The organism is Halobacillus seohaensis, from assembly GCF_042663045.1.
GTDB classification, from domain to species: domain Bacteria; phylum Bacillota; class Bacilli; order Bacillales; family Halobacillaceae; genus Halobacillus_A; species Halobacillus_A seohaensis.
Genome location: NZ_JBHSZV010000004.1, coordinates 57,672 through 115,342 on the forward strand (window position 1 = coordinate 57,672; position 57,671 = coordinate 115,342).

60 protein-coding genes, 1 other RNA gene and 1 pseudogene (1 of these 62 only partly in view) are annotated in these 57,671 nt (G+C 36.3%); 11 read left to right on the top strand and 51 right to left on the bottom strand.

The window, feature by feature from the left end:
- Positions 1-2 precede the first annotated feature (2 nt).
- Positions 3-1,526: an acyl-CoA carboxylase subunit beta gene (locus ACFQIC_RS00535; RefSeq protein ID WP_204706228.1), complete on the top strand. Its 1,524-nt coding sequence runs from the start codon at positions 3-5 to the stop codon at positions 1,524-1,526.
- A gap of 50 nt (positions 1,527-1,576) precedes the next feature.
- Here the strand turns inward: ACFQIC_RS00535 and ACFQIC_RS00540 are convergent, their stop codons facing one another.
- A complete protein-coding gene (locus ACFQIC_RS00540) occupies positions 1,577-3,532 on the bottom strand; it encodes an AMP-binding protein (protein ID WP_204706231.1) in 1,956 nt (651 codons plus the stop codon).
- Between the two features lie 336 nt (positions 3,533-3,868).
- Between ACFQIC_RS00540 and ACFQIC_RS00545 the strand changes: the two genes are divergently transcribed.
- The 4 genes from ACFQIC_RS00545 to ACFQIC_RS00560 all read left to right on the top strand — a co-directional run bounded on the left by ACFQIC_RS00545 (position 3,869) and on the right by ACFQIC_RS00560 (position 8,035).
- Positions 3,869-5,017 (top strand): NAD-dependent epimerase/dehydratase family protein, encoded by a 1,149-nt coding sequence (locus ACFQIC_RS00545; RefSeq protein ID WP_204706234.1) that lies wholly within the window; start codon positions 3,869-3,871, stop codon positions 5,015-5,017.
- A gap of 13 nt (positions 5,018-5,030) precedes the next feature.
- On the top strand, positions 5,031-6,194 hold the full coding sequence (locus tag ACFQIC_RS00550) for a glycosyltransferase family 4 protein (protein WP_204706235.1): 1,164 nt from the start codon (positions 5,031-5,033) through the stop codon (positions 6,192-6,194).
- A gap of 894 nt (positions 6,195-7,088) precedes the next feature.
- Positions 7,089-7,646 carry a hypothetical protein gene (locus ACFQIC_RS00555; RefSeq protein ID WP_204706237.1) on the top strand — a complete coding sequence of 186 codons (558 nt, stop codon included), beginning with the start codon at positions 7,089-7,091 and terminating at the stop codon, positions 7,644-7,646.
- 206 nt (positions 7,647-7,852) lie between these two features.
- Positions 7,853-8,035, top strand: a complete 183-nt coding sequence (locus ACFQIC_RS00560) for a Spo0E family sporulation regulatory protein-aspartic acid phosphatase (protein WP_204706239.1) — start codon at positions 7,853-7,855, stop codon at positions 8,033-8,035.
- Positions 8,036-8,321: 286 nt separating this feature from the next.
- On the opposite strand, the gene ACFQIC_RS00565 is transcribed toward ACFQIC_RS00560, so the two are convergent.
- The 14 genes from ACFQIC_RS00565 to ACFQIC_RS00630 all read right to left on the bottom strand — a co-directional run bounded on the left by ACFQIC_RS00565 (position 8,322) and on the right by ACFQIC_RS00630 (position 24,122).
- Positions 8,322-8,528 carry a DUF1657 domain-containing protein gene (locus ACFQIC_RS00565; protein ID WP_204706241.1) on the bottom strand — a complete coding sequence of 69 codons (207 nt, stop codon included), beginning with the start codon at positions 8,526-8,528 and terminating at the stop codon, positions 8,322-8,324.
- A gap of 37 nt (positions 8,529-8,565) precedes the next feature.
- A complete protein-coding gene (locus ACFQIC_RS00570; protein WP_390216927.1) occupies positions 8,566-9,243 on the bottom strand; it encodes a DUF421 domain-containing protein in 678 nt (225 codons plus the stop codon).
- Positions 9,244-9,397: 154 nt separating this feature from the next.
- The gene (locus ACFQIC_RS00575) at positions 9,398-10,264 is read right to left on the bottom strand and encodes a CvfB family protein (protein ID WP_204706245.1); all 867 of its coding nucleotides are present in this window, start codon (positions 10,262-10,264) and stop codon (positions 9,398-9,400) included.
- A 30-nt stretch (positions 10,265-10,294) separates the two neighbouring features.
- On the bottom strand, positions 10,295-11,299 hold the full coding sequence (locus tag ACFQIC_RS00580) for an LLM class flavin-dependent oxidoreductase (RefSeq protein ID WP_204706247.1): 1,005 nt from the start codon (positions 11,297-11,299) through the stop codon (positions 10,295-10,297).
- 31 nt (positions 11,300-11,330) lie between these two features.
- Positions 11,331-11,711 (bottom strand): helix-turn-helix transcriptional regulator, encoded by a 381-nt coding sequence (locus ACFQIC_RS00585; RefSeq protein WP_204706249.1) that lies wholly within the window; start codon positions 11,709-11,711, stop codon positions 11,331-11,333.
- Between the two features lie 116 nt (positions 11,712-11,827).
- Entirely contained in the window at positions 11,828-12,349 is a 522-nt protein-coding gene (locus ACFQIC_RS00590; RefSeq protein WP_204706251.1) for a P-loop NTPase family protein, read from the bottom strand.
- 320 nt (positions 12,350-12,669) lie between these two features.
- A complete protein-coding gene (locus tag ACFQIC_RS00595) occupies positions 12,670-13,485 on the bottom strand; it encodes a LysM peptidoglycan-binding domain-containing protein (RefSeq protein ID WP_204706253.1) in 816 nt (271 codons plus the stop codon).
- A 914-nt stretch (positions 13,486-14,399) separates the two neighbouring features.
- Positions 14,400-15,335 (bottom strand): diguanylate cyclase domain-containing protein, encoded by a 936-nt coding sequence (locus ACFQIC_RS00600; RefSeq protein ID WP_204706255.1) that lies wholly within the window; start codon positions 15,333-15,335, stop codon positions 14,400-14,402.
- 597 nt (positions 15,336-15,932) lie between these two features.
- On the bottom strand, positions 15,933-17,549 hold the full coding sequence (locus ACFQIC_RS00605) for an ABC-F family ATP-binding cassette domain-containing protein (protein WP_204706257.1): 1,617 nt from the start codon (positions 17,547-17,549) through the stop codon (positions 15,933-15,935).
- Positions 17,550-17,772: 223 nt separating this feature from the next.
- The gene (locus ACFQIC_RS00610) at positions 17,773-17,982 is read right to left on the bottom strand and encodes a cold-shock protein (RefSeq protein WP_204706259.1); all 210 of its coding nucleotides are present in this window, start codon (positions 17,980-17,982) and stop codon (positions 17,773-17,775) included.
- Between the two features lie 75 nt (positions 17,983-18,057).
- Positions 18,058-18,258, bottom strand: a complete 201-nt coding sequence (locus ACFQIC_RS00615) for a cold-shock protein (RefSeq protein ID WP_204706261.1) — start codon at positions 18,256-18,258, stop codon at positions 18,058-18,060.
- A 249-nt stretch (positions 18,259-18,507) separates the two neighbouring features.
- Positions 18,508-18,999, bottom strand: a complete 492-nt coding sequence (locus tag ACFQIC_RS00620; RefSeq protein WP_204706263.1) for a superoxide dismutase family protein — start codon at positions 18,997-18,999, stop codon at positions 18,508-18,510.
- A gap of 393 nt (positions 19,000-19,392) precedes the next feature.
- Positions 19,393-23,007, bottom strand: coding sequence for a dynamin family protein (locus ACFQIC_RS00625; protein ID WP_204706265.1), 3,615 nt, complete (start codon positions 23,005-23,007; stop codon positions 19,393-19,395).
- A 113-nt stretch (positions 23,008-23,120) separates the two neighbouring features.
- Positions 23,121-24,122 (bottom strand): P1 family peptidase, encoded by a 1,002-nt coding sequence (locus ACFQIC_RS00630; protein WP_204706267.1) that lies wholly within the window; start codon positions 24,120-24,122, stop codon positions 23,121-23,123.
- 62 nt (positions 24,123-24,184) lie between these two features.
- Between ACFQIC_RS00630 and ACFQIC_RS00635 the strand changes: the two genes are divergently transcribed.
- Positions 24,185-24,460, top strand: a complete 276-nt coding sequence (locus tag ACFQIC_RS00635) for an acylphosphatase (RefSeq protein ID WP_204706268.1) — start codon at positions 24,185-24,187, stop codon at positions 24,458-24,460.
- 44 nt (positions 24,461-24,504) lie between these two features.
- On the opposite strand, the gene ACFQIC_RS00640 is transcribed toward ACFQIC_RS00635, so the two are convergent.
- From ACFQIC_RS00640 to ACFQIC_RS00745, 22 genes are all read right to left on the bottom strand, one after another.
- On the bottom strand, positions 24,505-25,242 hold the full coding sequence (locus ACFQIC_RS00640) for an SDR family oxidoreductase (protein ID WP_204706270.1): 738 nt from the start codon (positions 25,240-25,242) through the stop codon (positions 24,505-24,507).
- 112 nt (positions 25,243-25,354) lie between these two features.
- Entirely contained in the window at positions 25,355-25,591 is a 237-nt protein-coding gene (locus tag ACFQIC_RS00645) for an indolepyruvate ferredoxin oxidoreductase subunit alpha (protein ID WP_204706272.1), read from the bottom strand.
- A 136-nt stretch (positions 25,592-25,727) separates the two neighbouring features.
- Positions 25,728-26,273 carry a histidine phosphatase family protein gene (locus ACFQIC_RS00650; protein ID WP_204706274.1) on the bottom strand — a complete coding sequence of 182 codons (546 nt, stop codon included), beginning with the start codon at positions 26,271-26,273 and terminating at the stop codon, positions 25,728-25,730.
- 185 nt (positions 26,274-26,458) lie between these two features.
- On the bottom strand, positions 26,459-26,662 hold the full coding sequence (locus ACFQIC_RS00655) for a DUF6501 family protein (RefSeq protein WP_204706276.1): 204 nt from the start codon (positions 26,660-26,662) through the stop codon (positions 26,459-26,461).
- A 50-nt stretch (positions 26,663-26,712) separates the two neighbouring features.
- Positions 26,713-27,324 (bottom strand): alpha/beta hydrolase, encoded by a 612-nt coding sequence (locus ACFQIC_RS00660; protein WP_204707540.1) that lies wholly within the window; start codon positions 27,322-27,324, stop codon positions 26,713-26,715.
- Positions 27,325-27,454: 130 nt separating this feature from the next.
- Positions 27,455-28,033 (bottom strand): TetR/AcrR family transcriptional regulator, encoded by a 579-nt coding sequence (locus ACFQIC_RS00665; RefSeq protein WP_204706278.1) that lies wholly within the window; start codon positions 28,031-28,033, stop codon positions 27,455-27,457.
- 79 nt (positions 28,034-28,112) lie between these two features.
- On the bottom strand, positions 28,113-29,072 hold the full coding sequence (gene msrB / locus ACFQIC_RS00670) for a peptide-methionine (R)-S-oxide reductase MsrB (protein ID WP_204706280.1): 960 nt from the start codon (positions 29,070-29,072) through the stop codon (positions 28,113-28,115).
- Positions 29,073-29,156: 84 nt separating this feature from the next.
- A complete protein-coding gene (vrrA, locus tag ACFQIC_RS00675; RefSeq protein ID WP_390216893.1) occupies positions 29,157-29,792 on the bottom strand; it encodes a VrrA/YqfQ family protein in 636 nt (211 codons plus the stop codon).
- A gap of 72 nt (positions 29,793-29,864) precedes the next feature.
- A complete protein-coding gene (locus tag ACFQIC_RS00680) occupies positions 29,865-30,536 on the bottom strand; it encodes a uracil-DNA glycosylase (RefSeq protein WP_204706284.1) in 672 nt (223 codons plus the stop codon).
- 106 nt (positions 30,537-30,642) lie between these two features.
- Positions 30,643-30,891 (bottom strand): DUF2584 family protein, encoded by a 249-nt coding sequence (locus ACFQIC_RS00685; protein WP_204706286.1) that lies wholly within the window; start codon positions 30,889-30,891, stop codon positions 30,643-30,645.
- Positions 30,892-30,908: 17 nt separating this feature from the next.
- On the bottom strand, positions 30,909-34,025 hold the full coding sequence (locus ACFQIC_RS00690) for an AAA family ATPase (protein ID WP_204706288.1): 3,117 nt from the start codon (positions 34,023-34,025) through the stop codon (positions 30,909-30,911).
- 1 nt (position 34,026) lies between these two features.
- Positions 34,027-35,181: an exonuclease SbcCD subunit D gene (locus ACFQIC_RS00695; RefSeq protein ID WP_204706290.1), complete on the bottom strand. Its 1,155-nt coding sequence runs from the start codon at positions 35,179-35,181 to the stop codon at positions 34,027-34,029.
- 99 nt (positions 35,182-35,280) lie between these two features.
- A complete protein-coding gene (locus tag ACFQIC_RS00700) occupies positions 35,281-35,499 on the bottom strand; it encodes a YozE family protein (protein ID WP_204706292.1) in 219 nt (72 codons plus the stop codon).
- A gap of 85 nt (positions 35,500-35,584) precedes the next feature.
- Positions 35,585-36,337 carry a twin-arginine translocase subunit TatC gene (gene tatC / locus ACFQIC_RS00705; protein ID WP_204706294.1) on the bottom strand — a complete coding sequence of 251 codons (753 nt, stop codon included), beginning with the start codon at positions 36,335-36,337 and terminating at the stop codon, positions 35,585-35,587.
- A 75-nt stretch (positions 36,338-36,412) separates the two neighbouring features.
- Complete coding sequence (gene tatA, locus ACFQIC_RS00710) at positions 36,413-36,601, bottom strand: twin-arginine translocase TatA/TatE family subunit (RefSeq protein ID WP_204706296.1); 189 nt, start codon at positions 36,599-36,601, stop codon at positions 36,413-36,415.
- Between the two features lie 14 nt (positions 36,602-36,615).
- Positions 36,616-36,831, bottom strand: coding sequence for a twin-arginine translocase TatA/TatE family subunit (locus tag ACFQIC_RS00715; RefSeq protein WP_204706298.1), 216 nt, complete (start codon positions 36,829-36,831; stop codon positions 36,616-36,618).
- 155 nt (positions 36,832-36,986) lie between these two features.
- Positions 36,987-37,577 (bottom strand): molybdenum cofactor guanylyltransferase, encoded by a 591-nt coding sequence (mobA, locus tag ACFQIC_RS00720; RefSeq protein WP_204706300.1) that lies wholly within the window; start codon positions 37,575-37,577, stop codon positions 36,987-36,989.
- Positions 37,574-38,068 (bottom strand): dihydrofolate reductase, encoded by a 495-nt coding sequence (locus ACFQIC_RS00725; protein WP_204706302.1) that lies wholly within the window; start codon positions 38,066-38,068, stop codon positions 37,574-37,576. The genes mobA and ACFQIC_RS00725 overlap by 4 nt, the downstream gene beginning before the upstream one ends.
- Positions 38,069-38,087: 19 nt before the next feature.
- Positions 38,088-39,044 (bottom strand): thymidylate synthase, encoded by a 957-nt coding sequence (locus ACFQIC_RS00730; protein WP_204706304.1) that lies wholly within the window; start codon positions 39,042-39,044, stop codon positions 38,088-38,090.
- The gene (locus ACFQIC_RS00735; protein ID WP_204706306.1) at positions 39,037-39,669 is read right to left on the bottom strand and encodes an HD domain-containing protein; all 633 of its coding nucleotides are present in this window, start codon (positions 39,667-39,669) and stop codon (positions 39,037-39,039) included. Before ACFQIC_RS00735 ends, ACFQIC_RS00730 begins: the two co-directional genes overlap by 8 nt.
- Positions 39,670-39,678: 9 nt before the next feature.
- On the bottom strand, positions 39,679-40,533 hold the full coding sequence (locus ACFQIC_RS00740) for a DUF72 domain-containing protein (RefSeq protein ID WP_204706308.1): 855 nt from the start codon (positions 40,531-40,533) through the stop codon (positions 39,679-39,681).
- A gap of 59 nt (positions 40,534-40,592) precedes the next feature.
- Positions 40,593-42,263 carry a formate--tetrahydrofolate ligase gene (locus ACFQIC_RS00745; RefSeq protein WP_204706311.1) on the bottom strand — a complete coding sequence of 557 codons (1,671 nt, stop codon included), beginning with the start codon at positions 42,261-42,263 and terminating at the stop codon, positions 40,593-40,595.
- 270 nt (positions 42,264-42,533) lie between these two features.
- On the opposite strand from ACFQIC_RS00745, the gene ACFQIC_RS00750 reads away from it, so the two are divergent.
- Positions 42,534-42,926 (top strand): ribonuclease HI family protein, encoded by a 393-nt coding sequence (locus ACFQIC_RS00750; protein WP_204706313.1) that lies wholly within the window; start codon positions 42,534-42,536, stop codon positions 42,924-42,926.
- A 12-nt stretch (positions 42,927-42,938) separates the two neighbouring features.
- Here the strand turns inward: ACFQIC_RS00750 and ACFQIC_RS00755 are convergent, their stop codons facing one another.
- The 5 genes from ACFQIC_RS00755 to ACFQIC_RS00775 form a co-directional block, all read right to left on the bottom strand.
- A complete protein-coding gene (locus ACFQIC_RS00755; RefSeq protein ID WP_204706315.1) occupies positions 42,939-43,244 on the bottom strand; it encodes a DUF6123 family protein in 306 nt (101 codons plus the stop codon).
- A gap of 88 nt (positions 43,245-43,332) precedes the next feature.
- On the bottom strand, positions 43,333-43,509 hold the full coding sequence (locus ACFQIC_RS00760; protein ID WP_204706317.1) for a hypothetical protein: 177 nt from the start codon (positions 43,507-43,509) through the stop codon (positions 43,333-43,335).
- Between the two features lie 89 nt (positions 43,510-43,598).
- Positions 43,599-44,093, bottom strand: a complete 495-nt coding sequence (locus ACFQIC_RS00765; protein ID WP_204706319.1) for an isoprenylcysteine carboxyl methyltransferase family protein — start codon at positions 44,091-44,093, stop codon at positions 43,599-43,601.
- Position 44,094: 1 nt separating this feature from the next.
- Positions 44,095-45,180, bottom strand: coding sequence for a type III polyketide synthase (locus ACFQIC_RS00770; RefSeq protein ID WP_204706321.1), 1,086 nt, complete (start codon positions 45,178-45,180; stop codon positions 44,095-44,097).
- A gap of 66 nt (positions 45,181-45,246) precedes the next feature.
- Positions 45,247-46,014 carry an SDR family NAD(P)-dependent oxidoreductase gene (locus tag ACFQIC_RS00775; RefSeq protein ID WP_204706323.1) on the bottom strand — a complete coding sequence of 256 codons (768 nt, stop codon included), beginning with the start codon at positions 46,012-46,014 and terminating at the stop codon, positions 45,247-45,249.
- Between the two features lie 115 nt (positions 46,015-46,129).
- Here ACFQIC_RS00775 and ACFQIC_RS00780 point away from each other — a divergent pair, with 115 nt between their 5' ends.
- Positions 46,130-46,678 carry a hypothetical protein gene (locus tag ACFQIC_RS00780; protein WP_204706326.1) on the top strand — a complete coding sequence of 183 codons (549 nt, stop codon included), beginning with the start codon at positions 46,130-46,132 and terminating at the stop codon, positions 46,676-46,678.
- 51 nt (positions 46,679-46,729) lie between these two features.
- Here the strand turns inward: ACFQIC_RS00780 and ACFQIC_RS00785 are convergent, their stop codons facing one another.
- The 3 genes from ACFQIC_RS00785 to ACFQIC_RS00795 all read right to left on the bottom strand — a co-directional run bounded on the left by ACFQIC_RS00785 (position 46,730) and on the right by ACFQIC_RS00795 (position 50,140).
- Positions 46,730-48,223, bottom strand: coding sequence for a carboxypeptidase M32 (locus ACFQIC_RS00785; protein ID WP_204706328.1), 1,494 nt, complete (start codon positions 48,221-48,223; stop codon positions 46,730-46,732).
- Between the two features lie 152 nt (positions 48,224-48,375).
- Positions 48,376-49,053, bottom strand: coding sequence for a DUF421 domain-containing protein (locus ACFQIC_RS00790; protein WP_204706330.1), 678 nt, complete (start codon positions 49,051-49,053; stop codon positions 48,376-48,378).
- A 529-nt stretch (positions 49,054-49,582) separates the two neighbouring features.
- A complete protein-coding gene (locus ACFQIC_RS00795) occupies positions 49,583-50,140 on the bottom strand; it encodes a CBO0543 family protein (protein ID WP_204706332.1) in 558 nt (185 codons plus the stop codon).
- Positions 50,141-50,733: 593 nt separating this feature from the next.
- Here ACFQIC_RS00795 and ACFQIC_RS00800 point away from each other — a divergent pair.
- Complete coding sequence (locus ACFQIC_RS00800; RefSeq protein WP_204706334.1) at positions 50,734-51,192, top strand: CBO0543 family protein; 459 nt, start codon at positions 50,734-50,736, stop codon at positions 51,190-51,192.
- Between the two features lie 655 nt (positions 51,193-51,847).
- Positions 51,848-52,000 (top strand): annotated as a pseudogene (locus ACFQIC_RS00805) (ATP-binding cassette domain-containing protein); the annotation flags it as partial.
- 138 nt (positions 52,001-52,138) lie between these two features.
- Here ACFQIC_RS00805 and ACFQIC_RS00810 read toward each other — a convergent pair.
- The 6 genes from ACFQIC_RS00810 to ACFQIC_RS00835 form a co-directional block, all read right to left on the bottom strand.
- Positions 52,139-52,285: a helix-turn-helix domain-containing protein gene (locus tag ACFQIC_RS00810; protein WP_390216928.1), complete on the bottom strand. Its 147-nt coding sequence runs from the start codon at positions 52,283-52,285 to the stop codon at positions 52,139-52,141.
- Between the two features lie 316 nt (positions 52,286-52,601).
- Entirely contained in the window at positions 52,602-53,738 is a 1,137-nt protein-coding gene (locus tag ACFQIC_RS00815) for a THUMP domain-containing class I SAM-dependent RNA methyltransferase (RefSeq protein WP_204706338.1), read from the bottom strand.
- A gap of 154 nt (positions 53,739-53,892) precedes the next feature.
- Positions 53,893-54,272: RNase P RNA component class B (rnpB, locus tag ACFQIC_RS00820), an RNA gene on the bottom strand.
- Positions 54,273-54,361: 89 nt separating this feature from the next.
- On the bottom strand, positions 54,362-54,682 hold the full coding sequence (gpsB, locus tag ACFQIC_RS00825; RefSeq protein ID WP_204706340.1) for a cell division regulator GpsB: 321 nt from the start codon (positions 54,680-54,682) through the stop codon (positions 54,362-54,364).
- Between the two features lie 79 nt (positions 54,683-54,761).
- Complete coding sequence (locus ACFQIC_RS00830) at positions 54,762-55,325, bottom strand: SLOG family protein (RefSeq protein ID WP_204706342.1); 564 nt, start codon at positions 55,323-55,325, stop codon at positions 54,762-54,764.
- Positions 55,326-55,436: 111 nt separating this feature from the next.
- On the bottom strand, positions 55,437-55,844 hold the full coding sequence (locus ACFQIC_RS00835; RefSeq protein ID WP_204706345.1) for a cytidine deaminase: 408 nt from the start codon (positions 55,842-55,844) through the stop codon (positions 55,437-55,439).
- Between the two features lie 177 nt (positions 55,845-56,021).
- On the opposite strand from ACFQIC_RS00835, the gene ACFQIC_RS00840 reads away from it, so the two are divergent.
- A protein-coding gene (locus ACFQIC_RS00840; RefSeq protein WP_204706347.1) for an efflux RND transporter permease subunit crosses the window boundary here: on the top strand, positions 56,022-57,671 show its 5' portion. 1,419 nt of this gene lie beyond the right edge of the window; 1,650 of the gene's 3,069 nt are visible here — the first part of the coding sequence; it begins with the start codon at positions 56,022-56,024; its stop codon lies off the right edge, out of view.

Sequence of the window (57,671 nt, forward strand, 5' to 3'; positions counted from 1 at the left end):
CGATGAACGAAACGTTACAAACTAAACAAGATAAGATATCCTCTGGAGGAATAGAGAAATACCATGAAAGCAATCAAAGTAAAGGAAAAATGTTTGTGCGTGAAAGGCTGCAGCTTTTATTTGATGATGACTTAAATATAGAAGATTCATTTTTCGCCAATTGTATGGACGGCTCTTTACCGGCGGATGGAGTGGTCACGGGAATCGGGAAAATCAAAGGGCAACAAGTGTGCGTGATGGCTAACGACTCCACTGTTAAAGCAGGATCGTGGGGTGCACGTACAGTTGAAAAAATTATTAGAATCCAGGAAACCGCCATGAAACTGGAAGTGCCAATGCTTTACTTAGTAGACTCTGCTGGTGCCAGAATTACGGATCAAGTAGATATGTTTCCGAATCGCAGAGGTGCCGGTCGAATTTTTCATAATCAAATCAAGTTATCAGGTCGTGTGCCACAAGTATGTTTATTATTCGGACCATCAGCTGCAGGTGGAGCTTATATTCCGGCATTTTGTGATATTGTCGTCATGGTAGACGGGAATGCATCGATGTATTTAGGATCCCCTCGTATGGCAGAAAAAGTGATTGGTGAAAAGGTAAGTTTAGAGGAAATGGGCGGTGCCAATATGCATTGTTCAGTATCGGGATGTGGAGACGTCTTAGTAAAGGATGAACACGAAGCTATTGAATATGCTCGTTGCTACTTAGGTTATTTCCCGGCAAACTATCGAAACTTACCCAAACAAACGCAAGCATTGGAACCGAAAGAGTTTGATAAAAACATCTCGGAACTTATCCCAGAAAATCAAAATGCACCATTTGATATGTATCAATTCATTGATCGAATCATTGATCAAGGTTCATTTTGTGAAATTAAGAAAAAATTCGCTCCAGAATTAATTACAGGTTTAGCTAGGATGGATGGACGTACGATTGGAATTATAGCGAACCAGCCTAAGGCTAAAGGTGGCGTGCTTTTCCCTGACTCAGCAGATAAAGCGGCTAAGTTTATGCAGTTATGTGACGCTTTTAATATTCCACTTCTATTCTTAGTCGATATTCCTGGCTTTATGATTGGAACAAAAGTTGAACGCGCAGGAATTATTCGCCACGGTGCTAAGATGCTGTCAGCAATGAGTGAAGCTACCGTTCCTAAAATTTCAGTTATCGTAAGGAAGGCTTATGGAGCTGGGTTATACGCAATGGCGGGGCCAGCTTTTGAACCTGACGCCTGTATTGCCTTACCGACCGCCCAAATAGCTGTAATGGGACCGGAAGCGGCTGTTAATGCGGTGTATGCAAATAAAATTGCTTCTCTTGATGAAGCAGAACGTCCAGCCTTTATTAAAGAGAAGCAGGACGAATATAAAGAAAACATTGATCTATATCGTTTAGCTTCAGAGATGGTTATTGATGATATTGTACAACCTGAGCGTTTAAGATCCGAGTTAGTTCATCGATTTGCAGCTTACCAAAGCAAATCAGTCAGCTTTACAGAGAGAAAGCACGGGGTTTATCCCGTTTAACAAAAAGCCACTTCTTATATAAGAAGTGGCTTTTCTAGGTTTTCATTCGATTATGATGTGCTTTGTTGAGCTACTTTACGAATTTCCACTATTGTCTCAGGATTTTCCAATGCACTTAAATCACCAGAATCCTTAGCTAAATAAGCAGATTTAATCGCTCTTCTCATCACTTTAGCATTTCGTGTTTTAGGGAGGTCTGAAACAGCAAAAACTTTCTTTGGTGCCAACGCTTTACCTAGTTTATAAACTAAATACTCTTTTATTTCTTCCATTAATTGATCGGTTTGCTCAATATTTGAATGTAAAACGATAAAGGCTACAGCTTCCTCACCTTTTAGCTCATGAGGCACCCCAACAACACCAGCTTCAATAATGGCATCATGGCTAGCAAGTACGGATTCAACTTCAGCTGGACCTAAGCGTTTTCCTGCTACATTTAAAACATCATCTGATCGACCAGTGATGGTAAAAAAACCATCGTTATCTACAGTGACCCAGTCTCCGTGAACCCATGTATCCTGAAATTTACTCCAATATGTTTTTTCGTATCTTTCATCATCTTCAAAAAAACTGTTTGTCATGCCAACCCAAGGCTGTTTCAAAACAAGTTCACCTACTTCATTTTGAAGCGAATTTCCCTGATCATCAAATATATCGGCATCCATTCCGGGCAAAACTGCATTGAAAGTTACGGGCTGAATAGGTTTCACTAGGACGTTACCGAAAATCCCACCTGAAACTTCAGTTCCACCAGAATAATTAAAAATAGGAACTTTTGATTTTCCTACATTTTTGAATAACCACTGCCAAGGTTCAGGATTCCAAGGCTCACCTGTAGATCCGATTAATTTTAAAGAAGATAAATCGTGTTTTTCGACCCACTCTACACCTTGTTTCATTAATGAACGAATTAAAGTAGGTGAAATTCCTAAGTGGGTGACGTTATATTTGTCTACCATTTCCCAAAGTCGATCAGGCTCTTTATAATCCGGTGTGCCCTCAAACATGACAATGGATGCTCCGTTTAGCAAACCTCCATAGACTAAAAAAGGTCCCATCATCCATCCCATGTCTGTATACCAAAACAATGTATCCTCTTTTTTTACATCCATGGCAATGCCTGCATCAAAGGCCGATTTAACTGGAAAACCAGCATGGGAATGAAGAACACCTTTAGGTTTGCCAGTCGTACCAGATGTATAAATTAACATAAAAGGATCACTTGCTTTGGTGTGTTTAGTTCTGTATTCTGTACTATTACTCAGTAGGGAATCAAAGGGAATATCTCTCTGTTCTTTCCATTCAACCTTTCTACCTGTTCGATTGACCACAATGACATTCTGTAAATGCTCACTCTGCTCAGCTGCACGGTCAGCTTCTTCTTTCATAGAGACAATCTTACCTCTGCGATAATAGCCATCAGCCGTAATAAGAAACTTTGAACGTGAGCCATCTATACGAGTAGTGAGTGCATCAGCTTTATATCCTGAAAAAGTAGGGCAAATAATCGCTCCAACTTTAGAAATAGCAAGCATAGAAATGAGAGTTTCAGGAAGCATAGGTAAATAAATAGTAACAATATCCCCAGCGTTCACACCTATATTTTCTAAACCATGTGCGAAGGCATCGACTTTTGATTGAAGCTCTTTGAATGTGTATGTTACTTCATCTCCGTTGTCACCTTCCCAATATAAAGCGACACTATCTTTTTTAGTTGCATCATGTGCCCATTTATCCAAAGCATTATGAGCCACATTCATCTCACCATCTACAAACCACTGAGGATATTGAATACCATCTGAAAGATTCAGGGTCTTACTGTAAGATTTATACCATTCAATCTCTAAGACAGAAACGGCCTGATCCCATAACCACTCAATATCTTCAATCGACTTTTTATAGAAATCGTCATAGTGTTCATACCCATGCATTCTCATCCATTGATACAAACGCGTACTTTCTTTCACTTCTTTTGTTGGTGTCCATGCTATTTCATATGTACCCATCGTTATCCTCCTTGCTTTTAATCAATAGTCGGAATACTCCTAATTATATTATAACTGAATACATCGGGCGAATGAATATTGAATGTAGCAATAATTTAAAAAATATATGAATAAATATTAAAGATTGTTAAATAAGGAGAGAATTTTCATTTCTTTGTATATAATAAGGAGGGATTAATTGTTTTTACGATTTATTAATGGTAAAGTCAAACTCGTAAGAAATATGGTTACTTTTGTTGATTTTTCTCGATAAAGTAAAAATCACCCAGATGGTTAAGAAGTTTATTCTTACATTAAAATGAAAATGCGTGCACATATGCAACTAGGAGGTAGATTATGAGAATTATAGTAGCTGGGGGAGACGGTTTTTGCGGTTGGCCTACCGCATTATATCTGTCAAAACAAGGACATGATGTTACAATAGTAGATAATTTCGCGAGAAGAAATATTGATGATGAATTACGTTCTAATTCAGTAACTCCAATTGCGACTTTAGAAGAAAGAGTAGCTAAATGGAAAGAACTCACAGGTAAAGAAATTCAAACATTTATCGGTGACTTAAACCACTATGACTTCTTAAGAGAAGTATTCCGTCAAATAGAGCCAGAAGCTTTCGTGCATTTCGCTGAACAGCGTTCCGCACCTTACTCAATGATGGATCGTGACCATGCAGTTTATACTCAAACAAATAATGTTATAGGTAACTTGAATGTCTTGTACGCGATAAAAGAATTCGCTCCAGAATGTCATCTTATTAAATTAGGAACAATGGGGGAATATGGTACACCTAATATTGACATAGAAGAAGGTTATATTGAAATTGAACATAATGGACGTAAAGATACACTTCCGTACCCTAAGCAACCAGGTTCTTTCTATCATTTATCGAAAGTTCATGATAGTCATAACATTATGTTCGCTTGTAAAATTTGGGGGATTCGTGCGACTGACTTAAATCAAGGAATTGTCTATGGATTACATACAGAGGAGACACAATTAGATCCTTTGCTTGTAAACCGCGTTGATTACGACGGAGTGTTTGGAACCGCGTTGAATCGTTTCATTAACCAAGCTGCGATCGGACATGATATAACTGTTTACGGCTCAGGTGGTCAAACACGTGCCTTTCTTAATATCGAAGATACTGTACGTTGTGTAGAAATTGCAGCAGAAAAACCAGCTGATCGTGGAGAATTTCGCGTATTTAATCAATTTACAGAATGGTTCTCTGTTAATGATTTGGCAGAACGTGTACAAACTATCGCTAAAGAAGAAGGTTTTGAAACAGGTGTTAAGAAAATAGAGAATCCACGTATTGAAAATGAAGATCACTACTATAATGCAAAAAACACAAAGTTACGCGACCTTGGTTTAGAGCCTCATTTATTAACAGATGATGTCATTCGCGACATATTAAAAATTGCTGTCGAAAACAAAGATCGTATTATTGAAGAGAACGTGTTACCATCTATTACTTGGAAGTAAGGAGTTTTCCGCTTTGAAAATCGCTATCATCACTGAAACATTCCTGCCATCAACGGACGGAGTTGTTACAAGATTAAAAGAAGCAATCAAATATTTACAACAACAAGGGCATGAAGTGATTGTTATTGCTCCTGACTTAGGTGTAACAGAATATGAGGGTGCGATTGTTGAAGGGGTTAAAGCAACAACCCTGTTTTTTTACCGGTATAAGCAATTCTCTTTGCCTCAAAAAAAGGTAAAAGAATTGCTTGTAAAACATGATCCAGATTTAGTTCACGTAGTAAACCCGGCGTTCGTAGGGGTGTCGGGTGTTTACTATGCAAGTAAACTTAATTATCCATTAATTGCTTCTTACCATACACATGTCCCTAAATATTTGGAATATTACCGTTTATATCCTTTTGTACCATTCGCATGGTGGTATTTTAGAAAACTCCACAACTATGCTAACTTAAATCTCTGCACTTCTAAGGCCATTCAAGGAGAACTACAGCAGAAAAAATTCCATAATGTTCATGTGTGGGATAGAGGAGTAGCGATTGAACATTTTCATCCTGATCATCGAAATGAAACAATGCGTGAACGGTTATCTGGTGGAGAACCTGACAACATGTTACTTATTTTTGTTGGACGATTAGCTCCAGAAAAAGAAATTCATAAAATTAAATCATTACTAGAACAGCGTGATGATCTGTCACTTGCTATTGTTGGTGATGGTCCAGAAAAAGAAGCATTAGAAAAAACGTTTGCTAATACCAAAACAGTTTTCACCGGTCTTCTTCACGGGAATGAGCTAGCTCAAGCATTTTCCTCATCAGATGCTTTAATATTCCCATCAGTTACGGAAACGTTAGGACTTGTAATATTAGAGTCAATGGCTTCAGGTTTACCTGTCATTGCAGCCAAAAGCGGCCCAACAATGGAACAAGTAGAGGACGGAAAAACCGGACTTTTATTTGAAAACGAAAACACGGATAGCATGATAGAAGCAATCAACCGTTTGGAGGATGAAGATCTTTACAATAAATTAAGTGAAAATGCACGCCAGGAAGCAGAAAAACACAGCTGGAAAAAACCTTCAGAACAAATCTTGGATTATTATCACAAAACACTTGAAGTATATGAAAGAAGCCAGGAACATTCCTCCAAAAAATCTAAAGTTAAAGCTACAGAGTAATAGCTCTGTGGCTTAATTTATGCCAATTTTCAATGAAGGCCAACATTAATACTCTCTCTTAAAACTTAGTAGCAACTCCGAATTAAAAAACAAAAAACCATTAATAATATTTAATAAAAATAGGTTAAAAGTATGAGGGGAGGGGTGGAGAAGGTAAGTTAGAACCTCTCCAGATCAGACTATTTAATCATCTAATGTGACTCACAGTCACATTAGATGATTAAATAGTCTGATCTGGAGTGAAATAGTTTAATCTGGACATATCATTACACTAGTTAAGAGGATGTTGAATCGTTAATTATATTTTTGCAAAATCATTATTGACCCAGATATGTCCCATTTAGAATAATGAATCGAAGAGGGGGAAGTTATCAATGGTGTAGAAGCCTTGAATAATGTTAGTTAAATATAAGAACGGTTGTTAAACAAATTTAGTATAGTGAAATCAATTTGGAATATCTAATTTTATATTATGTCTCAATATCTCTAGTATACTTGTCTAATGAGACACAAAAACAATTTTTGTTCTTTTGATTTATAACTTCCTATAATATATATTATGTAAACTAGAAAATTAAAAAGAAATTCTAACCTCTTCATCATAATGATCTCTATCTCCACAATCCCAATTTTAATCCTTTGCATTGTCGGCAATTTTAATCCTTTGCATTGTCGGTCATGTATAGCGCTAATCCCTTAAAATAATTACCGGCTGCTATTAACTGCTATTTGCTTTATCTTAATATCAGGCTAGATACATTTACTTATTTGATATATCCTTAATACTGACACCATTTCCGTATAATATTGTAGTCTGTTCATTCATGAACGCATTTCCCTATTTGCAAGAGTTTTAATGCTATGTTTTAAATAAATGTTAAAGGATGTATATTCATGAAAAAACGATCAATTTTCACACTTTTATTAGGAATAATTGCAGGCGTCCTGACCCTTTTCATCCGTCCTAAAAAGGTTTACTCCCCTACTCACCATCATGACCCTACAACTTATCCTGGCACCACTCTATTTATTAAACCAGGGGATTTATTGTTTTCTCCCATAGGAAAAAGCGAGTCAAAATATGTAGGACACGTAGGAATAGTAAATAATGATCATAAAGTAATCCATTCGATTCCAGCGGGTTTAATGAAAGATACTGTGGCAGATTATTTTCGCAAATTCCGATTAATTACCATATACTCTCCTGAAAATCCAACGATCGGTGTGAAGGCTTCGGACTACTTAGAGTATCTTTATATAACTTATCCGCGAGCTAACTACCGTTTTTTCACACCACTTGGAAGTCTTAATCATGAGCAATATTGCACAAAAATTGTTTGGCAATCTTATTATTTTGGATCAGGTGTTAACCTTGGTAATCACTCTATTAAATCTAAAGCAATCCATCCCCATTTTTTAAAGGATCTTCGATTTTTAGAGCAAAGGTCATAGTTGAAACCTATTTCTTATTAACAATTCATAATAAGAGCAAGCAAAGATTATTTGGATCGAAAAATACGAGTATAATGTCAATTCGTGTTATATATTGATAGCTTTTAGGGAAACTATTGATTTCCGTTAAAAAATTAAGCATAATTGTTTTCGTTGTCTCTTGGAACTTAAAATCTATCAATAATTATAGAAGGAGAAGAAAAAATATGTCTAAAATTATAGAACCATCTCAATACAATTTATCAACCGCTATTATTGTAAAAAAACAAGAAATGATCAAATTAGGTAACAAATATGGGTTAACTGATATAAGAACAGTTAAGTGCAGCCAACAACTTGATAAGCTGCTAAATAGATATGAAAGTAAAAAAGAACTTTGCATTTCCTAAACTAATTTTTTTGTAGAAAACATAGCCTTTGTTTTAGAACCGCATTAACTCCAAGTTCTAATATACATTAGTATTTAAAAGTAAGAAATTACCTCAGTAGCTTAAGGTTTATAACAACATTTTCCTCAAATGAGCAACTAGAATTCCCACTAATTTATTCCGACTGATTTGGCATGACTAAACAGACCCCCTACTTAGTGAGCCTGTTTAGTCAAATTTCGAGCATAAGCACTACATCATTATTTTATATGGCTCACCTGTAGCCACGCATTTTTATAATATACCTTTACTGTTGACCATATTGTGGTTCTTGGGATTCCACAAATTGTTGTCGTGTTTTTAAATTAGATAGAATTTGTTCCTGCTGGCTGGCCAAGTTTTGATACATTTGCTTAGCACTTTGATCCTGTGTTTCTAGAGCAAATGAATGCAGATTTGCCAGTGTGCTTTCACAACTAGATATCGTTTGTTTAATCTGTGTACCGACTGTCACATTCTCACCTCCTTTAAACCTAAACCCCTGAAAATTTCTACGAATTCGTTTCTGCATCCACACGGACTGTGCCATCACTATTTAGAGTTGCCAAAGTAATATCAGATATATTTTCGAGACTATAATTGCTTGCCTTTAGTTGCATATCAAGCCACTTGTCATCTTTATGTAGATAGTCAAGATTACTTGAAAGAAGTTGTCCATTTAAAATTAAAGGAATAGGAATAAATTCAGGAATAGGCTCAAGCTGTATATCTCTAGCTTGTAAGGGTCGACGATAAGCTTTAGGGATCACGCTAATTCTCCCCACAGATTCCATCATGGCCAATTGAATATCTTCAGAATGTGTGTAACCCTTAAGACGAAGCTCTGCTAGTAGTTCTTCTGTAGTCATACTTACTTCTTGTAACCCGTCCTCTAATATATCGCCATCCCTTACTAAAGGTATCGGAGGATTATTTAACATCCAGCTAAACTTTCTTTTAATTAAAGTTCTAGAAATAATAACATATAGCAGCACAAATATAAGACTAAAGTAAAAAGAAAGAAACGTGTCCTTACTAACGAGTGGTTCCGTAAGAATGATTCCTACGATTAAAACAAACAGCAAGTCAAAACTATTCATTTTAGATACTGATTTTCCACCTACAATCCTCAGTAATAAATAACCCACAATAAAAATTGTAATAGGAGTTAAAAGGAACCTACTAACCATTTCAATCAAAATCGCCCCTCCTATTTATGTGTCACTTTTTAAATTCGGATATCCAATGCCTGTATTTTGTGCTGAATTAAATTTTTTATTCCTCTAGGACAAAACAAATGAGGATCTTCTTAAATTTAAGAAAATCCTCATTTTTATCCTATTTCTACTCATTATGTTTTAAAACCGTCTGATCATTTTTTTGCTCTACTTTATCATCTTTCATCAACTTGCCCAAAGCCCGTTTGAAAGAAGCTTTACTAATCTGAAAAGTTTTTCTTATATCATTTGGATCACTCTTATCCGTAAAATTCATTACTCCATTCTGATCAACTAAGTAATCATAAATTTGAGAAGCATCTTCATCCATGACCTCTTGTTTTAGCGGTCGTAACGAAATATTGATCGAACCATCATCCTTAATATCAATTACCCGTCCTTCAATAGTTTCACCAAGTCTAGGCTCCATTTTTCGTTCAAACGGATGAATAAACCCACGATATCCTTCTCCAGTTAAAACAAATGATCCTGCTTTGGTTGAACGATATACTCGCCCAATAACTGATTCATGCAAAAGAGAGTCTGGAGCTGCCTCTAGATCTTCTAGAACTTCACCTTCAGAAATTGGTTCTGCAAAAATCCTTCCCTTCTTATCTTTCTCTAAGCTGACAAATAAATAATCTCCCGCCTTGGGCCATACTTCTTTAATAATTGGAAGATTGTCTTTAGATACGAGAAATGCTTTATCCAAACCTATATTGACAAAAGCACCGAGGTGAGGCACAACTTCCTCTACCTCAGCCCAACCATAGGAATCAAGACTCACTTCTGGCAATTTTGCACTGGCAATGATTTCTTTTTCCCGATTGTAATAGATAAAAACCGAAATCTCCTGACCTATCTCTTCAATTTCATCATCCAATTGGTCATTCGGCAATAAAATCTCATCGTTCCCCTCAGTTAAAATGAAACCTTCTGCTGTTTTCTTTGTTACTCTTAGTTTCTGTATTGTGCCAATTTTATTTAAATCCATTGTTACACATTCCCTCATTTTTTATTTTATTTAATGATCATGTTCTTGTACGTATTCCGCTATCAATTGATAAGATTTCTTTTTTGCTTCGAAATCGTATATATTCGTTATGATTAAGAACTCGTCAGTATCATAAGTATGGCTTAATTCTCTTAGTTGTTCAAATACTGTAGGAGGACTACCTATAATAGCCCTCCTACGATTATATTTAATCTTTCGAAGATCTTCGGTCGAGAATTTGTATGATTTTACTTCTTCCACTGATTGAACTCTTGTTTCCAACCCTTTCCCCACTTGTAATAACCACATATCTTGGCTTAAAGCAAGTTCTTCAGCTTGTTGATCTGTTTCCGCACAAACGACAAACACACAGACATTAACTTTAGGTGATTTAAGTCCTTCAGAAGCTTTAAATTTCTTACGATAGGTAGTTATGGACTCCATAGCTTGATCGGGATTAATAAAATGACCCAACGTAAAGCCTGTACCATTTACGGCTGCATGACGAGCTCCTCGTTCAGTTAACCCGAGAATCCAAAGGCCTGGGTTTGAATTAGTAGCAGGTTTAGCAGAAACTCCGTAATAAGAATGTCCTTTAGGAATAGTATTATTTAAAAATTGCTGTAGTTCTCTAACTTGACGCGAAAATGAACTTAATGGTTTGTCACATCCATCTGTTAAGGCAGATCTGGTTTTTTTGCCCCCACCAGGAGACCTGCCTAACCCAAGATCTATTCGACCTGGAAAAAGAGCTTGCAATACTTTAAAATTTTCCGCCACTTTTAAAGGGCTATATTGTGGTAATAAAACCCCACCTGATCCCACTCGAATACGGTTAGTAACAGACGCTATTTTGCTTATGAGAATCTCCGGAGAACTACTGGCTAGTCCAGTGGTATTATGATGTTCAGCTAACCAGTAGCGATAATATCCTAGAAATTCAGTATACTCAGCCAAGGCAATAGTGTTTTCTAAAGCTTCTTCTGTAAATTGCCCTACAGATATCGGACTCTGGTCTAATACACTTAAAATCATGCTTTCCGAATCCTTTCTCTTCACTTTTTTCTTATTTGTAAACATCGCTCATAATTTTATTAAGAATAGTGAGCTGCTCTTCGAACAATATTTTATATTTCTTCTTGAGGACATCAAATTCTTCTTTTCCTTGATCTGTTAAGTAATACCAATAAACTTTTTGACGTTTTTTTTCATGAGATTTATAGTCTTCTTTTCGATAGAGTAACCCTTCTTCTGTCATATCATGCAATGTATCTAATAACGTAGAAGGAGCTGGTATCCAATTCTTAGTCAACTTGTGAAATTCCACTTTAAAGTGCTCACTTATTAACGGTTGACTTACTTGAAGCAAATGCATAATATAAAATTTAGTGAATTGAGCTGCGCTCATATTTAATGCGAACTTTTTCGGATTATTTTTTTGGGACATACACACTCTCTCCCCTCTTTACTTCTATTTTACAATAAGAGGGCGTTGTTTTGTCTAACAATAAGTACATTTGTTCGGTTATTTATTTGTTTTTTATATTGAATTCGGAGTTACTACTAAGTATTATGTTGGAGCCTGAATTTGTTCAAATACTGTTCAACAGCTTTGCGATTAGACATTATTATAACTTGAGATTCGTTCGCTTGTGAGAGTACAGCTGTTATCCCCTTGTTTCTTTTATTTTTTGGATAGTTCCATACATATTGAATAAACTCCCGTGTCATTCGTTCTGGACAGCCTGGCGCAAGGTCTTCCCTTGTACCCCCTATATTTTTCAACCAACGCTTAAGGATTCGATACGTGCACAAGTAACGATTTAGATCTAGAAAAATCACTGTATCTGCCTTTAAAAGACGCACATCCCAAACTGAACTATAATTCCCTTCAATTATCCATGAAGGGTTGTTAATATACTTTTCTTGTTTAGCCTGTAGTTCTTCATTGGTAGACTGCAACCAGCCAGGTTTCCAAAACAATCGATCCATATGTACTACTTCAATATCTAATAATGAGCCTAGTTGTTTGGCCAGAGTGGATTTACCAGAACCAGCTGATCCAAGAATCATTATTCTATTCATCGTACTTCACCTCAAAGTTATAACTTTTTTAGTACCACCTTACACAGTTTAGCAATATTCTACAAAATTCAAAAGAATTTCACTTATTTTGAAACCGATTTAGTATTTACATCGTCTAATAATTAACAAAAGAATAAAGCTTCAAAGTTTGTTAATTATTACACAACTATATTAAACTTAAAATCCTGATATAGATATCTGATGCATCCTAAAGTGTCAAGACTTCTACATTGCTCTATCAATAGTCCCTTATACATAAAAAAAGCCCGCTATTGTGGGGCAATAGCAGGCTTTTCATGTATAGAATTTTGATTTAAAAATTATTGACTTAGAACTTGTACGTTTACACTTTGACGACCGAAGTTAAGCGCATCGCCACGGCTCTGCATGTATAGATCAATCTTATTACCATTGATCGCTCCACCAGTGTCACCAGCAATTGCGGTACCATAACCTTCAACATAAACTTTTGAACCTAGTGGTATCACGTTAGGATCAACAGCTATAACTTTTTGATTAGGGTTTTTATTCAAATCAATGCCAGTTGCCGTTACACCACTGCAACCATTACAATTAGCTGTATATGCAGTTGCTTCAACGTTTATTTCTTTTATTACATCATTACTAGTTGATTGCTTGGATGATGAATTTTCAGAAGTACTAGTTTGTTCAGCAGAAGCTGCTTCTTCGGCTGCTGCTTTTTCTTCTGTTGGTTCAGAAGCTGTTTCTTTAGGTTCCGGTGCTGCTGGAGTTTCGTTGACTACTCCACCTTTTACTGTGAATTCATCACCAGGGTGAATTAGTGAGCTGGAAAGACCGTTCCATGCCATAAGCTGGTCAACGGATACATTAAACTCTTCACCAATTCCAAATAATGTGTCACCGGATTTAACAGTGTATGTTTCTTTCTGTTCTTTTTTAGATTCTCCAGAAATAGTAAGCGTCTGATTTGTAACTATAAGATCTGAACTAAGATTATTTAACTCTTTTAATTTATCAACAGAAACATTATTTTCTTGAGAAATGCCCCAAAGTGTGTCACCTTTATTTACTGTATATTCGTGTGCACTTACTCCAGTTGCAAATGCACCTGTTAATGCTACTGTAGCTACTAATGCGAAAGCTGTCTTTTTCATTCGTAGAATCCTCCTCTTAAATTGCGTGTTTGTTATTACCACAATTACAAGATTAACAGATTCTCAGGAAAATTTAAGAACAAACAGCTAACAGTTTCTTTGCAACTGTGACGCTTGTTTTGCAGTCTGTTTACAAAATAGGTCTAAACACTCACTTATCTACAAAATCATACATGCGTTTATCTATTCTTGTCATAATACGCCTACAAAATAAATGATTACAATAGGGAATTTAAGAAATTATTGACTTATAAACCAAATAAAAAGAGAGAATCCTAGATAAGGGTAAATAGTTTCGTTATGGCGGAGAAAAACATTAAATAACCTATCAATTAGCAGACCAAATCGCATAAGGATTTGGTCTCTTGTTTTGTCCTTATAGATAAATGTTTATTGGATAATTTCACTTGGATTATCATACAAAATCGCAATCCAAATAACATTATGACAATAACTAATGTCAATGTGCTAATTACTATGTTGCTATTTGCTATGTTATTTTTATAGATCAAGTAGGTAATTGTGATTTTATGTAAAATAATTGTAGAGTCTGTGAAGGATTGTTCTTAAACAGAGCAAGATTGTTGAAGACTCGATTCCGAGATGATGGGGGTTCGTTAAGATATAAAGGATAAAAGATAGGGATGGCTTTGAAACAACTCGCTTTCCGGCGGAGGACTGGCCAAACTTCCTCCGTTATTGCGATTCCCTGTGGGGTCTTCATCGTTTCAAAGCCAACCTATTCAACTTGGAAGTGAACGAACCCCCGGCATAGGAGAATACGTCTTACCTATGCTATAAAATAAAGCCTCCCCCCACGATGCTTAGATATTAGGGTTGTTTAGCTCACGCCACCTGTTAGCTTAAGTGCTTCTTTTCTCAATTTTGTAATTCTCTTCGATATTTGAAAATATTTACGATAGATTCCTCTCACTATAATAATGATAGCCTTGCCCGTTTTTTCGCTTCACTGTATACAACGCATGATCCGAATGAATCAACAACTCTTCCGGGTTTTGTCCATCATGTGGATATACAGCAATACCCAAACTAAATGTAGGATTAATAATCGTACCATTTTGACAACGGTAAGTCGTATGAAGGACTTTGATAAGGTGTTGAATCCGCTTTTCCATATTCGAGAAAGAATTGACTTTTGTTAAGAGTAACACAAATTCATCTCCACCAATACGAGTTGCCGAGTCATGTTCCCCAATTACCTCTTTCAACCTGCGAGCAATTTCTTTCAATAGCAAATCACCTTCATGATGCCCAAATGTATCATTGACGGATTTAAATTTATCCATATCCAACGTAATCACAGATAGCAAACATCTATTTTTTTTTGCTTGTTCAAATGCTTTTTGCATTCTAACCTCCAACTGTAGACGGTTCGGTAATTCGGTCAGTGCATCGTGATTTGCAAGGAACTCAGTTTTCTTTATCGTATCCTTCATCTGCTCTTCCAGCAACTTCATTTGGGTCACATCCGCAACGTGCACAATCATCCCCTGCACTTTGCCATCGATAATATGCGGTATATAAGTCGCAAGGGAATGACGGGAACGACCACCTTTTGGATCATCAATTTCTCGTTCAAACTCTTGGGTTTCCCCTTTTAATGCATTTTCAATATATGGTAGGTTACTGCTATACAAAGGTCCGAGCAATTCCTTCATTGTGATTCCGATCATTTCTTCCTTTGTTCGATTAAACCAATCAAGATAGGCGTTGTTGGCAAAGCGACAAGTTTTATCATTATCCCAATAAGCAAGCAAGGCGTCTACATTCGAATCGAGTAATGCTTCCAGCAGTTCAACTTTTTCCTTAGTTTCCAAGATTTTATGCATGCCCGAACTTCCTCCTCGATAATAAATCGATATCAAATTAATTTCATAATTATATCATAATTAGCGTTTACTCAAAATGGAATTGTGTTGAGTTTTCCTGCCAAAGTCTTAAACACAAAACAAATGATCAGACATCGCTAATCAAAATGTTTGTTACGTTTTCTCTCCCGTTTGTTGAAGAATAAGCACATCACTTTTGTTATTTATTCATATTCAAACCAAATACTAATTTCACTTACTATGTCATCTTTAAATACTGGAAAATATCTTTGTAATTATATCAAGCTATAACTGTTTCATCCTATAAAGTGGTCACAGATGCTCGAGTCCACTAAAAAAGTCTTTACAAAGAAAATACAATGCCACCTACTATATATAGGTAATTCCCTCGACTTTGCCTTCTTTAAGCTTCCGTTTAACAAGAAAATACAAACAAGAACGCTTAGGCATTAAAAAACCAAGCGTTCTTGTTTGTTGTTTGAACTGTTATTTATGGTGCTAAACATAGTGTGTTTTAGTATGTTTATTCACCTGTTATTTTAGATGTTCTCCACGGTATCGGAACTACTTAAGATAAGGGCAGCCTCTCTTTTAAATTTAATTAATTGCAGCAACTTGTTTTTGTACTGCCGGATCTTGAAGGTATTCATCGTATGACATCTCTTTGTCAACGATCCCTTTAGGAGTAATCTCTATAATTCGATTGGCAATGGTTTGAATGAACTCATGGTCATGAGATGCAAAAAGAATAGACCCCTTAAAGTTAATCAATCCTTTATTCAATGAAGTGATGGACTCTAAATCTAAGTGGTTTGTCGGTTCATCCAACAGAAGCACATTGGCACCGGAAAGCATCATTTTTGATAGCATACAGCGAACTTTTTCTCCACCAGATAGAACATTTGATTTCTTCAAAGCTTCCTCGCCTGAGAAAAGCATACGACCTAAGAAACTTCTTAGGAATGTTTCAGTTTGATCTTCCGGTGAATATTGACGTAACCACTCCACTAGATTAATATCTGAGCGTTCGAAGAATTTAGAGTTATCCTTTGGAAAGTAACTTTGTGAAGTAGTTACACCCCACTTGTAGCTACCTTCATCTGGTTCCACTTCTCCCATTAATATTTGGAAAAGAATAGTTTTCGCTACTTCATTACTTCCTACAAGAGCGATTTTATCGTCTTTATTCATAGTGAAACTCACATTATCAAGAACCTTAACCCCATCGATGGTTTTTGAAAGGTTTTTCACCGTTAACAAATCGTTCCCTACTTCTCTGTCAGCTTGAAAAGAAATATAAGGGTACTTTCTAGTTGACGGCTGGATATCGTCTAAAGTAATTTTATCTAATAGCTTTTTTCTTGAGGTAGCTTGTTTTGATTTAGAAGCATTAGCACTAAACCTTGCTACGAACTCTTTCAAATCTTTAATTTTTTCTTCTTTTTTCTTGTTTTGTTCGGAAGCCATCTTTTGTGCTAGTTGGCTGGATTCATACCAGAAGTCATAATTCCCCACATATACCTGAATCTTACCAAAGTCTAGATCAGCAATATGTGTACACACATTATTTAAGAAGTGTCGGTCGTGAGAGACTACGATTACCGTGTTCTCGAAATCAATAAGAAAGTCTTCTAGCCACTGAATTGCTTTAATATCCAAGTGGTTTGTAGGTTCATCGAGCAATAATACATCAGGATTTCCAAATAACGCTTGAGCTAGTAATACTTTTACCTTATCAGAACTAGCAACTTCTGACATTTTTTTATCATGCAAATTTTCTTTTATCCCAAGACCTGTTAATAGTCTGGCGGCCTCAGATTCTGCTTCCCAACCATTCATTTCTGCGAATTCACCTTCAAGCTCAGCTGCTCTCATGCCATCTTCCTCAGTGAAATCACCTTTCATATAAATCGCGTCTTTCTCCTGCATAACTTCATACAATCTTGTATGGCCCATAACTACCGTTTCAAGTACTTGGTATTCATCATACTCAAAGTGGTTTTGTTTTAAGACAGCAAGCCTTTGATCATTTTTAAGTGACACGTCCCCTGTCTGCGGCTCCATCTCGCCACTAAGGATATTAAGGAATGTTGATTTTCCAGCTCCGTTTGCTCCGATAAGCCCATAACAATTTCCTGGGGTAAACTTTATATTGACGTCTTCAAAAAGCTTCTGATCACCGAAGCGAAGACTTACATTAGTTACATTTAACATATTGAATCCTCCCGTACATAAGTGTATAGCATACAAATTATATCATTCATTGCGAAAGTAGAATAGACATTAACTCTAGAATACCTGAACTTAAATAAAAAATCGACTTCCAAATGACAAGAAAAGTCACTAATGCTTTTATTTTCCCTTTGCAAACCAACGTTAGGAGGGCAAGTGGTATGAGGAAAATATAAAAAAAGAACCCTTATGGAAAAGGGCTCCGTTACTTTTGCTTATAGTATAAGCTATTATTGTCCACTACTTGCATTACTTTACTCGTTTTTTCCATCTCACTACCACATATTGGACAAATTGCTTCTTCTTCTGTTCTAAAGTTATCTCTCATCCAACAATTACAATCTTCAGCTTTACATTCCCAAATTTTTGTTTCTTCTTCAACAATCTCAGCTTGATTCTTTTTACCGAATGCCATACGTATCGAAGCCCCCTTTGGATATGTCCATTATGTAAAAGAGACTGACTAGCATTGAGTCAGTCCCTTTCCAAATTATAATTTAACTACATTAGCAGCTTGTGGTCCACGATCGCCTTCAGTAATTTCGAATTCTACGCTCTGACCTTCTTCAAGAGATTTAAATCCTTCTTCTTGAATTGCGCTGAAGTGTACGAAAACATCGTCTCCGCCTTCAACTTCGATAAATCCAAATCCTTTTTCTGCGTTAAACCATTTTACTGTACCAGTTGTCATAAAAATGGGTCCTCCAATATTTCTAAAAATTAATATGTGTTCCATATACTATGAAAAAAATCACATATTATAAAAAGTACCAAACAAAATTGATAACTCTTTATAATAAGTGATTTTAGGAGTTATGCATGGAATGGTTCCCTTTTATATACATATATAAATATAAACTAATTCGCCAGAAAAGTCAAGTGCTAGCATGAAATATTTCATGATTTAATTATACGCTAAGAGCTCTTAGCGTATTCAATTTTAATTTTTTTCAATAATTCCACAAGCTATTCGAAGTCCTGCATCTCCACTCGGCTGGGATTGATAATCATCCGGTCCTTGATGAATAATTAAAGATTTTCCAATAATATCTTCTACCCTGAAACGGTCTGTAAAGAAAATCATTCGTGCTCTTCCATGGTTTGAAAATAGTACAGGAAAATCACCTGGGTGGTTACCGTGTGGTTCTTCGTTAGGATTCCAATGACCTCCTGCAGAGTCAAATGGCTCATCGCCATCTCCTATCTCACATACCCCGTTTTCATGAATATGAAACCCATGAGGACCTATTTGCTTTCCATTCTTCTTTTCAAACATTGGTAATCCTTCTACTTGTACAATAACTTCCACCCCATAAGGTTGCTGAACAAAATTTGTCATTCCTTGTAATTGAGGAGCAAGTGGACTTGCATGAAATATGGCAATTGCACGGTCTTCATACATATTCCTTGGTTGATATAAAATCGGTTGCATTTGTATCATCGCCTCCTTATCCACATTTTATGTAAAACATGTGCAATTATGACCAAACCTTCTCTAACTTCAAAAGTCCTCTCCATCAACAATCTTCCGAAATATATGGAAAATAAATGAAGTAATAAAAACACTCGGGTTTTTTCTATTTATTTCCTTTTAAAAGATAGATTGCTTAAGTCAGTATTTATTACAGTAATTTTTATTATGCTAAAACAAGATCTATTATTATCAAAATCCAGATACAATGCTTTAATCTAAAAGTATGGGATGGAATTCCGTAAACCTTGCTAAATTAACAAAAAGAAGCAGTCCAATTTATTTGTAAATTGGACTGCTAGAACTTTTGACATTTAATATTTTGAATCGACACCTGTATTCCAATATCTTAAATTATTGTGAAATTTTAGTGAGAGAATCAAGTCGTTTCTGTAAATCTTCAATATCTATTTGGTGACGTAAACTATACATCAGCCTATCAAAGATACTTTCAACTTCCTTCTGCCATCTCACAAAAGCAGTGTTCACCTTTTCTTGAATTAGATCCTTAAAGTGTTGAGAAATTTGCTCATGACTATCCATGACTCCTTGTCGCAGAGGCTCTGAAATTAAATGAGCAATTTCATCTCTCATTTTCTCCTTTTCATTAGCTTCAAAAAATGATTTAGTACCTTTGAAAATCTTAAAAATTGAAGTTAAATCCTCAATAGCAACAGATAATGTCTGATTTATTTGTATGGCTTCCGTTTGTCCCCATTCATGATTTTCTAACTCTAAAGATGGTTTGATCCTTTTCAAACTAGTTAAGAGTTCAGTTTGATACTGATCGAGCATTTGTTGAGTGAAAGTTTCCATTCGAATTACCACAGCCCTTATTTCCTGATTCATTTCAAATTCGACTTCTTGCAACAATGCTTTTGCAGCTATTTTCAATTGTTCTTTAGCCTCTGTTCTTTGGCCATTAATCACAGCTGGATTAATATGACTCGTAAAAAAGTCATTAAAGTTAAGCATAAGACGTTCATGAACATAGTAAAGTTGTTTGTTTACTTTTTGACTGACCGCTTCATCTGCTCTTATGGTAGAAAATTGGTTAAAAACTTTATCGGCTTGATGCTTTTCAGATTCTAATTGCCTCAACTGTTCTTCTTTTTGCTGTTCATCTAATGAAGCATGATGAATAAAGGACTCAAATGTTGAAACAATTTCGCTAATATCGTGTTCGATCGAATGGTAAAGCATTTCTGCTAGTTCTTCTCTTAGAAAGTTTTCGAACTTTTGCTCAAAATCTGCTAGCCCGGAATGATTAATTGTAAGCTCTTTTTTTTCCTGTAAACCCTGAAGACTAGATAAAGAAAAGATTCTTGGTTTTCTAATTTGAAATTCCAATAACTGATCACGCAAGTAATCTTCAACTTGCAGCTTTTCCTCTTCTGATGAGGCTAAGTCCGCAGCGTTGACTATAAAAAACATTTTGTCCATCGAGAAAGCATCTTTCACACGTCCAAGTTGGGTAAGAAAAGATTGGTCTGCTTTTGAAAAAGGATGATTAAAATAAGTTACAAACAAGATGGCATCAGCATTTTTAATGTATTCAAAAGACACATTTGTATGTCTAGAATTAACTGAATCCGCTCCAGGAGTATCAACAAGAGTGATCCCCTCCCTCGTCCATTCACAGTCGTAAAACATTTCTACCCATTCAATAAAACACGACGTTCTCTCCTCGGATACATATGCTCCTACTTCATCCCATGCAATCATCATTGTCTCCCCAATGAAATCAAACATTTTTTGATATCCATTCACAAAAGCTCGTAAGAAGGACCGTTTTTTATGTGCTAAACGATTAAATGATGTTTCATCCCATTGCTGAATCGTATCATATATCTCAAGTAAATTATTATCTGGAAGAGACCAATCCGTAGCATAATTAAGATCAGCAATCAGTTCCGCTTCAGATTTCACTTTAACCATTACCGTTTGGTGTGGATAATCAACCGTTGGAGGAGATATTTTGTTGATCGTTGCTGTCGTTGGGTTAGGTGAAACGGGTAGCACATGATCTCCTAATAAAGCATTAGCAAAAGAAGACTTACCTGCACTAAAAGCACCGAATAATGCGATCGTGTACTGCCTATTAGCCAATCGCTGCTGTTTTTCCTCCAATTGACTTCTTAATCCTTGTAAACCATCGACACCATCAATAATCGCTTGGATTTGTTTAGCTTTTTCTTCTATATTATCAGTAAACGAAGAACGTCTAGTAACAAGTGACTCTTCACTTTCAGCAAATTCAGGGTAGTTTCCGCTTTTTACCGTCTGAGAAAGTTTAACCGGCGACTTCACTATAATGGCTTCAGAACGTTTATTTAATTCTTCTAGCACCCTGTCCATTGCCTCTTTAGAAACTTCTTTCTCTTTGAACGCAGAGGTTAATTGCTTTCTAAACTGTGAACTTTTGCGCTGAATTGTATTAATCTCCTCGTTAGCTTTTTCTTTTTGGTGAATAGCTTCAATCAAATCACGGTAAACAACGGATTCTGCATTAGTTTGTTGATTTAACTCGTTTTCTATTTCCTTCCACCATGCATTCATTTTGTTACGAGCTTGTTTCTGAATATCTTTTGTCAATTGATTAGTATATCTTAATACATACTCACCAGTCACCGCTGCACCTGACTCAATAAGCTGTGACACTCGATCAAAGGAATATATGAATTGAAATGTTTGTGCACTTTCCAAAAGAGCTTCGTTGATAATCTTTTGTTCCTCTAAATATGAAATAAGTCGCTCTTTTAAAGGCCATATTAAGTTTTTCTCCATTGTTTTTTCAAGCTCGTCTATGAATAACTCATAACGCTGCTGTTTTTCCTCTGCTGTTTTCTTTTTTGAAAACAGCAGACCAACCTTGAAGTCTGTCTGTGCAGATTCTAAATATTCCCTAGCCTTGTCCCTTAAGAAACTGGGCATTAAATAAGCATTAAAAATAAATTTAATTAAACGTTCCTGAAATTGTTCCTTTGCTTTAGGGATCCGGTCTTCTTGTTGTTTCAACAATGTTTCGGATCCATTAAAGTTTTCTTGTTCAATCGTCTGATTCGCCTTTTCTAACAACAGATCTAAGTTCTCTAACTTCTCCGCAAATTGCTCTGTAAATTCTTTCTCACTTACCTCTAAAATAGCCTCGGCATGTAATAATGCATGATCTGATATATGTTTTGTAGTGAACCGTTCCTCAAAATCCCTTTTTAAATCAGAGAGCCGATTGTATGGATGATTTAATTCTTTAAGAGAAGTATAATAGATACCTTCAGGGTGAATACCCCAATCCTTAAAAGATTCATTAACACTTTCTAGAAAGCGTTCGAATGAAAGTTCTTCATCCTTATGTTTGTCTACTTGATTAATCACGATAGAAAAAGGCATTTGACGTTTTTGCATTTCTAAAAGGAAATTGAGGTTAACTTCAGATTGAACATGATTATAATCCATTACATAATACATAAAATCCATTAAGTGTAGTGAAGACTCCGTTATTAACCGATCGGCATCATTCGCAGAATCGACACCTGGAGTATCTAAAATTTTCACATGAGAAGGTATACGTTCAATAGACCGGCTAATATCAATGCCTCGAATAGTGTCACCATCTCGACATAAAGTTTGAATCGTCTCAAGATCAAGTGAACCTTCATACTTCTCAGGCGGTACTTTATTATAATGAATCGTAGTAAAATCAGGACCATCAAACAATTTAACGATATTAGCACTTGTTGGAATAGGACTTGAAGGCAATATCGAACACTCTGCTAAATGGTTAATCATTGTAGATTTACCTGCAGAAAAATGTCCTGCAAATCCTATCATAACTTCTTGATTATGTAATTTATCGATCAACTCTAACAATTCCTCCGCTAAAGAAGGATAATATTGATTAACTTCTTCATACAATGCAGTAATTTGTGCAATAGCTGGACTATAACTTTTTGTCATGGGTACAGTCATAATTCTATTCTCCTTTAATCTACCAATTCCTTATTAGCCCCATTATAGCAGAAAGCTTATGTACTTTTGTTATAGATTTACTATATTTTAATCAAGTGGATATGTAAATTTCATCATTTGCTTTGATCCTGCTTGTACAACTTTTTGATATCTCTATACGATAACAACCCATAGTTACTTTGCGCCGCGTGAATCGCTTCAACTACCGCACGTTCTACCACATAGGTAGTTAAATAACTTAAACTATTTAAATCTACTTCGACATCATTCGTGCTCATCGTAAATATTGTATCTCCATCTACAAAAGTGTGCGAAGGCATCATCGTACGAGCAAACCCATCGTGAGCTATGGACGCGAGCTTATTAGCCTGTGATTTCGTCATTGAAGCATTTGTCACGACTACTCCCAGAGATGTATTTCCACTAAACCGATTGGTTCGCTGTGACTCCATGTCTTCTAATAAAATTCGTTCAGTTTTCATGAACTTTTGCTTATTTCGATCAAAAACACCTGCAATACGTTCACCACTAGAAGGATCGATAATGTCACCAAAACTATTGACCGCTACTACAGCACCAATTTGCAAATTTCCTACCTGAATGGCAAATTGACCAATTCCGCCCTTCATAGCTCTATCATTCCCTTGGCACTTTCCTACGGATGCTCCTGTACCCGCTCCGTAATTCCCACTTATGAAAGGAGGGCTTTCTAAAGCAATCTCTGCAGCTCTCACTCCCATTTCGGAATCAGGCCGAATGTCAGACGAACCAATATTAAGATCAAACAAAATAGCCCCAGGAACAATCGGCACTTTTGCCACAGTGACATCAAATCCACTATTTTCCTTTTCCAAAACTTCCATGACACCACTACCCACAGACAACCCATAAGCACTACCTCCTGCTAAAAATAGGCCGTGGATCTCCTCAACTAAATTTTCAGATTTTAGCAAATCCGTTTCTCTCGTTCCTGGCGCTCCACCTCGAACATCTACTCCAGCTAATACTCCTTGTTTTGATAAGATAACTGTACAGCCAGTCCCAGCTGCTTGATTCTGTTCATTCGCAAAGCAAAAGCCTTTAATGTCTTGAAGGTTTATTTCAATCAGTTTCATCTACTCTCCTTTAATGTTTTTAATTTAAGAAAAAAAGGTAAAGATATAATGGAGGTGTTATTATGACAAGATTACAATGGATTTTTCATGGACAAGTACAAGGCGTTGGTTTTCGAGCAACTGCTCAATCCATAGCTCAACAGCACGGAATTAAAGGTTGGATAAAAAATAGAGACGATGGAACTGTAGAAATGGAAGCCGAGGCTAGTGATGAATCTCTGCAAACCTTTTTGAAAACCATACAGGAAGAGCCTAATCCATTTATTAAAGTTCGTACTATAGATGAACAAACTTACCATAATGAAAAAGGACATAAAAAATTCAAAATCGCATACTAACAATAAACACACCGCACTACATAGAGGGCGGTGTGTTTATTACTTTATTTGTGCATAGGGCGGACAATAACTTCGTTCACATTCACCGTCTCTGGTTGTGTTAGAGCATAGGCTACTGCACTAGCAATGTCATCGGATTCCAATGGTGTCATGTTGCGATCTTTAAACATGTCGATCACATCACCATCGGTAATATGTTCCGTTAATTCTGTCTCAACAGCACCTGGTGATACATTCGTTACCCGTACACCTGATCGCGACAATTCTTTCTCCATCCCCATAGATAAAGCTTTGACAGCATACTTTGTCGCACTATAGACGGTGCTAGATGGGAATACTTCGTGTCCAGCTACAGAGGAGACATTAACAATATGTCCAGCCTCCTGTTCTATCATTGTCGGAAGAACTGCATGAATCCCGTATAGAACACCTTTAATATTTACATCAACCATTTGTTCCCATTCATCAATATGATCATTTTTTAGGAAAGATAAAAGCATAACTCCTGCATTATTCACGTATATGTCAACACGTCCAAGATCCTTCTTTGTCTGCTGAACAAGATTTTCTACATCGGAACGATTTGTTACGTCTGATTCGATGACTATAGCCTTCACAGCATATTTTTCTTGAATAGTTGTTGCCAGCTGCTGTAGTTTTTCTGAGCGTCTAGCGGCCAGAACGACGTTTGCTCCTTTATTGGCTAACTCTTTGGCTATAGCCTTACCAATACCACTACTTGCCCCGGTTATAATTGCTACTTTATTCGTTAACTGATCCATGAATTATTCCTCCTTTTACCTATCTTCTTATCTGATACCCTCTTTACAGCTTAATTATTCATAAATAAAAGCCACCTCCTGATAATCAGAGATGGCTTTCGTTCGTTAATTACTATTCTTGAAAGAATTTACGATTTAGTTCAATGTATTTGTTTTCTTGTTCAGGAACTTCATCCTCAATATAAATTGCCTCAACTGGACAAACAGCTTCACACGCGCCACAATCTATACAAATTGCTGGATCGATATAAAACATATCTTTACCCTCTTCAATACAGTCAACTGGACAAACATCGACACATTCGCCAGCTTTCTCGTCTTTACAAGGGGAAGTTATTACAAATGCCAAGTGAATCTCCTCCTTCTCAGAAAATTAAAGATGTATATATACATCACTAAGGGAAGCTTAAAGAAGTTCCCTCTACACATGATAACGATTATCTATTAATTACGCAATCCTACTTGCTAGTTAAAAGTGGAAAGCATTAATCTTGCCAAATTCTTTCAACTGTATATTCGCCGCCCTGCTTTTGAACTAAGAAGATATCAGGACGGGAGAGACGCTTCCATTCGTTGAAACCAAATTCACGATTATATTTTTGGAGGAGTAATGCCATAAGATTACCGTGAGTAACTAAAAGAACATTTCCCGATTCTTTTTCAAGTTCCTGAACCAAGGAAACCACACGCTTTTTGGCTTCAGAAGAAGATTCTCCACCAGACATTTTAAGCTCAGGATCCTGAAAAGTGTCATACAGGGCTTCTTCCCAATCGTCTAATGGAGTATGACTTAAAATACGCTCTTCCAATCGCTCATCCCGCTCAATCTCAATACCTTTGTTAAGGGCAAATGGCTTGATCGTTTCAATTGCACGTAAGAAAGGACTTGAAACAATACGATTAATTTCATATCCGGAATGCTCTAGAAATGTAGTTAACACTTGTGCCTGTCGAACACCCAACTTTGTTAATGGTGAGTCCTCGTGCTGTCCTTCTGTCTCACTATGGCGTACTAAAATAAGTTTGTCCATCTTTTGACTCCCCCTTCTAACTTTCACCTTACTACTATTATCAATGATAGAATGGCTATTGACAAGAAGTGAACAATGGTTTCTTTTGAAATTAAGCTACTAAGCTTTAATATTTTACCCATAAAAACATCAGGCATTCTTTCTTTAAATACAAAAACAGGAGTGAGTCCTACACACTCCTGTTTTTACACTTCCTTAAAATAATCTTTGTAGAAGCCGCCTATTCTTCCCGAATTATCAAGAACGAAGTAAAATTCTTCACTTTCGTTTTTAACATCGTATACTTTACCTGTAGTCAGTACGTTATTAACTACAAATTTTTCAGCTTCGTTGTGAATACATTCAACTTGTTTAATCGTTGCTGCTTGGTCCCATGTTTTATGAATCATGCTCGTCCATCCCCCTTTTATGTCTATCATACATAAAATAGCTTTTCGACTCAATTCGTGAGAAGTCTTTGATACCATTCGGCTGATTTTTTCACTTCAGCTTGAGTCAAGCTATGACCCTGTTTTTCCCAATGGGTTTCTACAGAAGCACCAGCCTCTTCCATAAGCGCCTTTAGATCTTTTGTTTCCTGAGCTGAACAGATAGGATCGTTTTCTCCAGCACCAATAAATACAGGGGTAGAAGACAAATCAGGAAGTTCTATTCCTCGTCTTGGGACCATTGGATGGTATAAAATTGCCGCTTTCAAACTGTTGTTGTAATGGAAAAGCAGGCTTCCTGCTATGTTAGCTCCGTTAGAATACCCTACAGCAACTATTTTTTCCCGATGGAATCCATATTCATCAGCCGCTTCATCTAGAAATGAATTCAACTCCTCTGTACGATAGATCAAATCCTCTTCATCAAATACACCTTCGCCTAATCGCCGAAAAAATCGAGGCATGCCTTGTTCAGAAACATTACCTCTAACAGATAAGATAGCTGCCTCTGGATCGATCATTTTAGCCAATGGAAGTAAATCTTGTTCTGTTCCACCAGTACCGTGTAAAAATAATAAAACATGATTATCTTTTGATCGTCCCTCTTTAAAAATATGTTTCATTTTCATAATTTCTACCTCCTAATTAACATAATATAATTATCGTTCTTTTAATTGTTTCACCGATATTTTATCTTTAATTCGAGATATTGTCAAAAATTCAATAGACATTCTCACCTACTATCTCGAAGTACTATGACCCGTTTTTTTGTATCCCAAACTCAATCAATTGAAATAGTTGATCTGCCATTTCTTGGTTGCCTATTTTACTTTTATAAGGAAAAAGAATCGCATGAAAAATAATGTCTGCTATAATTCCTGTATCCACCTTCTCCCCCCATATGTTCTCACTCTTTGCCGCTTCAATCCAATGAACCATTTTGTCATACGTTTTTCGATGCTCTGCTGCTAGTTTAGATTGATAAAAGGAAGCTACTTCTTCATTACTCGTTTGTATATCACGAATCATTCGTTCCACTTGATGAATTTGAGCATGATCTAACAATATAAACAATAGCTGTTTAAGCTTTTCATTTGCAGGTAGTTGACATGAAATAGCTTCTATTCGTTCGTTCATTTCCTTCATAATTCCTCGTAAATAAGCGACCAATAAATCCTCTTTACTGCGATAATATTCGTAAAGCGTACTACGTCCTACATCAAGGATTTCTGAAAGTTTTTTAAAGTGAACGCCATGAATTCCTTCTTTTTTAAGTAATTCTCTTGTTGCTTTGAATAGTTCTTCTTCCGTTAGTGATTTTTTTCTCCCCATGGACGTTCCTCCTTTCACTAGTTATCGCGTATCCAAATCATACCTATAAAAAAAGCAGGCTTCAAATGCCTGCTTTTCTCTATTTAAATAAATAGCTTAAATATCCATAACCCCTCTCGTCTAAATTTTCTTTTGATATAAATTCGAGTGCAGCTGAATTGATACAATAGCGCATTCCACCTTGTTCAACCGGACCGTCTTCGAATATATGTCCTAGATGAGAATCAGCTTTATCACTTCGAACCTCCGTACGAACCATACCGTGGGAAGCATCAACGTTCTCTCGCACTTGCTGTTTTTCGATAGGTTTTGTAAAGCTTGGCCACCCGCAGCCTGCATCATATTTATCTTTCGAACTAAATAAAGGCTCCTTCGATATTATATCAACATAAATCCCCTCTTGCTCATGATCATGGTATTCATTTTGAAAAGGACGCTCTGTGCCATTTTCCTGGGTTACATGATATTGAGTCGGAGATAATTTCTGTTTGAGTTCTTCTTTATCCTTCGTTACGCTCCAATGATCTTTTATAAAATCGGCTCGTCCAGATCCTTTTTTATATCGTTTATAATGGTAAGAATTTTTTTTATGATATTCCTGATGTTCGTTTTCTGCTTGATAAAAAGTTTTCGCTGGTAGTATATCAGTCACAATCGGTTGTTTAAATATATTTGAAACTTCTATATTTCGTTTACTTTCTTCAGCCATTTGCTTTTGTACTTCGTTATGATAATAAATAGCCGTCTTGTAAGATTCTCCCCGATCAGCAAACTGTCCGCCTGCATCGGTAGGATCAATCTGCTGCCAGAAGATTTCTAGAAGTCGTTCATATGGAAAGATATCCGGGTTATAAACAATCTGAACAGCTTCCCGGTGGCCAGTTGTTTCAGTGATAACTGACATATACGTTGGATTATCTGTATGGCCTCCTGTATAACCAGATGTTACTGATAAAATGCCAGGTCTTTCTTCAAATGGCTCAACCATACACCAAAAGCATCCACCTGCAAATGTAGCGACTTGATTTTCTTGATTCATATGAGGACCTCCATTGTTACAATTTTACTAACGTGTTTCTTATTTTTGCGAAAAAACAAGAAAAAATCAAGTCACACGCACAGCCTAGATATACAACTTAGGCTGTGATGTTCCTTGAGATGGAGTAGAATGTCTTCTTTTTTTGGACTTTGATTCATTCTCATGTTTCCTGTTTTCTCTCGATCTAGTGGAACTTTCTTCTTGCTTAGTCCTATGCTTAGAATCGTAGGATTTTCTTTTATTTAAACTTCTCCCATTTTTGCTAGGCTTTTTTTCTTCAGAGGCTCTAGATCGAGGTCTGTTTTCTTCTTGTTTATCAGCACTCGGTCTCGATTCACTCCGTTTTCTTTTTTTAGAACTTTTCCCACTAGAACTTTCCTCTTCCTCTTCATCGGATTCGTTCATAAGCTTCATCATATTGATCATAGCAGGTATGTTTTTCATCATGGGACCGTACTGTTCTACCATGGGGGCAGCTGATTGCATGGCTTTTAGTGCACTTTGAATTTGATTGAGCCATCCTGTCCCTCCGGCAGTCTGAGCGACTTGAGACGGGGGCCCAAAAAACGGTGAACCTCCGAATCCGCCTGAAGCTGCTTGTGGGCCTCCCTTGTTTAAAAACTTCGGCAGTAAACCTCTAATATTTTGAAATTGTTGTTGAGGTTGAGCTCCTGGATAATTTCCTGTAGGGCCAAAAAAGGGTGGTTGATTTCTATACATAAAGACCCCTCCGTAACTTGTCATAAAATAGCCTATGCAACTAACGGAGCAATCGTATGGGCCAGCAGAGGTTTATTTTTCTAATTCCCAGTCCACAGGACCTTCTCTTTGTTCGCTAAGAAACTCATTAGCTCTAGAAAATGGGCGACTTCCGAAAAATCCTTTATATGCAGATAATGGGCTTGGATGTGGTGATTGAATGACTAGGTGCTTGTTTTGATCCACAGATGCTGCTTTTCTCTGGGCAGGTTTCCCCCATAAAATAAAAACTACAGGACGTTCTCTCTTGTTTAGAACAGCTATGACTTTATCCGTGAACCTTTCCCACCCCATATTACGATGAGAATGAGCTTGATGGGCTCGAACAGTTAATACGTTATTTAATAACAGCACCCCTTGTTCAGCCCATGAAACCAGGTTTCCATGCTGTGGAGGGTCTATCCCTAAGTCACTGGAGAGCTCTTTATAAATATTTTTTAAAGAAGGAGGCACTGCAACACCTCGTTGCACGGAAAAACTGTAACCATGGGCCTGACCTTCCCCATGATACGGATCTTGACCTATAATCACAACCTTTGTTCCGCCAAAAGATGTATGATGCAGAGCAGCGAAGATTTCATTCATTCGAGGAAATATTCTTTCTGATGCATACTCTTTTTTTAAAAATTCACGCAGGTCCAAATAGTAATCTTTTTTCATTTCATCTGATAACATGGTAGACCAGTCGTTTGAGAACACTGTCATAACTATCACCTTTACTTCTTGTTCATTTTAATATTCCCCTGATTTTCGTTTAATTATTTCCTGGGCAAGCGCAGGAAGTGACATCATTTGAAATTGACCTCATCATTTAGTTGACGGAATGAAGCGAAATTAATCGGTATTTGCAAACTGTTGCATTATCTTTTAGTAACAGTTCCTTAATCTCTCCTGAACCAATTTGATCTGATCCAATATTTCTTTTAATATCAATCGTTTCATTCATCGGAAATAATTTGTATCCCTCAAAAGTAATTTCAAATAAATTATCATTTGAATTGACCCTTTTTTCTTTTCCACCTGTAATTAATGCCCATTCCATTGAAAGCGGTGTTGACATTGTATGACCTCCTTATCTTATTGAAACGTAAATTCAACGGAAGAGCCTTCTTGTCCCGAATGAATTTGTAACTTAGCAGGAATTTCTTCTTTCAGTTGAGAAACATGTGAAATAATACCTAACATTCTATTCCCGTCCTGGAGACTTCTTAAGCATCCTATCGCTTGTTCAAGAGAAACCTCATCTAACGTTCCGAACCCTTCATCAATAAATAAGGTTTCTAACTGTACGCCCCCTGCATGTGATTGAACGACATCGGCCATACCAAGGGCTAGACTTAAGCTTGCTTTGAATCCTTCTCCACCAGACAATGTACGAACGGAACGCTTTTGTCCAGTATGATGATCAATCACTTCTAAATCAAGACCACTTTGAGCTCCTCGTTTAGCTACCCCATCGCTACGCAACAGCTGATAACGATGATCACTCATCTGATCAAAGCGAATATTCGCTTGCACTAGGATTTCATCCAAGTATGAAGCTAACACGTAGCGTTCTAAAGAGAGTTTTAGTGGGTTGTCTCCTCGTGCGAGATTTGATAATTCAGCTAAATCATAATATTGATGAGCAAATTCTTTCTGTTCATTCATCAATTTATCAATGGAGGAAAGAACCGTTGTATTTTGTTTAAAAACCATATTCATTTCATTTACAACTTCTTGTTTCTGATAAGTTTGTTGTTTTTGTTCTTCCCATATTGCTAACATTTGATTAAGTGCAGGTCGTGTTTCTTCCTTGAGTTTTACCGAAAGTTCACTTAATCGTTCTTGTATAATCCCCTTTCGTTGATTATAAGTATTGAGACGTTCAATTGATTGACTGATATCGTCCGATTTCATTAGAGCTTTTCGGTAAGTTTCTTCACTTGAAAAATTGAATTGGTCAAGGGTTTCTTTGAACTCTTTTTTCTTTTCCTCAAGTATTTTTTTGGTTTGATCTAGGTAGCGATTTAATTCTTCTTCTTTCGTACGTGCTTGCTGGAACTGATCGGATTTAACTTTGAAGCCTTTTTGTACCTGTTCCCATTTTTCGGTGGCTTGTTGATATGCCTTTTCAGCTTCTGCTACCTTATCAGCCATTTCTTGAGCATCCATAGTATCGAAAGCATAGGTGTTTTTTAAATTTTCTAGCTGCGTTTGTATGGCAACTTTTTCTTGAAGCAATTGATTATGATGTTTATTTAATTCTTCTTCTTGTTCAATTAACTGATTAAGGTTATCTTCTAGCTTAGCAAGTGTATCTGTAGCTTCGTGGATCTTATTCAATTGCTTATTCGTCATTTCCCAAGTTTCTTGAAGCTTAGTTATCCACTTCTCTATTCGGGTAAATGCCTCCAGGATCATTTCGGTAGAAAGTTCCCCTTCTATTTGTTCTGTTAAGTCATTCAGCAATGTATCAACGAGCTGTTTTTGAGATGTTCCTTGAGCTCTAGCAGTCGTCATCTCTTCATGTTTGCTCGTATATTTTTGTTCGTAATGCTCATATGATTTTTTAAGTCGATCCATTTCTTCATTTGATTTTACTCCATCTGGCTTTTCTGCTACAGACGGATGGTTAGTGGATCCACACACAGGACAAGCCTGTTCAGTTGTTAGGTCTATAGCCAAGTGGTAGGCTCGATGCTGTTTCAATTGCTCTACCGCTTCATCATACTGGGCCTTAGCCTTCTCCTTTCGTTCAAAAAATGTAGTAGCTTCTTCTTTTAAAGTTTGATATTTTGTTCGCAGTTGTTGCAGAGTTTCCCATTCTTTCTTGAGACGTGTAGTCTGATCTAAAGATCGCTTTGCATCATCTAACTTTTCTTTCGTATCGTAGACTTGTGACGTTATTTCTCGTTCTTTAGAAGAGAGATCAGTTAAGTTCTCCTTTTCTAACTGCTTCTCCTTTTTACTCTTTGAAATTTTATTCAATCGATCTTGGATATTAGATTGTTTGTTTTCCATATCATTCAATTGTTTTTGTAGCTTGAATAATTGGTCTAATTTCTCACGCATTTCTTCTTTTCTTTTCACATCTTCTTTTAATTGTTCCCGTTCTTCCTCTTTTGAACTTTCTTTTTCATAGCTGGCTAATAACTGTTTATATTCTTCCTCGACTTTGGTACGAAACTGCTTTTGTTCGAGGAAATCTTGCTCTAGTTTAACAACATCGCGATTACGTTCCTCTACTTGTTGTTCAACAGGTTTAACTTCATTGGCTTGTTTAGCTAACTCAATCATCTCACTCAAATGATTGTAGTGAGATTGTTGATTAGAAAGTTCAGCTTGTTCATTTCTTAACTTTTCTTGTTCTGCAAATAAATCTTCTATTGATTTAGCTTTGTGGTAATTCTCTTGAGCCTCTTCGGTCGATTTTGATAACTTGGACAATTCTTCTTCTTCGCTTTTCTTTCGAATAGATTGCTCATTCAAAGTCTTTTCTAATCGATTTCGTATGATTTGAGGATCCTCTTCTCCGGTCGATTCCTCATCCGGGAGCCAATGAATTTTTTCTATCTCTTGATCCAGCTTCCATTGATATTGCTCCATTTGTTTTTCTAAGGATTTTGTTAAATCTTTAAAGTGCTCAGATAACTGGGAAAAGAAATGGGTGTGGAAGATTTTTTGTAAAATATCTTCCCTTTCCTTGCTGTTTTCAGAAATCAGTTTCCGAAATTCTCCTTGAGGAATCATAATCATCTTCCTGAATTGATCATAGTCCAGACTTAATAGTTCTTCGACTGTATCGTTCACTTCTTTAATCTTTGAAGCTATTAAACGTTCTTCACCATTACTCATTATATATAATTGGGCACGAGTCGGTTCTTCCTTGTACCCTTCCCCACGTTCTTTCTTTTTCCATTGTTTCGGCATACGTTCAATTCGGTATTGCTTCCCCCGAAGCATAAAAGAGAAATCTACATAAGTCGTATCCGTATCAGCAGCAAAATGACTTTTCAACGTGTCTTGATCCCGATCTGTTCCACTTGCTCTACCATAGAGGGCAAAACACATCGCATCAAAAATCGTGGTCTTTCCTGCTCCAGTCGGCCCCGTTACTAAGAATATGGATTCTTCACCTAATTGGCTGAAATCGATTGTTTGCTTTTGTTTAAACGGCCCAAAAGCATTCAAAACAAGATGTAAAGCCTTCACATTATTTCCCCCTTTCTTTTGAACGTAATTCTTCAATTGCTGTTTGAATTAGCTCTTTACGTTGTTCTGGTAAATCATCACCCTTAATATCTTTATAAAAAGCCGTAAACAAATCAAAAGGAGCAAGTTTCTGTCGAGATTTTAATTCCTGCAAGTCTTCCTTTTGTTTACTAGGTGAAAATGCCACTCTCTCTAAATGGAGAATGTTTGGATACACTTTCCTCAATTTCCCCATTGGGTCTAAAATTTGTCCATCATCAAGGAGACGTATATGCAAGTAATTGTTAGGATTTTGGCTCGATTGACCTTCCAATAAATTAGAAAAATACCCTTCTACAACTTCAAAGTCGCGTTTTGGAATAAGTGGAATTTTTTCAATGTCACATGATCCATCATCTTTTAAATCTACTAAAGTTACCGATTTATTGTGGTTAGCTTCTGAAAAGGAATATTTCAGTATAGATCCACTATAGCGAACGGAATCTCGTTTAATTTTTTGAGATTGATGGAGGTGACCTAAAGCAACATAAGAAAATTGCTCAAAAAGAGATGCATCTACGTACGGAGTTCCACCTATCATCGATAATCGCTCTTCAGATTCCGATTCCATTCCGCCTGCAATAAACGCATGACCGATCCAAACGTGACGTTCTGTTGGCTCATATTGCCTCATTATAAATTCTATTAACCGTTCCGTGGCTTGTTGATGAGTTTTAATTGACGGATCTTCTAACATGTATGCTACTTCAGCAGGTTCCACATATGGAATTAAGTGAAAATGAACCGGGCCCACTTCGTCATTTAAAGTAACAGCCTCGTAGTCTTTAGATAACTTGGTATCCAAATAAAACCCCTGTTTTCTAAATAATTTAGATCCAAATTCCAGACGATCAGGACTATCATGATTGCCTGAGATCGCAAGAACCGGGATATTTAAATCATTGATCAACCTCGTTAATGTGTGATTTAATAATTCAACTGCTTGTTTAGGAGGTATCGAGCGATCATATAAATCCCCTGCAATAATAATGACATCGGGGTGTTGTTCCTGTACGATTTCTATAAATCTTTCAAGGATATATTGTTGATCTTCTGTCATGTAGACATTATTGACGATTTTTCCCAAATGCCAATCGGCTGTGTGCAAAATTCTCATTTTTCTCCAACTTTCTCTAGCAATCTTGTTGTTTCTATTATACTAGAATTTAGTCATTCTTGAAAAAATAAAAAGATACCTACCACAGGTATCTTTTAGTCAATTCTCTTCAGCTTGGTAATGGTCAAAGAGTTGATCAAAGACGACCAACGCATTTGAAAATGGGATATTCAACTCTAAATAATTGCTTAATTCATGATACGATGTCGACTGTTTAGGGAAACTATGGTCCTCAAACATCCATTCCGCAAGCTGTTTTTCATCGTCTGCTTGCTGATTTCCGCGATACCTCATCATATAATGGTAAAATGACCTCATCATCGTTTCCTCCTTCACCCATATCTTTTGTATAGTTTTATCATGTTTACATTGGAGAATCAAAAATAAAAGTTAATCTACTCTTTTATTCATCCATAAGTTCTTGCTGAGCTCTTAACTTTTTTCGATATACTATACGGGATAAAATGATGCTCACTTCGTATAAAATGATAAGCGGCACAGCTACAACAATTTGCAAAATAAAGTCTGGCGGAGAAATCATAGTTCCAACAACAATCAGGACAAAATAAGCATATTTTCTAATTTTTACAAGTAATTCTGGGTTAATAATTCCTAAACTCGTAAGGAACATAATGATTATTGGTATCTCAAATAATATTGCAAAAGGAATCGTTACCCTAAACACAAAACGGAAATATCTTTCTACAGTAAATAATTCATTAAACATGCCTTCATTAAGTGAAAGCAAGAAAGGTAAGATCAACTGAACAAAAACAGTGTATCCGAATGATAATCCTGCTACAAAAAGCAAGAAAATAGCTGGTATGTATCCAAGAGAGACTTTTTTCTCTTTTGACGTTAAGGCTGGCTTAATAAACAACCATAACTGTAAGCATAACATCGGCAATGAAACGATTATCGCGATAATGCTAGCAATGGTAAAATAAATCCAAATGATTTCCCCAGGACTAGTTACACTAAGTTGTATCGGTATGTCCTTTTCAAGAAAACCATAAATATCCCGAATGAATACAAATCCTACTATAAAAAAAACAATAAATGACCCTAAAGACCAGATGATTCTCTTTCTAAGCTCGCTTAGGTGATCAGTTATATTCATTTCCAAATCTTGTTTACTGTTTTTATCTTCTGACATGATCGAAAGTCCCTCCAGGCTAATAATGGTTTGCCTGACATAAAGAAGATGTAAGGGGGTTCCCTTACATCTTCTTTATTTATCTTTTTTGTCTTCATTTTTCGTTGATTGATCATCAGCCATCATATCTCCCGCAGCTTTTTTAAATTCTTTTAAAGAGCTACCAAAAGATCTTCCAATCTCCGGAAGTTTTGCAGGTCCAAAAATAATTAATGCCATGATCAGTATAAGTATAAGGCCGGGCACGCCAATGCTAGATAACAACTCTCAACACCCCATTATTTTTTCTCGTTAGAGCCTTTATCGTCAATGATATCTTTCGCTTCTGTTACATCGTCTTTAGCGTCTCCTGTTAAGTCACGAGCAGATTTTTTAAATTCTCTCAACGTTTCGCCAGTGGCTTTTCCAATTTCAGGAAGTTTCTTCGGTCCAAAAATTACAAGAGCAATCACTAAGATTAAAATCAATCCAGGAATGCCAATACTTGAAAGCATAGATGTCACCTTCCTTCTATATATCGAGTTATTTTTAATTATACTACTAATCATCGTGAATCATAAGGTTCTATTGTAAACGTCACAAAGTTGATATGTTTTTTCAGTAATCTGCGTCTATCATATCACGTTTAGAAACCTATGTCTTTATAGAGTTACGATTTTCTACAGTACTTAAGAGCCTCTTCATAGTCTTCCTTTGTATTCATATTAAAAAAGTGCCAGTATACTGTATTTGAAGGGATTCCTGAAAAGTCTGTCACATAAGTAACACGACACTGCGATAAAAGGGACTGCATCTTTCTTTCCCCTTCACTAAGCAGTCGCTCACAGTCCTCAGCTAAACGCTTATGGTAAATCCCGGATAACGGCTGAATTCTACCGTCATAAACAGGGATAATAGCATCCGTTCCTTCTGTAGTATGTGCCAATAATCGTTGAATCACTTTTGAATCAATAAACGGCGTATCACATGCAGCAACCGCTACATAATCATTTGAAGCATAGTCTAATACAGCATGCAGCCCCGCCAAGGGACCACTATTTTTATAAATATCGTTAATGAATCCAACGCCTGCTTCATTGCGGTTAATAAGAACGGAAGCAACTTCTTCTTTTAACACATTATAAGTCCTTGTTAAGACAGTCTCTGTTCCAACGTACAGGTTGGCTTTATCTGTCCCCATTCGAGTAGAACCCCCACCTGCGAGAATAGCTCCACCAATGGACACTTCCATCGTTATCATAACTTTACTCTATTATATATTCGAAAGTAATAGTCATATGGATTTTTCTCATCTTTCTTCCCCTTTGTTTCTTCGATTAATTGCCAATCAGCTTCTTCGTATTCAGGAAAATAGGTGTCTCCATCAAAAGCATAATCAATATAAGTCATGTACATTCGATCAGCAAACGGTAGCATTTTTTCAAACAAAACACTCCCACCGATGACAAACCACTCTTTATCTGAATACGTTTCATTCAAACGAATGATATCATCGATGGAATGATAAACGTCACAGCCATCGACTTCGTAATCCGGATCAGATGTAATGATAATATGATTACGCTCGGGAAGAGGCTTACCAAATGATTCAAAAGTTTTTCTTCCCATTATAATGGTTTCTCCCCACGTTGTTTCTTTAAAAAATTTAAAGTCACGAGGAATATACCAAGGTAAATCATTGTCTTTTCCAATAAGTTGATTTTTGTCCATCGCAAACACAAAAGAAATCATAACAAAATCACTCCCTTATTTATACTGCCACAGGCGCTTTTATTCCTGGATGTGGATCATATCCTTCTATTTTAATATCTTCCATTTCAAAATCAAACACACTTGTTTTCTCATCGTTAAGCCATAAGGATGGCGCCTGTCTTGGCTCTCTCGCTAACTGTTTATTAATTTGTTCAATATGATTGGAATAAATATGTGCATCACCAAGGGTATGAACGAACTCTCCTACTGCTAGTCCACATTCTTTTGCAATCAAGTGAGTTAGCAGAGCATAGCTTGCGATGTTGAATGGTACGCCTAGGAAAATGTCCGCACTCCTTTGATAAAGTTGACAAGACAGTTTTCCGTCCGCTACATAAAATTGAAACATCATATGGCAGGGAGGCAAAGCCATGTTTGATGGTACATCTTCAGGATTCCAAGCCGTAACAATATGTCGTCTTGAATCAGGATTATGTTTAATACTATCTATTACGTCTTTTAATTGGTCAATTGTTTCCCCACGGGTTGTTTGCCAAGCTCGCCACTGTTTTCCGTACACGGAACCTAAGTCACCGAAACGTTCACTAAATGCATCATCTGTGAGTATTTTTTCTTTGAAAACATTCATTTCTTCGTCATATATTGCCTTGAATGCCTCATCTTGTTGGCTCCGAATACCAAAGTTGGTCATGTCCGGACCACGATACTCTTCACTTTCCACATACGATTGAAAAGCCCACTCATTCCAAATGTTATTGTTATGCTGCAATAGGTATCGAATATTCGTATCCCCTTTAATAAACCAGAGAAGTTCACTAGCAATTAAACGGAATGGGATTCGTTTCGTCGTTAATAAGGGAAATCCTTCTTGCAAATTGAATTTCATTTGATACCCAAAGGTGGAATAAGTCCCGGTACCGGTGCGATCCTCTTTCTTTGTTCCTTGTTCCATCACTTCACGACAAAGGTTTAAATATTTTTTCTCATTATTCATGTTGTCCACCTGCTTTTTTTGAATTTAAGTTACTCTGCCATTCTTGTAAAAACTGTCCTAAGTATTCTTCCATAAACTGATGGCGGATTGCTGCTTCCTGTTTCGCTCGATCCGTGTGGATAAGAGCAGATAATTTTAAAAGTTTATCATAGAAATGTTGAATCGATGTTGCTTCACGATCATCCTCTGTGTGAAGCAGTTGATTTTTCACACCTCCATATGCAAACGTCCGCGCAATACCAATCGCACCAATTGCATCTAGCCTATCAGCATCTTGGACGATCTTACCTTCTAATGTTTCAGGTATAGCTCCTTTGGAAAAAGACACGTTTTTAATAGCGACGGAAATTTCATCAATGATTTCCGCTTCTATGTCTAACGATCTAAGAAATACTTGAAGATCTACAAGAGCTTGTTTCGGTTGAGCAAATAACTTAGCGTCTCCGATATCATGCAGCCACCCAGCCGCTTCCGCCACGAAAGAATTAGCCCCTTCTTCTTTTGCTAAAAAAAACGACCAGTCTGCTACTCTTTTCATATGAAAGAAATCGTGACCTGTCGGATCATTCGCAAACTGCTGATAAACATAACGACTAATTGCCTGAAGTACGTCGTCTTTACTCATAACTCACCTCTAAAATTGAAAAAGATCCATTTGTCTAGGATTTAAGTCTTTATATTTGATTTGTAAAAGTTCTTGCATTTGCTTTGCATTATCCGCTGCATCCCCACCGGAATTATTGTTAAATAAGAGAGTAACTTCTGGTGTTATTTTCTTTAGACGTTCCACTCTTTGTTTCCATTCTACTAATTCTTGTTCATTGTAGCGATACAAAAACCGGACTTTTCTCCAGTCTTTTCTTCCATTTTTATTCCATCCATGAATATTTCTCCCGTGAAAGCGTACCATGGTTTGTGCTGGATGTGTAGGTGCTTCCACAAGAGGTACAGAACCCTCTCCTGCTTGAGGCTCATCACAAATAGTGTGAATCCACTGATGATCTTTCATAAATTGCAATGTTTGATTTTTATACTCTTTCGTAAACCAAGATCGATTCCGAAATTCTAAAGCAAGCGGATAAGGTTCTAGCCAATCTTTAATAAGCCTTAGCTTCTGAATGTGTTCTTTCCTTACATCAAACCAAGGAGGAAATTGAAAAAGTAACGATTGCAATTTACCACTCTCAATAATAGGTTGGATCGATTCTTCATATCTCTTGATAAGATCCTTTGCTTCTTGTACCGTTCTCGTTTGCCGATCATGACCTGTTAACTGTTGGAAGGCTTTAATAACAAAGGAAAAACTTTCCGGTGTTTGACGAAGCCATTTCTTATAGTGGGTAACTGGCTGGATTGCATAAAAAGCGGTATCCACCTCTACTACTGGAAAGTGAGAAGCATAGACGGAAAGCTTTTCATCTGATTTTGTTTGGTCTGGGTAAAGAGTAGCATGATCTCCCCACCCTGTAAGTCCAATACGAATCGTCATTGTCTATCCCCCTCTCCTTCAAATTGTAGCAAAAACACCACCGTTTCACTAAAAAAACATCAAAATAAACCTGTTATCCGACCATCTTCCTTTACATCCATATTTAACGCTGCAGGTTTCTTAGGCAATCCAGGCATCGTCATGACGTCACCCGTGAGCGCCACAATAAATTCTGCACCGACAGAAGCTGTTAATTGACGAACTGTGATTGTAAAACCGTGAGGACGTCCGATTAATGTAGGATCATCAGATAGAGAATATTGAGTTTTAGCCATACAGATAGGTAATTGATCATGACCGTGTTTATTTAATAACATTAGCTGTTTTTTAGCTGTAGAAGTAAATTCCACACGCCCTGCTCCATAAACATTAGTAGCAATTTTAACGATTTTTTCCTCAATGGAATTTTCTAACTCATAAGTGTACTTCATATAACCAGTTTTTGTGGCACAACTTTTAATGACTTTCTTCGCAAGGTCGATTCCACCCTTTCCGCCTTTAGCGAAAACTTCAACTATAGAAACTTCCGCTCCCTGACTGGCGCACCAATTGGTTAAGAATTTAAGTTCCTTTTCAGTGTCTAATGGAAATTGGTTAATCGCAATAACAAAAGGTAAATTAAACTGTACAATTGTCTCCATATGTTTTTTTAAATTGGAAATACCACGTTCGAGCGCATCAACACTCTCCTCATGTAGTTGATTCTTGTTTAGTCCTCCGTGCATTTTTAATGCCCGAATGGTAGCAACAATCACAACTGTATCAGGTTCAAATCCACCGGCCCGTGTTTTTATATTCAAAAATTTCTCAGCACCAAGATCGGCTCCAAACCCCGCTTCAGTCACCACAAAATCCCCTAGTTTCGCAGCTGTTTTTGTAGCGACTAAACTATTACAACCATGAGCAATATTGGCAAAAGGACCTCCGTGAATAATGGCTGGTGTGTTTTCTATCGTTTGAACAAGATTTGGTTTCATTGCATTTTTCAATAATAGAGTCAATGATCCCTCGAACCCGAGCTGTTTTACAGTTACCGGATCTCTCTCATACGTGTACCCAATAAATATACGAGATAACCGTTCTTTTAAGTCTTGAAGATCATTGGCCAAGCATAGAATTGCCATCATTTCTGAAGCTACGGTTATATTAAATCCGTCTTGTCTAGGTACTCCTTTACTAGCACCCCCAAGCCCAACAACCACTTCTCGTAACGACCGATCATTCAAATCTAAAACTCGCTTCCATTCCACTCGACGAGGATCAATATGTAATTCGTTTCCTTGATGAATGTGGTTATCTATGAAAGCAGACAGAGCGTTATTAGCCGTTGTGATTGCATGTAAATCTCCAGTGAAATGTAGGTTAATGTCTTCCATGGGCAGGACTTGTGAGTAACCGCCCCCTGCCGCTCCTCCTTTCACCCCCATCGTTGGTCCTAAAGAAGGTTCTCTTAATGCGATAACAGCCTTCTTATTTAACTGATTTAATGCTTGTCCCAGACCAACAGTTACCGTAGATTTCCCTTCACCAGCAGGGGTCGGATTAATCGAGGTAGTTAAAATAATCTTTCCATTTGGCTCATCTGCTAACTTATCGAGTATTTGTTGTGAGAGTTTCGCTTTATAATGACCATAAGGCTCCCAATCTTGCTCTGTTAGTAATAAATCCTTGGCTATTTCGCTGATAGGCTTCATTTGTGATCCATACGCAATATCAATATCTGAATTCATAGAAAGTCCCCTTTTACGTAGAATTCTATCCTTATTGTAACCTATATCAATGTAGATTTACTGTATATTTATTTTCTCACCACTCAAACTATCTAGTATTGAAAAGAAATAAATTCATTCGTATAATGAGAGGCTGTTGTAATATTGTTAGAAAATTTAACTTAATAACAACACTTGGTAATATAATTAATCAGACAGCCTTTAGCTACAACCTGATTCTCTACATTAATTTAGAAAAGACCATGAAAGTTGAAGAAAGGGGTTAAACGAATGATTGAGGTTTATACAGATGCAGCTACAGCAGGAAATCCTGGTCCAAGTGCAATTGGCGTGTATATTAAAGAAAATAAGAATCACCATAAATTTAGTTCATATTTAGGTACATACTCCAATCATGAAGCTGAGTTTTATGCCGTCATTCATGCTCTAGACTATTGCAAGGAAAATTTTTCTGGAGAGATTCTTTCCATAAGATGTGATTCTCAAATTGTCGTTCAATCAGTGGATCGAGAATTCAGTAAAAATCCAATATTCACTCCACTTCTACAACAAATTTTATCATTGCAGGAAAGCTTCCCCCACGTCTTCTTCAAGTGGATTCCTGATAAAGAAAATAAACACGCGGATCAATTAGCACGGTCAGAACTTAAAAAGAATGAGTAACTTAAACAGCTATTACTCATTCCTTTCCTTGACCATTGTCTTCTGGTTTGATAATCCACGTTCCTCTAATGACTGATAAACTTCTTTTTTAGATGCAATAGTAGGTGAAGAAATATGTTCAAGTACGCTTATGTAAAAACTTGGATCAAATGATTGCTGAAACTTGAGAGTCATTTTAAGAGCTAATATCGTTTTCCACTCTTCTACATTTGTTGAATTCTTACCAAAGTAAATAAAACGGACATCTTGATCAGATAATTTGAAACCCCTGGACCACAAATCTTCCAGAAAGTAGGCTAACGAATCAGTTTGCTTCATAGAATGCTCCTTGTCCCATTTTACTAAAATCGACAGTTTTCGCTAAATTATTTACACCTATTTTATCAAAAAAAACAGCCAGTTGGAATCACTTGGCTGTTGCTGACTCTTCATATAATTTTTTTTTAGAGTTTATAGACTTCTTTGGTGTGCTTGTCATTAGTTGAATAACCGATTGGGCAGGAACAGATCCTACTTTAGCTAAAATCCATACAAGCAGCATTGTGTAAATAGCTACCACTAGAAAAATTAGTAAAATCATCATATGAGCGCCCCTCTAATTGATAATGATTTTCATTTCTAATTAGATTATAACAAATAAAATCATATGAAGCAATACAGACTTGCGAATGTTCAGAACTTTCCTCCAAGTGCACGCTCCTCTGCTGGTAACCGGATCATTAATACAAGTAAGTGCATTATTGGGAAAATTATTGCGGTTACGTAAGCTTGAAATAGTAAAGGAATCACTAATAATTCAAAAAACACAATGATATAGTTTGGATGCTTCACAAATTTATAAGGGCCATAGTCAATCAAAGGTTCATCAGGAATAACTATAATTTTAGTGTTCCACTTGCGCCCTAATGATGTAATGCACCATACTCGTAACCCTTGTAAAATAAGAAATAAGCTAACGAGTAAAGGAGAAAGCCAGAGAATACCATCTCTAACAAGGAACCATTCAAAAAAAACAGCGAAAAAGAACGAAGTGTGAAGAACAATGAATAAAAAGTAGTGGCTACTTTCCACTTCCACTCCCCCATGTTTTAACATCCACTTTTTATTGAAGTGGGCAATAAAAAGTTCGGCAATTCTTTGTCCAACTAGAAAAAGGAACAGCCACATATCAAACCCACTCCAAACCGACGATTTCAGAAGTGAATCCAGGGCCTAAAGAAGTCATAAATGAGCGGCTTCCTTTAGAAGGGAAATTTCTCATTGCTTCATACAGTACATAATGAACAGTAGGTGAAGACATATTACCGTGCTGCCTTAATATTTGCTTCGAATATTTGAACATTTCGCCAGGAACTTCCAAAGTTTCCATGTAAGCATCAATCACTTTTGTGCCTCCTGGATGAGCGATGATAAAGGGAAGCTCCGAAACACTTATTTTATTTTCTATTAAACATTCTTCTATATGACTTTTCCAAAAACTATGGACTAGCTTTGGTATATTCTTTTTAAAAATGACCTCAAAACCAGTATTAACAACCTTCCATCCCATAACTGACTGACTATTTGGTTTTGTTTTTGTGCTTGTACTCGTAACTTTAGGTAAGGAATTATTTCTTGGATGGAGTAACGAGGACTCCTTCCCTACTAAAAATACAGCAGAGGCTCCATCTCCGAATAAAGCAGAACCTACAAAGTTGCTAATACTTGTATCTTTATGCTGAAAGGTCAAGCTACATAGCTCGACACAAACAACTAATACATTACTTTGAGGAGCTCCTCTTAAATAGTCAAATGCTTTAGAGATCCCACTTGTACCTCCTGCACATCCTAGACCAAAAATAGGTGTTCGTTTTACATGTTCATTAAAATTTAACTCATCAATTAAATAAGCATCTATCGTTGGAGTAGAAATCCCTGTAGATGAAATAAAGATGATATGATCCACAGCAGAAGCTTCAATTTCTTGTTGTAAAAATAGATGATTGTTCAAACAATTGCTTACAGCCTGCTTACTATAATGCAAAGCTCGCTCACAATATAGACGATTTACTTCTTCCAAGGAATGTTGATTCTGATACCATTCCAGCGGAAAGGCTAACTGTCTCCTTTCAATTTGAGTATTTTGAAAAATCGGTGACAGTCTTTTTTGCTCAGAAAGTTCCATCGGAAAAATATGTTGGATAAAACTCTGAATCTCATCTTGATCATAATTATAATCAGCTTCATGGATGCCACAAGAGAGAATATATGTCATAAGCCCACCCCTTATCTATTCTTAGAATGGCTTATTACCACAAACTTATCCCTCTATTAGAACTTTCTAAAATCCATAGATAGTCATTCCGCCATCTACAAAAATTGTTTGCCCTGTCATATAGTTTCCTGCATCTGAAGCCAGAAAGATTGCCGCTCCAGTAAGTTCTTCTAGTTTACCAATTCGTTTTAATGGGGTCCTCTCAAGAATCGCTTCCACGTAAGATTCATCTTTTAGTAGTTGTTCCGTTAAAGAAGTTTCAAAATACCAAGGCCCGATTGCATTCACGTTTATTTGATATTTCCCCCATTCTAATGCTAAGTTTTTCGTCATCTGAATTAATGCACTTTTTGTCATTGCATAAACAACTCCGGTCCGAAGAGCAGTATGACCTCCAACGGAAGATATATTAATAATTTTCCCTTTCTCATGCTCTTTCATAAGACTGGCGGCATACTGGGAGAGGAAAAAAGCACTTCTCATATTAGTAGAAATGATCTGTTCCCACTCTTCTTCTGTAACGTTTTCAGCTTCACTACGAATGTTCATCCCCGCATTATTAATCCACACATCTACAGGCCGACTTTCTCTAATATAATCAACTTTTTCTATAATTTCCTGATAATGAGCAACATCAGCTTGTATAATATAAGCTTTTTGACCAAGCGCTTCTATCTCTCCTTTTGTACGAAGTAGATCATCTGAGTTACGTGCAATTATGACAACATCGGATCCCGACTCAGCAAATGATAACGCAATTGCTCGGCCAATTCCTTTCGTTCCTCCTGTAACGACAGTCAGTTGATGATCTAGTCTAAAATTAGGTAAATACATGATAACTCTCCTTTCGTGAAATTTTCAGTCAATTTTGACATTTTTTGTAATTGTTTACATTCTCAGTATATATCGATAAACTACTAATGAACTTACATATTTAGGAGGTAAGAACATGAAAAAGTGGTTAATGATGTTAGGAATAACGAGCATGATCGTAGCTGCAGGTTGTGGCAGCAATACGGAAGAAGACTCAAGCACGAGCGGTGATTCAGACAACAATAATTCTGAAGAGAGTTCAAATGATGAAACTGCTACTAAAAAAGAAATCTTAAATATTCAACAAGAGATGGTCTCCACTTTTCGTCCAGAACAGTCTCAAATAGCTGACTATGAAGCAGCTATTGGAGCAGAGAAACCTGACGAAGAAGCTATTAAAGACGCTGGAGAAGCAGCTAAAAGTGCAGCAGCTAATGCTGCAACTAAGGTTGAACAATTTTCCATCGAAGGAGACCTTTCAAACAAAATTAAAGAACAATACGAGAAAGCTCTCCCCTCTTTACAGGCATATTACGAAGAAGTTGAAACAGCTCTTGATGAAAGCCTAACAGAAGCTGATCTAACGGAAGCTGATAAGAAGTTTGAGGAATTTCAAGACCAAGTTTCTACCATCTACGAAGAAGCTGATCTATTATCTACAAACCTAAAAAGTGAATTCTCATAATAATCTAACGCGTATAACCCAGCTGATCTAAAAAGACAGCTGGGTTCTTTATTAAAACTGGTAAATGCCTTTATATTTAGTCGTTAAATACGATATTAAGTACTCAGGATTCAACCCTTCTCCTGTAACATCTTTTAATATATCTAAAGGCTTTTTCATTTTTCCATACTGGTGAATGTTTGTGGAAAGCCATTGTTTAATTTGATAATAATCTCCTGCTCTAATCGCTTGATCAATGTTAATATGTTGTTTCATAGCGTGTTCAATCTGTGCAGCATACATATAACCTAGCGCATAGGAGGGGAAATAACCAAAATCCCCCCCTGACCAATGAATATCTTGAAGCACACCCTCTGAATCTGTAGGAGGAACGATTCCTAGGTACTGCTCCATTTTCTCATTCCATAATTCAGGAAGGTGACGTACTTCAATCTCCCCCTGAATAAGAGCTTTTTCTAATTCATAACGAATCATAATATGAAGTGGATAGGTTAATTCATCTGCTTCGATTCGAATAAACGAAGGTTTTACTTCGTTAATTGCACGGAAAAAATCATCCAAAGCAACTTGTCTGAAACGGTCAGGAGCGTGCTTTAAAAATAGTGGATAATGAGTTTCCCAAAATGATCGACTTCTTGAAATAAAATTTTCCCAAAACAAGGACTGCGATTCATGAATGCCCATTGAAGTTCCGGTAGCTAAGGGAGTAAATGCTAACTTTGAATCAATATTTTGTTCATAAAGAGCATGCCCTCCCTCATGAATCGTACCAAATACAGCCGTTCGGAAATCTTTCTCATCATATTTCGTTGTTACACGAACGTCATTAATGTTCAAGCCTATAGCGAAAGGGTGAATGGTTTCATCTAATCGGCCCGCTTGAAAGTCATAACCCATCTTCTTTAAAATCTCTTCGCTAAACTGTTTTTGAAGTTCCTTAGGAAAATGCCCTTTTAAAACGGATGGATCAGGCTGACCAGGTGCTTTTTTAATCTCTTCCAACAAATGAGTCAATGACCTGCGAACCTTCGGGAATACCTGATCTAGCTGAGAAACCGTGAGACCAGGTTCGTAGTTATGCAGTAAAGCATCATAAATATGCTCATCATAGCCCCAATATTCAGCAAACTGACGATTATACCGGACTAACTCTTCTAGGTACGGTTGAAAACTTTTAAAATCATTGTTTTGTTTTGCTTCAGCCCATACAAATTCAGATTTCGATTGCAAAGTGACAAATTCTCTGTACAAAGCAGTCGGTATTTTTGTCGTTCGTTTATAGGTTTCTTCCACCTCACTTAACGCCGCGGTTAATACATTATCGTGAGAAGATTTTTTTAATTGATCAATGTAACTCTTTAATTCCTCTGACGTTTGGATTTCATGCACCTTTTGGGCAAGGACACCGAGCACTTCTGATCGGTTTTCCATCCCCTTTTGAGGGGCTTTTGTCCGCATATCCCATGCCATAAGTCCGATAGCTTCTTCATACGAGGATTGTTCCTTAAGTAAATTCCAAAATCTTTGTTCCGTTGTTAGCCTCAAAATAAAGTTCCCCCTCTAAAATTTAGTATTTTCCTATGTAGTTCAAGTTGACTAAATTTATCTCTTTCAAATCTAATTATACCAATAAATTCATTTATTTAGGTGATGAGACGATTATTTTACACATTTAAAAAACTGACATCAAACATCAGTTACTCGTTCTTATCAATGAATATCCCTTCATTTGCTTTGTAATCCGCATAAAATATTTCTTTATAGCTATTGATAGAATTTGCCTTAAGTTGATCGGTTAACCAAGCTTCATCTTTATTAATGAGTCTTAACTTATCCCAAAGTACCTCTCCGTCGATTATAAGAGTCACGGGTAGGATAACAGGCTTAAATGGCAATTCAAGATCCGCCATAGTAGGTGAATCAAATTTCATTTTTTTCAAAACACTTAATTGTCCATCCGTTTCTAAAATTGCGTGTTCTACCTCCCTTATGGAGAATGCATTTTTAACACGTAAAAGATGCTGTAGTTGATTAATATCAAGCTTGTTTTTCTTTAAAACTTCTCTTTGGAGTTTACCCTGGTGAATAACGATGGCAGGTTCTCCTTCTAGAAGTTTCCTGCTGCTTTTAAACTTTTGCGAGATTATTTCTGTCCCGTAAACTAATAGAAACCAAATAAATAATGCATATAAAAGGTGTTGAATTTCAATTTCCTGATCAAAAACTGCACTTCCAACTAATTCCCCCAACAATATTGCTGCAACAAAATCAAAAGGTGTCAGTTGAGAAATTGTTCCCTTCCCCAGGATTTTAGTTATTATAAATAGTCCAAGATAGCCAACAACTAATACAATTGCTATTGAAGCAAAGTTCATCTACCTCACCTACCAATACTGGAGTCAATTCCTAGTTATAATGTGGAAAGCAAGGTGAGTTTATTCAATTTTAAATTAATCACTATCAAAAACCATTATATAGATGAAATCGAAAATCCTTTTTGCAAAACAAATGACCAGATTCCTTTTTATTTTGAAAAGAATCTGGTCAACTTAAATGATTTTAGAAAGATAGCATCAATTATTATCGGCTTAAACCCCTAGTGTAACAGGTTTATATGTTGACCCTAATTCTTCAACAAATATAGTAAATCAAAAGAATTGAAGAGATTTTGTAGAGAAAAATAGCATCAACTGGTCCAATCGTTCAACTATCTTTCTAAGAAAAGGGGACAAATACGGGAAGTTTATTTTTAAGATCGGTGCGACATCTATGGCTAATCTAAAGAACCATTGTTAAAACTGAAAACGTTCCATAAGGAGATACTGGTTTATGAATACAAAGAGGATAATGAAAATAAGTAAAATAATGATATACCATACCTCCATATTAGTCCTTATTAATCCTTTACTCAATAACTTTCTTTTTCGAAATTAATTCATCAACTAACCACTTTATAAAAACTGCCTTCATAATATATATAGGTAATGAATAGATATAGTGCCAATTTTCTAATTTATAAATTCCTATCCAAACAGTTAAAGGTTCGAAAATAAATGTAAAGACTAGTGCCATAACTATATTAGCGATAATAAACCTTTTCCATTCAGGAAAATACTGATATAAGAACATATGAGCAACAACTATTATACCTTGATCAATTGCAACTAATCTAGGCATGATATTTATCAATTGATAGGGATATGACCAAAGGTGTTTTTCTACGCCAAAATCATCTAACATTATAACAAGTATCGTTAACAATGTTCCAAATAATAGTATTTTATTTATTTTTCTTTTATCTACAAATATTCCCCAAATAATCCAAGGAATAAAAAGCACAAATAACAATAACCACCATTGGAAAGTAAACAAATCGTGTGAAATCCAATACTCTAACCGCATATCATAAAGTTGTTGGTGGACATCGCGTATTTCTTCGTAAGTTGGATGTTTTTCTGTCATGTTACCTTTCCTTTTATTCATATTTTTTATATCATCTATTTCATGTCACTTACTCTAACCTCAAAGAAATAAAGATATTATGTTGATCGAACCAGCTAACAGAGGTCTTTTATGGTAAACAGGTAAAATAATACCTATAAGAGACCACCTCATATTCCATCCATTATGTTATGTAATAAACCCTAACTTACTATTTAAATTTTCAATACTAAAAAATATCCCTGATGTATATGGTATTTATTCTTTGTAGGTTTTCGCTGCATCTTTATTCCGTTATAGGTCGATTGTTGAAGACTCGATTTCGAGATTGTGTAGTTATTCCGTCATCGTTAGGAGAAAGAAGGTGGCCGGAACATCAACGAATCTTAGAAGGCGGCACGCATTGAAATAACAGCATGTTCATCCACTGTTTTCATTATGAAGGATTAGCATACACATTGTATTAACCTACGTCTTTAGCAGAACAAGCTTAAGTTTCTTCATAAGTACCCCTTAAATTTATAAGAATTTACGCTATCCTCTCTCGCATAGATGCATACTATTTTCATTATTAACAGATAGTACTAAATATATTGAAATAACGGAGTGAAGTAATGACATTCGCACTTTTATTATTTGTAATATCTTGGATTTTTTATATATTCTTTGCAGATAAAAGCAAAATTCATCGCTTTCTATCGACCATTTATTTTGGTATGATTGTTGCACTAATGAGCGATTTATTTATGCATGTTGTGGAATTATGGAAGTTTGATATTGAGAATAGATCCCAAATTTTTATTGCACGTTGGCTAACTTCTTGGGGGATCTATTTTGTCATCATGTATTTATTCCTACAATGGTTACCAAAAAAACAAACCTTTTGGTCAATGTTCAAATATCTTTTTTATTGGACAACCTTTAGTATTATAGCTGAATGGTTCTTTGTAAAAATGGATTGGTTTATACATATGGAATGGTGGAACTTATTTCATTCGTATTGGGCTGATTGGTTATTATATATAATTTTTTATTTTCATTTTAAATGGATAGAAAAGAAACAGAATAACTAAAGGTACCTGTTAGGCAACTATGCATTTCCTCTACTTCTTCCTTATCCCCCATCACTATGTATCTCAAGTTGACCAAAGTATTCTTTAACAAATATAGTATACCAATAATTGGTTCAGTAACTTTTAATACCAAATGTTTCAGAAAAGATTAAATAACACTCGCTGAACGATCTAATTAACGGTATAAACTGCAGCCGCTTCTTTCTTGGTTGATATCACTATTCAAAGAAAATGGGCATAAGTCAAAATTTGAAAACCCCGACATAACAGTAAAAAGTGCTGTTTTTACGGGGGTGCGAACGTTTGTTCTGTTTTTGTGTTATCCAGATCAAGCCAAGTTATTAAACACAGACATAGACCAAATTTACAGAGCTAAAGAATTACTATACTTTGATCATCATTCTCCTTCTAGATCAGGCATAAGAAGGTCTTTTTTATCAACCTTACACCATGTCTAATGACAGCTCTCTATTTTTCTCATTAACTAATAATAACCCCTCTGGAGGCCCACCAATTAAAAGGGCTTTTCAATGATTTTCATAGACCAAGTAGTTAATTGTGATTTTATGTTAATGTAAATGAGAAGTTTGTGAAGGATTGTTCAACGAAAGGAGCAGTTTAGTTTAGTACGTTTTGATACGAGTATGTAAGTTTCTCTATAAAAGAGGGGGAGATATTCGGTTTTTTAGGACCTAATGGTGCTGGGAAAACAACAACAATCCGTATGATGATCGGATTGTTAAAGACAACTGAGGGTGAAATTTGGGTTAATAATTTGAATGTACATAAGGATACAAAAAAAGTTTAACAAGAAGATATAAAAATAAGAACGCTTGGGCATTAAAAATCCAAGCGTTTTTGTTTGCTATTTGTACTGTTATTTTAGATTTTTCTACGGTATCGGAATTAACTTAATGTGGGGAGTTTCACCTTAATAACTGAGGAGTCATTGATCATTGATTTCTAACTTCCATATAATATAGATAGTGGCTCTACTAATCTTTGTTATTTGTGCAATCTCATTTACAGTCAGGCCCTTATTACGTCTCTCATGAAACAGCTCTTGAGCGTGTTGTAAGCCTCGATTGTTCATTGTGTATCTTACGTCTACTTTGTACACACTTATACCTTGTGGCCACCTGAATGCCTTCTAGCTGCCTTTGTTTATCAAATTCGGCTATCCAAGACAACGTTTGTTATCATCAGCTAATTCTGCCGATACATTTTAATCGTGTACCTAGAGAGATTGTGAAATTCTCGGTCTTCCAAGAACTCTTGAATAGCAAACTTCAATAACATTTTGACCAGATTCTTTTTCAATATTGAAAAAGAATCTGGTCAGCTTGAAATACTTTAGTGAAAAAACACAGATTTTTTTATAGTCTTTGAACCCTTAATATGACAACGTTCTATTTAATATGTTTACCAAAATATTGATAGTAGTCGGTTTTAATAAATCCATTAAACAGCTTGCGTTTTTTCGTTGCCTTCTTACCGTATAAACTTTCAAAGTTTTCATTAGAAGTAAGAATGTACACGCTCCAAGAAGGATCATCTCTCATAATTACACCCAAGTCACGATACATTTCCTCTACTTCTTCCTTATCCCCCATTCGTTCGCCATACGGAGGATTACTGACAATATAACCATTATCTTTTCTAGGTTGGAAGTCTTTCACCTGCATTTGTTTCCATTGAATCAAATCTCCGAGTCCTGCTTCCATTGCATTGTTTTGTGCAATTTCGATCATCTGATGGCTAATGTCTGATCCGGTAATGTCTAAAGGCTGATCATAGTTGGCATGGTCTTCTGCTTCTTGAAAAGCATTGTCCCAATGTGAAGAGTCAATGAAATCCCAGTCCTCTGAAGCAAACTCCCGATTAAATCCTGGGGCAATATTTTGACCAATCAAAGCCGCTTCGATGGCTATCGTACCTGAACCACAAAAAGGATCGACAAACGGTTCATCAGGTCTCCAATTCGTTGTTTGCACTAATGCTGCTGATAGCGTTTCTTTTAATGGCGCCTCCCCTTGACCTACTCGGTACCCTCTCTTGTGCAAGCCGCTTCCCGAAGTATCAATGGTTAATAATACTTCATCTTTGTGAATAGCTACCTCAACACGATAAAATGCACCCGTCTCTTTTAAAATAGAGGCTACTCCATATTTCTTTTTTAATCGTTCTACAATCGCTTTCTTAACGATTGACTGACAATCAGGAACACTATATAGCTTGGATTTCACTGATTTACCAATAACGGGAAATTCCCCTTCCTCGGTAATAAACTGTTCCCACGGAAGAGCTTTCGTTTGTTCAAAAAGTTCATCAAAGCTATAAGCATTGAATTTTCCAACTAATAATTTTACACGATCAGCTGTACGGAGCCATAGATTTGTTCGCGGAATTGCAGATACGGGCGCCTGAAACACTACTCGACCATTTTCAACTTGAATATCTTCATATCCTAAAGCTTTTACCTCACGAGCTACAAACGTCTCAATTCCCATGGCAGCAGTCGCAATTAAAGTAACATTTTGTGTCATCTGATCAACCTCCTATGTATTAAACTAAGGATTCATTCACACCATTACGCATGTGTGTAGTTATACTATTACCTTCATTCAAATAAAAAACCCTTCTAAAAAGCGATCGGCTTTTCAGAAGGGTTTCTTCATCTTGATCAATGACCTTTGAATACTCTGTAAGCCATGTTCTGTTCCATAGTACTGCGAGCGGTGGTCAACCTCGTACTCCGGTGGTAATCATCTATCTTTCACATAATGTGACCCTTTTTCTGGTTGAATTCCCATCCAAAAGTGCCCCTACCTTAATTTGGGTTGCTCGCTCGTGGGGTTTACCTCGTTCCACCTGAAATATTTCTATTTCAGCTACGTCACTGTGGCACTTTCAAAGTAGAAATACCCTATTCCTAAGAACGTAGGTATCTTCCCTGCCGTTAGCTATATAAAGCTACCTTGACTTATGATTTCGTCAAGCACGAACACTACAAACATCTCAGTTTGTGCGAGCATGGACTTTCCTCTGCATGATTAGTCATACAGCGATTACCCGAGTATTCAAATTTTCATCGGTCATTTGCTCGATTAAGCAAGTCTCCATATCATAGCAAAGAATCATGGAGCTGTCACTGGTAAATTAAGGGTTTTTACTCCTCTGCGTACTTCTTACCAAACACTGCTTTTTCTAAATTGGATACTCGTTTTAAAATATCATAGTTCACCTGATGATTTTGAGTATTATTAACCGGTTTTGTACGTTGTGTGGGTGATTCATCACGTGCTGGGTATTTTTTTAAACGGATGTTCTCATTTTGTAATTGTTCAATTTCTTTTGTAAACATTTCATAATCTTGGATAATAAGGTCTAAAAATTCATCTACTTCTTCCTGATTGTAACCTCGCATGGATGTTTTGAAGTCTTTCTCTAAAATGGTTTTCCCATCAAGTTTGTATTTTTCTTCGCTCATATTATCACCTCTGTCAGCACATTACCTATATTTTTTCAAATCTTGGCGGTAATGTCAATTTAATCTTACTTTAAATGTGTTACTGATTCCAATAGTCGGGATCTGTTAGCCTCATATCTTCTACCGTTTCCTCCAGGTCCATAGGTGTTAACGAAAACAATTGATAATCATTCCGCTCTCTATAACGACGAATTAACCTCAGGAAATATTTTGGGGATCCTGGAGTATCTTCATCATATAGGATTAAACAACCTTGCGAATGGTCAATTAAAAATTGATCTTTTGCCTTAAATTGATAAGGACCCTCATATTCTTTTTGATATATCGGCTGATAAAAGTCAGCCTCTTCACATAAAAGTTCGAATTTCTGTTGTAATGCTTCAGGCCACCTTGTATGTTGTTTTAGAAAAGGAGGAGTAATGCCTAAGCAGATATCATATTCTTCTTTTAAGTCTAACACCACTTCAGCCGTCCAAATTTCAACACCCATTTGCCCTGATAAAATAACCCATTCAAGACCTTCATCTAATAATGATATTAATCTTTTTTTTATAGTTTTCTTTATGATTTCTATTTTCGGATCTTCTTCTTTAAAAATTCCCATTTCCATCGGTTTATAACCAGTTACTACAATAGTTTTCATCTTTAATCACTCTCCATCCCCATTGTATGTCAACAAAAGATGGATTACATCCGTTTTTTAAAATGACAAAGAAAAGACTACCCATTTTTTTAGGTAGCCTTATAGTTTAGTTTATTCGTCATCATTTGGTAGATCCTCTGGTGTAAATGAAAATGGAAGCAATTCTTCCATCCTTACTGTTTTAATTTGACCACTTAAATCAGATAAATGAACGGAGAGATCTACATCAAAAAATTCGCTCATTACTTGTCGACATGATCCACAAGGTGGTACTGGTCTCTTTGTATCAGCTACAACAGCCATCTCTTGAAAATCATATTGACCGTCAGCAACAGCTTTAAAAATAGCAACCCTCTCTGCACAGCAAGTTACTGGATATGCAGCATTCTCAATATTACACCCTGTATAAAGTGAACCATCTTTGGTTAGTAAAGCGGCTCCTACCTTAAACTTTGAATATGGTGTATATGCATTACTTCTAATTTGTTTAGCTTCTTCTATCAAGTCTTGTTTATCCATTTAGTTCCCCCCCTTTTAGTGGGATGATAATTATAAAAGAAAAAAAATCAATTGTAAAGCGGTTTCAAGCTAAAAAAACATAGGAACTATAATTTTTGACACAAGTGTCAGAAAAAAGTTTATACTGTATTTATTAAGGTGAACGAAGATGAAAATTATACGGAGGTGCTATACGTATTGAGAAAAATAATCCAGTTTAAAAAGATGGTTTGGCTACTTGTGCTTCTTCTTATTTTTACAGGTATCTTTACATATATTCAGTTACCTAAGCGTGAAATTCCTGAAATTGATGTAAATGTTACATCAATTTCTACAGCATATCCAGGTGCTAACCCACAAGAAATTGAACAGGCTGTAACCAATCCTCTAGAAAATGAATTACTAACAATTCAAGGTATTGATAATGTAACTTCTGCTTCTACTACAGGATTTGCTACGATTACGGCTACATTAGAAAGTAGCGCAGATACAGACAATGTTAACGGACAAATAAGACAAATCATCGCTGATACGTCCCGATCATTCCCTGACCAAGTGCAAGAACCAGAAGTAGACACAGATCTATCCGCATCTTCAGTTGCTGCCTATCACTTATTAGCTGACAGTCAAGCAGAGTTATTTGAGTTAAGAGGGACTATCGATCTTTTTGAAGAACAACTAACATCTATTTCAGGTGTTGAGTCTCTCTTAGTTAAAGGTTTACCTGAGCAGCAAGTGAATTTCAGTTTAGATAATGAACGATTAAAAGAAAACCAATTGACTGCTCCACAATTATTAGATGCCATTAATCAGGAACTTTCTCCTTCAGCCATAGGGACAGAACAAAGGGATTCAACAATCTATCAATTATCTTTTGAAAAATTAAATACTCTCGATGAATTTGAAAACTTAACTGTTTCAACAGATGAAAACGGAGATCCGATAACAGTTGGTGACGTTGGAACTGTAAGTATAGAAAACATTGATGTGGAAGATAGAATTATTTATGAAGGTAAGCAAGCTTTATCCTTAACTATCATTGCTGAAGAGGATGTAAATATCGCTGCCTTGCAAGAAAAGATCAGTGCAAAGATTTCTTCATTAAAACCTGGGCTACCTACAAATATTGAAGTGAAACAGTTTTATACACAAAGTACTGTAATTAATGAAGTCTTTACTAATTTGATTACTTCTTTCGCTATATCACTATTAGCTGTTGTTCTTATAATGGTATTAGGATTACCGATATCTTCTGCTGTTTTAGTAGCTTTCTCCATTCCTGTATCAATAGTCATTGGACTTATTCCACTACCTTATATCGGAGTGGATCTAAATCAAATATCTGTTATTGGGATTATTATTGCGATTGGAATATTAGTCGATGATGCAATCGTCGTGAATGATAACATCCAGAGAAGGTTTCAATTGGGAGACAACGCTCTTGAAGGCACAATAAATGGCGTAATGGAAGTAAGAAAATCGATTGTGACTTCTACGCTAATGATTATTTTCAGTTTTTTCCCGCTCACCTTTATTTCCGGATCAAATGGAGAATTTATTAGAGCCTTACCTAGTGTATTAATTTTTACTGTATTAGCTTCTACATTTATTGCATTAACACTGATCCCAACAGTTCAATACTCAAGAAAAGTAAGAAAGTCTAAGCCATCTGCACAAAAGGTAGGATTGCTAGGGAAATTTTTCAACCAACTAGAGCAAGGGTATGCAGACCGAATTCTGCCCAAAGTTACAAAGAAACCTATTCGAACTGGAGTAATTGGTGTTCTACTCTGTCTTTGTCTATCTCTATTCGTGATGAAAATACCGTTTGAGTTTTTCCCATCTGCT

Excerpts from the sequence above, each read along its gene's own strand:
- ACFQIC_RS00795 (WP_204706332.1), bottom strand. The coding sequence starts at position 50,140 with ATGACAGAAAAACATCCAACTTACGAAGAAATACGCGATGTCCACCAA.
- tatC (WP_204706294.1), bottom strand. The coding sequence starts at position 36,337 with ATGTCAGAAGATAAAAACAGTAAACAAGATTTGGAAATGAATATAACT.
- ACFQIC_RS00545 (WP_204706234.1), top strand. The coding sequence starts at position 3,869 with ATGAGAATTATAGTAGCTGGGGGAGACGGTTTTTGCGGTTGGCCTACC.
- msrB (WP_204706280.1), bottom strand. The coding sequence starts at position 29,072 with ATGAATCAAGAAAATCAAGTCGCTACATTTGCAGGTGGATGCTTTTGG.
- ACFQIC_RS00590 (WP_204706251.1), bottom strand. The coding sequence starts at position 12,349 with ATGAATAGAATAATGATTCTTGGATCAGCTGGTTCTGGTAAATCCACT.
- ACFQIC_RS00750 (WP_204706313.1), top strand. The coding sequence starts at position 42,534 with ATGATTGAGGTTTATACAGATGCAGCTACAGCAGGAAATCCTGGTCCA.
- ACFQIC_RS00810 (WP_390216928.1), bottom strand. The coding sequence starts at position 52,285 with ATGAACAATCGAGGCTTACAACACGCTCAAGAGCTGTTTCATGAGAGA.
- ACFQIC_RS00650 (WP_204706274.1), bottom strand. The coding sequence starts at position 26,273 with ATGGACAAACTTATTTTAGTACGCCATAGTGAGACAGAAGGACAGCAC.
- ACFQIC_RS00755 (WP_204706315.1), bottom strand. The coding sequence starts at position 43,244 with ATGAAGCAAACTGATTCGTTAGCCTACTTTCTGGAAGATTTGTGGTCC.
- ACFQIC_RS00665 (WP_204706278.1), bottom strand. The coding sequence starts at position 28,033 with ATGGGGAGAAAAAAATCACTAACGGAAGAAGAACTATTCAAAGCAACA.
- ACFQIC_RS00685 (WP_204706286.1), bottom strand. The coding sequence starts at position 30,891 with ATGTCAACACCGCTTTCAATGGAATGGGCATTAATTACAGGTGGAAAA.
- ACFQIC_RS00625 (WP_204706265.1), bottom strand. The coding sequence starts at position 23,007 with ATGACTGTACCCATGACAAAAAGTTATAGTCCAGCTATTGCACAAATT.
- ACFQIC_RS00815 (WP_204706338.1), bottom strand. The coding sequence starts at position 53,738 with ATGACACAAAATGTTACTTTAATTGCGACTGCTGCCATGGGAATTGAG.
- ACFQIC_RS00730 (WP_204706304.1), bottom strand. The coding sequence starts at position 39,044 with ATGAATAATGAGAAAAAATATTTAAACCTTTGTCGTGAAGTGATGGAA.
- ACFQIC_RS00595 (WP_204706253.1), bottom strand. The coding sequence starts at position 13,485 with ATGAAAAAGACAGCTTTCGCATTAGTAGCTACAGTAGCATTAACAGGT.
- ACFQIC_RS00615 (WP_204706261.1), bottom strand. The coding sequence starts at position 18,258 with ATGACAACTGGTACAGTAAAATGGTTTAACGCAGAAAAAGGATTTGGA.
- ACFQIC_RS00540 (WP_204706231.1), bottom strand. The coding sequence starts at position 3,532 with ATGGGTACATATGAAATAGCATGGACACCAACAAAAGAAGTGAAAGAA.
- ACFQIC_RS00700 (WP_204706292.1), bottom strand. The coding sequence starts at position 35,499 with ATGAGGTCATTTTACCATTATATGATGAGGTATCGCGGAAATCAGCAA.
- ACFQIC_RS00760 (WP_204706317.1), bottom strand. The coding sequence starts at position 43,509 with ATGATGATTTTACTAATTTTTCTAGTGGTAGCTATTTACACAATGCTG.
- ACFQIC_RS00725 (WP_204706302.1), bottom strand. The coding sequence starts at position 38,068 with ATGATTTCTTTTGTGTTTGCGATGGACAAAAATCAACTTATTGGAAAA.
- ACFQIC_RS00535 (WP_204706228.1), top strand. The coding sequence starts at position 3 with ATGAACGAAACGTTACAAACTAAACAAGATAAGATATCCTCTGGAGGA.
- ACFQIC_RS00830 (WP_204706342.1), bottom strand. The coding sequence starts at position 55,325 with ATGAAAACTATTGTAGTAACTGGTTATAAACCGATGGAAATGGGAATT.
- ACFQIC_RS00600 (WP_204706255.1), bottom strand. The coding sequence starts at position 15,335 with ATGCATAAAATCTTGGAAACTAAGGAAAAAGTTGAACTGCTGGAAGCA.
- ACFQIC_RS00800 (WP_204706334.1), top strand. The coding sequence starts at position 50,734 with ATGACATTCGCACTTTTATTATTTGTAATATCTTGGATTTTTTATATA.
- ACFQIC_RS00655 (WP_204706276.1), bottom strand. The coding sequence starts at position 26,662 with ATGATTCATAAAACATGGGACCAAGCAGCAACGATTAAACAAGTTGAA.
- ACFQIC_RS00620 (WP_204706263.1), bottom strand. The coding sequence starts at position 18,999 with ATGCAACCGATTTTATATCAACCAAGGAATATGTATGAAGACCGTGCA.
- ACFQIC_RS00735 (WP_204706306.1), bottom strand. The coding sequence starts at position 39,669 with ATGAGTAAAGACGACGTACTTCAGGCAATTAGTCGTTATGTTTATCAG.
- ACFQIC_RS00695 (WP_204706290.1), bottom strand. The coding sequence starts at position 35,181 with ATGAGAATTTTGCACACAGCCGATTGGCATTTGGGAAAAATCGTCAAT.
- ACFQIC_RS00780 (WP_204706326.1), top strand. The coding sequence starts at position 46,130 with ATGAAAAAGTGGTTAATGATGTTAGGAATAACGAGCATGATCGTAGCT.
- ACFQIC_RS00740 (WP_204706308.1), bottom strand. The coding sequence starts at position 40,533 with ATGACGATTCGTATTGGACTTACAGGGTGGGGAGATCATGCTACTCTT.
- ACFQIC_RS00765 (WP_204706319.1), bottom strand. The coding sequence starts at position 44,093 with ATGTGGCTGTTCCTTTTTCTAGTTGGACAAAGAATTGCCGAACTTTTT.
- ACFQIC_RS00610 (WP_204706259.1), bottom strand. The coding sequence starts at position 17,982 with ATGGCATTCGGTAAAAAGAATCAAGCTGAGATTGTTGAAGAAGAAACA.
- gpsB (WP_204706340.1), bottom strand. The coding sequence starts at position 54,682 with ATGAGCGAAGAAAAATACAAACTTGATGGGAAAACCATTTTAGAGAAA.
- ACFQIC_RS00715 (WP_204706298.1), bottom strand. The coding sequence starts at position 36,831 with ATGCTTTCAAGTATTGGCATTCCTGGATTGATTTTAATCTTAGTGATT.
- ACFQIC_RS00630 (WP_204706267.1), bottom strand. The coding sequence starts at position 24,122 with ATGAAACTGATTGAAATAAACCTTCAAGACATTAAAGGCTTTTGCTTT.
- mobA (WP_204706300.1), bottom strand. The coding sequence starts at position 37,577 with ATGATAACGATGGAAGTGTCCATTGGTGGAGCTATTCTCGCAGGTGGG.
- ACFQIC_RS00575 (WP_204706245.1), bottom strand. The coding sequence starts at position 10,264 with ATGGATTTAAATAAAATTGGCACAATACAGAAACTAAGAGTAACAAAG.
- ACFQIC_RS00560 (WP_204706239.1), top strand. The coding sequence starts at position 7,853 with ATGTCTAAAATTATAGAACCATCTCAATACAATTTATCAACCGCTATT.
- ACFQIC_RS00605 (WP_204706257.1), bottom strand. The coding sequence starts at position 17,549 with ATGTTAAATGTAACTAATGTAAGTCTTCGCTTCGGTGATCAGAAGCTT.
- ACFQIC_RS00635 (WP_204706268.1), top strand. The coding sequence starts at position 24,185 with ATGACAAGATTACAATGGATTTTTCATGGACAAGTACAAGGCGTTGGT.
- ACFQIC_RS00835 (WP_204706345.1), bottom strand. The coding sequence starts at position 55,844 with ATGGATAAACAAGACTTGATAGAAGAAGCTAAACAAATTAGAAGTAAT.
- ACFQIC_RS00580 (WP_204706247.1), bottom strand. The coding sequence starts at position 11,299 with ATGATTTTAAGTGTATTAGACCAGAGTCCGATATCTGTAGGGCAATTT.
- ACFQIC_RS00745 (WP_204706311.1), bottom strand. The coding sequence starts at position 42,263 with ATGAATTCAGATATTGATATTGCGTATGGATCACAAATGAAGCCTATC.
- ACFQIC_RS00570 (WP_390216927.1), bottom strand. The coding sequence starts at position 9,243 with ATGGTTAGTAGGTTCCTTTTAACTCCTATTACAATTTTTATTGTGGGT.
- vrrA (WP_390216893.1), bottom strand. The coding sequence starts at position 29,792 with ATGTATAGAAATCAACCACCCTTTTTTGGCCCTACAGGAAATTATCCA.
- ACFQIC_RS00640 (WP_204706270.1), bottom strand. The coding sequence starts at position 25,242 with ATGGATCAGTTAACGAATAAAGTAGCAATTATAACCGGGGCAAGTAGT.
- ACFQIC_RS00660 (WP_204707540.1), bottom strand. The coding sequence starts at position 27,324 with ATGAAACATATTTTTAAAGAGGGACGATCAAAAGATAATCATGTTTTA.
- ACFQIC_RS00555 (WP_204706237.1), top strand. The coding sequence starts at position 7,089 with ATGAAAAAACGATCAATTTTCACACTTTTATTAGGAATAATTGCAGGC.
- ACFQIC_RS00775 (WP_204706323.1), bottom strand. The coding sequence starts at position 46,014 with ATGTATTTACCTAATTTTAGACTAGATCATCAACTGACTGTCGTTACA.
- ACFQIC_RS00585 (WP_204706249.1), bottom strand. The coding sequence starts at position 11,711 with ATGTCCCAAAAAAATAATCCGAAAAAGTTCGCATTAAATATGAGCGCA.
- ACFQIC_RS00790 (WP_204706330.1), bottom strand. The coding sequence starts at position 49,053 with ATGAACTTTGCTTCAATAGCAATTGTATTAGTTGTTGGCTATCTTGGA.
- ACFQIC_RS00680 (WP_204706284.1), bottom strand. The coding sequence starts at position 30,536 with ATGACAGTGTTCTCAAACGACTGGTCTACCATGTTATCAGATGAAATG.
- ACFQIC_RS00770 (WP_204706321.1), bottom strand. The coding sequence starts at position 45,180 with ATGACATATATTCTCTCTTGTGGCATCCATGAAGCTGATTATAATTAT.